38 protein-coding genes, 7 pseudogenes and 1 riboswitch are annotated in these 49,207 nt (G+C 71.8%); of the genes and pseudogenes, 21 read left to right on the plus strand and 24 right to left on the minus strand.

What is annotated here, in order from left to right:
- The 5 genes and pseudogenes from ACFUJR_RS22360 to ACFUJR_RS22380 all read left to right on the plus strand — a co-directional run.
- Nucleotides 1–540 (plus strand): annotated as a pseudogene (locus ACFUJR_RS22360) (cytochrome P450); the annotation flags it as partial.
- Complete coding sequence (locus ACFUJR_RS22365; protein WP_383163389.1) at nt 537–1,445, plus strand: NAD-dependent epimerase/dehydratase family protein; 909 nt, start codon at nt 537–539, stop codon at nt 1,443–1,445. The pseudogene ACFUJR_RS22360 and the gene ACFUJR_RS22365, both read left to right, overlap by 4 nt.
- 396 nt (nt 1,446–1,841) lie before the next feature.
- A complete protein-coding gene (locus ACFUJR_RS22370) occupies nt 1,842–2,984 on the plus strand; it encodes a PP2C family protein-serine/threonine phosphatase (RefSeq protein WP_383163387.1) in 1,143 nt (380 codons plus the stop codon).
- Nucleotides 2,985–3,092: 108 nt separating this feature from the next.
- Nucleotides 3,093–4,520: an FAD-dependent oxidoreductase gene (locus ACFUJR_RS22375; RefSeq protein WP_383163385.1), complete on the plus strand. Its 1,428-nt coding sequence runs from the start codon at nt 3,093–3,095 to the stop codon at nt 4,518–4,520.
- Nucleotides 4,521–4,667: 147 nt separating this feature from the next.
- Complete coding sequence (locus ACFUJR_RS22380; RefSeq protein WP_383163472.1) at nt 4,668–5,435, plus strand: GntR family transcriptional regulator; 768 nt, start codon at nt 4,668–4,670, stop codon at nt 5,433–5,435.
- Nucleotides 5,436–5,503: 68 nt separating this feature from the next.
- Here ACFUJR_RS22380 and ACFUJR_RS22385 read toward each other — a convergent pair whose 3' ends face one another.
- Nucleotides 5,504–7,726: a PAS domain-containing protein gene (locus ACFUJR_RS22385; protein WP_383163383.1), complete on the minus strand. Its 2,223-nt coding sequence runs from the start codon at nt 7,724–7,726 to the stop codon at nt 5,504–5,506.
- A 164-nt stretch (nt 7,727–7,890) separates the two neighbouring features.
- Between ACFUJR_RS22385 and ACFUJR_RS22390 the strand changes: the two genes are divergently transcribed.
- From ACFUJR_RS22390 to ACFUJR_RS22405, 4 genes are all read left to right on the plus strand, one after another.
- Complete coding sequence (locus ACFUJR_RS22390; protein WP_383163381.1) at nt 7,891–8,145, plus strand: LapA family protein; 255 nt, start codon at nt 7,891–7,893, stop codon at nt 8,143–8,145.
- Between the two features lie 11 nt (nt 8,146–8,156).
- Entirely contained in the window at nt 8,157–9,800 is a 1,644-nt protein-coding gene (locus tag ACFUJR_RS22395; protein ID WP_383163380.1) for a SpoIIE family protein phosphatase, read from the plus strand.
- Between the two features lie 183 nt (nt 9,801–9,983).
- Complete coding sequence (locus ACFUJR_RS22400) at nt 9,984–12,008, plus strand: phosphocholine-specific phospholipase C (protein WP_383163378.1); 2,025 nt, start codon at nt 9,984–9,986, stop codon at nt 12,006–12,008.
- A gap of 285 nt (nt 12,009–12,293) precedes the next feature.
- Nucleotides 12,294–12,479: riboswitch (cyclic di-AMP (ydaO/yuaA leader) on the plus strand.
- Nucleotides 12,480–12,483: 4 nt separating this feature from the next.
- Nucleotides 12,484–13,350: a transglycosylase SLT domain-containing protein gene (locus tag ACFUJR_RS22405; RefSeq protein ID WP_383163376.1), complete on the plus strand. Its 867-nt coding sequence runs from the start codon at nt 12,484–12,486 to the stop codon at nt 13,348–13,350.
- A gap of 8 nt (nt 13,351–13,358) precedes the next feature.
- Here the strand turns inward: ACFUJR_RS22405 and ACFUJR_RS22410 are convergent, their stop codons facing one another.
- A complete protein-coding gene (locus tag ACFUJR_RS22410) occupies nt 13,359–14,636 on the minus strand; it encodes a phosphoribosyltransferase family protein (protein WP_383163374.1) in 1,278 nt (425 codons plus the stop codon).
- A 57-nt stretch (nt 14,637–14,693) separates the two neighbouring features.
- Nucleotides 14,694–15,806, minus strand: coding sequence for a CapA family protein (locus ACFUJR_RS22415; protein ID WP_383163372.1), 1,113 nt, complete (start codon nt 15,804–15,806; stop codon nt 14,694–14,696).
- Nucleotides 15,807–15,872: 66 nt separating this feature from the next.
- Here ACFUJR_RS22415 and ACFUJR_RS22420 point away from each other — a divergent pair, with 66 nt between their 5' ends.
- Nucleotides 15,873–16,577, plus strand: coding sequence for an alpha/beta fold hydrolase (locus tag ACFUJR_RS22420; RefSeq protein ID WP_383163370.1), 705 nt, complete (start codon nt 15,873–15,875; stop codon nt 16,575–16,577).
- Nucleotides 16,578–16,583: 6 nt separating this feature from the next.
- Here the strand turns inward: ACFUJR_RS22420 and ACFUJR_RS22425 are convergent, their stop codons facing one another.
- Together ACFUJR_RS22425 and ACFUJR_RS22430 are read right to left on the minus strand one after the other, a co-directional pair.
- Nucleotides 16,584–17,501 carry an AAA family ATPase gene (locus tag ACFUJR_RS22425; RefSeq protein WP_383163368.1) on the minus strand — a complete coding sequence of 306 codons (918 nt, stop codon included), beginning with the start codon at nt 17,499–17,501 and terminating at the stop codon, nt 16,584–16,586.
- Between the two features lie 3 nt (nt 17,502–17,504).
- Complete coding sequence (locus tag ACFUJR_RS22430; protein ID WP_383163366.1) at nt 17,505–18,725, minus strand: RNA ligase; 1,221 nt, start codon at nt 18,723–18,725, stop codon at nt 17,505–17,507.
- A 330-nt stretch (nt 18,726–19,055) separates the two neighbouring features.
- Between ACFUJR_RS22430 and ACFUJR_RS22435 the strand changes: the two genes are divergently transcribed.
- The 4 genes from ACFUJR_RS22435 (at nt 19,056) to ACFUJR_RS22450 (ending at nt 22,778) form a co-directional block, all read left to right on the plus strand.
- Nucleotides 19,056–19,196 carry a hypothetical protein gene (locus ACFUJR_RS22435; protein WP_383163365.1) on the plus strand — a complete coding sequence of 47 codons (141 nt, stop codon included), beginning with the start codon at nt 19,056–19,058 and terminating at the stop codon, nt 19,194–19,196.
- Nucleotides 19,193–20,449: a YncE family protein gene (locus tag ACFUJR_RS22440; RefSeq protein ID WP_383163364.1), complete on the plus strand. Its 1,257-nt coding sequence runs from the start codon at nt 19,193–19,195 to the stop codon at nt 20,447–20,449. The genes ACFUJR_RS22435 and ACFUJR_RS22440 overlap by 4 nt, the downstream gene beginning before the upstream one ends.
- A gap of 12 nt (nt 20,450–20,461) precedes the next feature.
- Complete coding sequence (locus ACFUJR_RS22445) at nt 20,462–21,739, plus strand: amidohydrolase (protein WP_383163362.1); 1,278 nt, start codon at nt 20,462–20,464, stop codon at nt 21,737–21,739.
- A gap of 91 nt (nt 21,740–21,830) precedes the next feature.
- Nucleotides 21,831–22,778, plus strand: a complete 948-nt coding sequence (locus tag ACFUJR_RS22450; protein ID WP_383163360.1) for an endonuclease/exonuclease/phosphatase family protein — start codon at nt 21,831–21,833, stop codon at nt 22,776–22,778.
- Between the two features lie 338 nt (nt 22,779–23,116).
- Here the strand turns inward: ACFUJR_RS22450 and ACFUJR_RS22455 are convergent, their stop codons facing one another.
- The 11 genes and pseudogenes from ACFUJR_RS22455 to ACFUJR_RS22505 form a co-directional block, all read right to left on the minus strand.
- The gene (locus tag ACFUJR_RS22455) at nt 23,117–24,871 is read right to left on the minus strand and encodes a protein kinase (RefSeq protein ID WP_383450659.1); all 1,755 of its coding nucleotides are present in this window, start codon (nt 24,869–24,871) and stop codon (nt 23,117–23,119) included.
- A 531-nt stretch (nt 24,872–25,402) separates the two neighbouring features.
- Nucleotides 25,403–25,711 (minus strand): annotated as a pseudogene (locus tag ACFUJR_RS22460) (IS21 family transposase); the annotation flags it as partial.
- A 293-nt stretch (nt 25,712–26,004) separates the two neighbouring features.
- Nucleotides 26,005–26,148: pseudogene (locus ACFUJR_RS22465) on the minus strand (transposase); the annotation flags it as partial.
- Nucleotides 26,149–26,509: 361 nt separating this feature from the next.
- Nucleotides 26,510–27,226, minus strand: a complete 717-nt coding sequence (locus ACFUJR_RS22470; RefSeq protein ID WP_383163356.1) for a flavodoxin family protein — start codon at nt 27,224–27,226, stop codon at nt 26,510–26,512.
- 579 nt (nt 27,227–27,805) lie between these two features.
- A complete protein-coding gene (locus ACFUJR_RS22475; RefSeq protein WP_383163470.1) occupies nt 27,806–28,228 on the minus strand; it encodes a hypothetical protein in 423 nt (140 codons plus the stop codon).
- A gap of 352 nt (nt 28,229–28,580) precedes the next feature.
- Nucleotides 28,581–29,480 carry a universal stress protein gene (locus ACFUJR_RS22480; RefSeq protein WP_383163354.1) on the minus strand — a complete coding sequence of 300 codons (900 nt, stop codon included), beginning with the start codon at nt 29,478–29,480 and terminating at the stop codon, nt 28,581–28,583.
- A 531-nt stretch (nt 29,481–30,011) separates the two neighbouring features.
- Entirely contained in the window at nt 30,012–30,887 is an 876-nt protein-coding gene (locus ACFUJR_RS22485; protein WP_383163352.1) for a universal stress protein, read from the minus strand.
- 776 nt (nt 30,888–31,663) lie between these two features.
- Nucleotides 31,664–31,843: pseudogene (locus tag ACFUJR_RS22490) on the minus strand (pyruvate formate lyase family protein); the annotation flags it as partial.
- A gap of 126 nt (nt 31,844–31,969) precedes the next feature.
- The gene (locus tag ACFUJR_RS22495; RefSeq protein WP_383163350.1) at nt 31,970–32,896 is read right to left on the minus strand and encodes a hypothetical protein; all 927 of its coding nucleotides are present in this window, start codon (nt 32,894–32,896) and stop codon (nt 31,970–31,972) included.
- A gap of 157 nt (nt 32,897–33,053) precedes the next feature.
- A complete protein-coding gene (locus ACFUJR_RS22500; protein ID WP_383163348.1) occupies nt 33,054–33,710 on the minus strand; it encodes a response regulator in 657 nt (218 codons plus the stop codon).
- Nucleotides 33,707–34,879: a sensor histidine kinase gene (locus ACFUJR_RS22505; RefSeq protein ID WP_383163345.1), complete on the minus strand. Its 1,173-nt coding sequence runs from the start codon at nt 34,877–34,879 to the stop codon at nt 33,707–33,709. The genes ACFUJR_RS22500 and ACFUJR_RS22505 overlap by 4 nt, the downstream gene beginning before the upstream one ends.
- Before the next feature lie 133 nt (nt 34,880–35,012).
- Between ACFUJR_RS22505 and ACFUJR_RS22510 the strand changes: the two genes are divergently transcribed.
- Both ACFUJR_RS22510 and ACFUJR_RS22515 read left to right on the plus strand, forming a co-directional pair.
- On the plus strand, nt 35,013–35,939 hold the full coding sequence (locus ACFUJR_RS22510; protein ID WP_383163343.1) for an ABC transporter ATP-binding protein: 927 nt from the start codon (nt 35,013–35,015) through the stop codon (nt 35,937–35,939).
- A complete protein-coding gene (locus ACFUJR_RS22515; RefSeq protein ID WP_383163341.1) occupies nt 35,936–36,796 on the plus strand; it encodes an ABC transporter permease in 861 nt (286 codons plus the stop codon). The genes ACFUJR_RS22510 and ACFUJR_RS22515 overlap by 4 nt, the downstream gene beginning before the upstream one ends.
- A 277-nt stretch (nt 36,797–37,073) precedes the next feature.
- Here the strand turns inward: ACFUJR_RS22515 and ACFUJR_RS22520 are convergent.
- The 3 genes and pseudogenes from ACFUJR_RS22520 to ACFUJR_RS22530 form a co-directional block, all read right to left on the minus strand.
- Nucleotides 37,074–37,559, minus strand: a pseudogene (locus ACFUJR_RS22520) (Tn3 family transposase); the annotation flags it as partial.
- A 58-nt stretch (nt 37,560–37,617) separates the two neighbouring features.
- Nucleotides 37,618–37,914 (minus strand): annotated as a pseudogene (locus ACFUJR_RS22525) (pyruvate formate lyase family protein); the annotation flags it as partial.
- Between the two features lie 150 nt (nt 37,915–38,064).
- The gene (locus tag ACFUJR_RS22530; protein WP_383163339.1) at nt 38,065–38,934 is read right to left on the minus strand and encodes a universal stress protein; all 870 of its coding nucleotides are present in this window, start codon (nt 38,932–38,934) and stop codon (nt 38,065–38,067) included.
- Between the two features lie 346 nt (nt 38,935–39,280).
- On the opposite strand from ACFUJR_RS22530, the gene ACFUJR_RS22535 reads away from it, so the two are divergent.
- Nucleotides 39,281–40,153 (plus strand): universal stress protein, encoded by an 873-nt coding sequence (locus ACFUJR_RS22535; protein WP_383163337.1) that lies wholly within the window; start codon nt 39,281–39,283, stop codon nt 40,151–40,153.
- Nucleotides 40,154–40,497: 344 nt separating this feature from the next.
- Here the strand turns inward: ACFUJR_RS22535 and ACFUJR_RS22540 are convergent, their stop codons facing one another.
- A complete protein-coding gene (locus ACFUJR_RS22540; RefSeq protein WP_383163335.1) occupies nt 40,498–41,223 on the minus strand; it encodes a response regulator in 726 nt (241 codons plus the stop codon).
- Between the two features lie 386 nt (nt 41,224–41,609).
- Between ACFUJR_RS22540 and ACFUJR_RS22545 the strand changes: the two genes are divergently transcribed.
- On the plus strand, nt 41,610–41,936 hold the full coding sequence (locus ACFUJR_RS22545) for an STAS domain-containing protein (RefSeq protein WP_383163333.1): 327 nt from the start codon (nt 41,610–41,612) through the stop codon (nt 41,934–41,936).
- Between the two features lie 149 nt (nt 41,937–42,085).
- Entirely contained in the window at nt 42,086–42,550 is a 465-nt protein-coding gene (locus ACFUJR_RS22550) for a pyridoxamine 5'-phosphate oxidase family protein (RefSeq protein ID WP_383163469.1), read from the plus strand.
- 157 nt (nt 42,551–42,707) lie between these two features.
- Here ACFUJR_RS22550 and ACFUJR_RS22555 read toward each other — a convergent pair whose 3' ends face one another.
- The 4 genes and pseudogenes from ACFUJR_RS22555 to gap all read right to left on the minus strand — a co-directional run bounded on the left by ACFUJR_RS22555 (nt 42,708) and on the right by gap (nt 46,509).
- Nucleotides 42,708–44,405 carry a GAF domain-containing protein gene (locus tag ACFUJR_RS22555; protein WP_383163331.1) on the minus strand — a complete coding sequence of 566 codons (1,698 nt, stop codon included), beginning with the start codon at nt 44,403–44,405 and terminating at the stop codon, nt 42,708–42,710.
- 266 nt (nt 44,406–44,671) lie between these two features.
- Nucleotides 44,672–45,091 (minus strand): annotated as a pseudogene (locus ACFUJR_RS22560) (aldehyde dehydrogenase family protein); the annotation flags it as partial.
- A 138-nt stretch (nt 45,092–45,229) separates the two neighbouring features.
- Nucleotides 45,230–45,361 carry a hypothetical protein gene (locus ACFUJR_RS22565; protein WP_383163329.1) on the minus strand — a complete coding sequence of 44 codons (132 nt, stop codon included), beginning with the start codon at nt 45,359–45,361 and terminating at the stop codon, nt 45,230–45,232.
- Between the two features lie 92 nt (nt 45,362–45,453).
- Nucleotides 45,454–46,509: a type I glyceraldehyde-3-phosphate dehydrogenase gene (gap, locus tag ACFUJR_RS22570; protein ID WP_383163327.1), complete on the minus strand. Its 1,056-nt coding sequence runs from the start codon at nt 46,507–46,509 to the stop codon at nt 45,454–45,456.
- A 503-nt stretch (nt 46,510–47,012) separates the two neighbouring features.
- Between gap and ACFUJR_RS22575 the strand changes: the two genes are divergently transcribed.
- Together ACFUJR_RS22575 and ACFUJR_RS22580 are read left to right on the plus strand one after the other, a co-directional pair.
- Nucleotides 47,013–48,287 (plus strand): VWA domain-containing protein, encoded by a 1,275-nt coding sequence (locus ACFUJR_RS22575; protein ID WP_383163325.1) that lies wholly within the window; start codon nt 47,013–47,015, stop codon nt 48,285–48,287.
- On the plus strand, nt 48,287–49,108 hold the full coding sequence (locus ACFUJR_RS22580; RefSeq protein WP_383450662.1) for a hypothetical protein: 822 nt from the start codon (nt 48,287–48,289) through the stop codon (nt 49,106–49,108). Before ACFUJR_RS22575 ends, ACFUJR_RS22580 begins: the two co-directional genes overlap by 1 nt.
- Nucleotides 49,109–49,207 lie beyond the last annotated feature (99 nt).

Below are 49,207 nucleotides of genomic sequence, written 5' to 3' on the forward strand. Positions count from 1 at the left end.
GGGGAAGCGACGACACCGCACGCGCTGCGCGCCATGATCGCCGTCGCGGCCGTCAACACCACCGTCGCCGCGGTGCCGCGCGCGGTCGCCTGGTGTTCCGACGGCGGTCTGTGGGAGCAGGCGGCCGACGACCTGCTGCGGCCCTCGCTCGTCGAGGAGTTGCTGCGCGTCACCGCGCCGTCCCCGCTGCTGCCGCGCGTGGCGGCCGCCGACGCCGTGCTCGACGGGTGCCCGGTGAAGGCCGGGGACCGGCTCGTGCTGGTGGCGCGGCATGCCGTGGGAGCCGACCGCGAACCGCCGGACGCGCTCCGGCCCGCCCCGCCCGCCGTCGCGCGGCTCGTCTTCGGTGCCGGTCCGCACGCCTGTCCCGGCGCACGGCTCGCCCTGGCGCAGCTCGACGACGTCCTTGCCGCCCTCGCCCCGTACCGTCCGACCGTCGTCGACGCCCGTGTGGACCGGCGCGCCGCCCTGCCCGGCTGGCGTCGGCTGACCGTCCGCGCGACCACCGCCGCCCGCGCCCTCACGGAGAACCCCGCATGATCACGATCGCCGTCACCGGAGCGAGCGGCTTCTGCGGCTCCCATGTCGCCACCCTTGCCTCCGAGCGGGGTGCCGACGTCCTCTGCGTGGGGCGCCGGCCCGGGCCGGTCGGCCGGCACGTCCCGTGGGACGCCGAGGCCGGGCCGCCGGACCTCGGCGGGGCGGACCTCGTCGTGCACTGCGCGGCGGCGGTCGGCGACCCCGTGCCCGGTACGCCGGCCGAGGCGACGATGCGGGCCGTGAACGTCGACGGCACAGCCCGGCTCATGGAAGCGGCAGCGGGACGCCCGGTGGTCTGGGTGAGCAGTGCCAGCGTGTACGAGCCGGGCCCGGGCCGGGACCGGATCACCGAGGACCATCCCGTGCGCGGGCAACTGAACGCCTACGGCCGGACGAAGGCGGCGGGCGAGGCCCTCGCCCTGGCCGCCGGGGCGGTGGTCCTCCGTCCGCGCGCGGTCTACGGCCCCGGCGACCCGCACCTCGTGCCACGCCTCCTCGCACGGGTGCGGGGCGGCCGGGTCCTGCTGCCCGGTCCCGACGTGGTCCTGAGCCTGACGGCCGTCGAGAACCTGGCCGACGCGTCCCTGAGCGCCGGCGACTGGCACCCGGGCGCGTACAACATCGCCGACCCCGTGCCGTACCGCCGCGACGAGGCGATCGGGACGGTCCTGCGGGCCCATGGCGTACGCGCCCGGATCCATCACCTGCCTCTGCCGCTGGCCCGCGGAGCGGCGACGGCGGCCGAGGCCGTGGCGCGCCTTCGTCCGGACGTCGAGCCGCTGTTGACCCGGTATGCCGTGGATCAGCTCGCGCACCGGGTCGTCCTGGACGTCTCCAAGGCGGAGGGCCAAGGCTGGCGGGCCGTCCGCACCCTCGGCGACTACGCGACGGTGCGCCGGGCCTGACCGACCGAGCCGAGCCGACCCACCGGGCCGAGCCGACCCACCGGGCCGAGCTGGCCGAGCCGACCCACCGGGCCGAGCCTGACCGACCGGGCCGGGCCTGACCGACCGGGCCGGGCCTGACCGACCGGGCCGAGCCGACCCACCGGGCCGAGTCGGCCGAGCCGACCGACCGGGCCGGTGACGGGCGTCGGGCGGGCGGGCGTCGGGCGGGCGGGCGTCGGGCGGGCGGGGGCGGGTCCGACTCGTGGCGCACGGCGCGCACGGCCGCGGCCGGGCCGAGCGTTCCGGCCGGACGCGTCTTGGCCGGCCGCGCTCCGACGGCCCGTCGCACACCGCCCGCCGCTCCGGGAGCCTCCGCAACAGGACATGCCCCATCGCCTGAGGTATGCCTTTCACATGGATGCCCGTCGGCGCGACGCCACACCCCGCCTCTCCCGGCGCGGCGGCCGGCTGCTGCTCACGGCGTCGTTCGCACTGATCGCGGTCGTCACCGTGGTGGACATCCTGGCTCCGCCCGAGGTCCATCTGGGACCGTTCCTGATCGCCGCGCCGGCCGTGACGGCCTCGTTCGCGGGGCCGCGCATGACGGCGTTCGTGGGCGCTGTCGCGATCCTCGCGCAGGCGGTGGTGGCGATCGTGCGGACGAGCCTGACGGACCTCAATCACACGTACCAGATCGTGGCACTGATCCTGATCTCGGTCATCGTCACCTTCTTCGCCTACCTGCGCGAACGCGACGAGATCCGGGTGTCGCGGCTGCGCTCGATCGCCCAGGCCGCGCAGAGCGTGGTCCTGCGCCCGCTGCCCCACCGCGCCGGCCCCCTCCACATCGCGTCCGTCTACCTCGCGGCCGAGGAGGAGGCGCAGATGGGCGGCGACCTCTACGCGGCCGCCCGGACGCCCACGGGCACGCGGCTGCTGATCGGGGACGCCCGGGGCAAGGGGCTCGACGCGATCAGCGAGGCCTCGCTCGTCCTGGGCGCGTTCCGGGTCACGGCCCGGCGGGAGACGGAGCTGCCCGCACTGATCGGGCATCTGGAGGCGAGCGTTCGATCGGCGGAGGAGCCGACGGCCGTGGTGGAGCCTGGGTCCGGTGCCGACGAGCCTGCCGACGACGCCGACGAGGCCTTCGTCACCGCGCTGGTCCTCGACGTCCCCGATCGGGAGCCGGTGCTACGCCTCGTGAACTGCGGGCACCCGCCGCCACTGCTGTTGCGGCAGGGGCGGGTCGTCTCGCTCGACACCCCCGACGCGAGCCCGCCCCTGGGGCTCGCGGACGTGTGCTCCCCCGACGTCACCGTGGAGACCTTCCCCTTCGACGTCGGCGACGTGCTCCTGCTCTACACCGACGGGGTCGTCGAGGCCCGCGACCACTCGCGCGCCTTCTACCCCCTGGCGGAGCGGCTCGCGGCCTGGGTCGGGGACGACCCGCCGACTCTGCTCGGCCGCCTGCGGGACGACCTCCGCTCGTACGCGGGCGGCCATCTCGGCGACGACGCGGCGCTCGTCGCGGTCGAGCGCCTCGCCCCGACGCCGTAGCCTGGTCGTAGTCGTAGCCCCCGGCCGCAGCTCCAGGCCGCGCGTGATCCGGCGCCTGGCGGGCAGACGCGGGCCGACGGTCCCCGCCCCGGCCCGAAGGAGCGCGTGATGCCGGCGGACGCGAGTTTCGGCATGTCGTACTGGATGCGTGGCACCGCCCGTCCCGACCGTCCGGCCCTCGCCGAGGACCTCACGGCCGACGTCGTCGTCGTCGGCGGCGGCATCGCGGGCGTCTGCACCGCGCACGAACTCGTCCGCGCCGGGCGCGAGGTCGTGCTCCTGGAGGCCGACCGCGTCGGCGGCGGCGTCACCGGCCACACCACGGGGAAGCTGACCGCCCTGCACGGCCTCACCTATGCCCGGATCCGCGACACCCACGGCATCCTCGCCGCCGCCCGGTACGCCCGCGCCCAGCAGGAGGCCCTGGAGCACGTCGTCCGCCTCTGCGAGGAGACGGGCGTCGACGCCGAGCTGGAGCGGGCCCCCGCCTACACGTACGTCACCGACGCCCGGCGGGCCGACGAGATCCGCTCCGAGGCGGCCGCCGCCCTGGAGGCGGGTCTGGACACGGCGTACGTGACGGAGACCGAACTGCCCTTCCCGGTGGCCGCTGCGGTACGCCTCGACGACCAGTTCCTCTTCCACCCCCGCCGTTTCCTGCTCGGTCTCGCGGAGGATCTCGTCGCCCGCGGCGGCAGGGTCCACGAGCACACACGGGTCACCGGACTGCGGGAGCACGCGGACTGCCGGATCACGACCGAGGCCGGTCACACGGTCCACGCGCGGGACGTCGTCGTCGCGACCCATTTCCCGCTGACCGTGCACAGCTCGCTGCTGACGAGGCTGACGGTGCGGCGCGAGATCGTGGTGGCGGCCCCGGTGCCGACGGCCCAGGCTCCGCACGGCATGTATCTCACGCCGGAGGACCGCACCCGCTCGGTGCGCACCGCGCCGTACGACGACGGCCACCGGCTGCTGATCGTCACCGGCGAGGCCTTCGAGCCAGGTACGGGTCACACCGGCGAGCGTCTCGAACGGCTCACGGGCTGGGCGCGCCGGATCTTCCCGGGGTTCGGCGAGGCGCGGGCGGTGTACCGGTGGGCCGCGCAGGACGTACGGTCGGTGGACCACCTCCCGTACGTCGGCCACGAGCACCCTGACACGCAGCACGTCTTCGTGGCCACGGGGTTCGGCGGCTGGGGGATGAGCAACGGGGTGATGGCGGGCCGGCTGCTCGCCGCCCATGTCACCGGGGGGCCGCGTCCGGACTGGACCGAGCTGTTCGACCCGCGCCGCACACTGCCGCTGAGGGAGTACCCCGATGTCGTCAGGGCGCAGGCCTCGGTGGCCCGCCACTACCTCGTCGCCCGTCCCCCGCGCTGTACCCACATGGGCTGCGAACTCGGCTTCAACGAGCTGGAGGACACCTGGGAGTGCCCCTGCCACGGCTCCCGCTTCGCGGCGTCCGACGGCCACGTGCTGCAGGGGCCGGCGACCGGACCCCTGGAGCTTCCGGAGCGAGAAGGCCGGCCCTGACCGTCGTGTCCGTCCCCGCCGGACCGGACGCCTTCCCCGACCCCGACGACCCGTTCCCGAGACGCTTCCCGGTGTGAAATCGTACGAGGACGCGGCGTCACGCCCGGCTGCCGGGCGGCGCGTCACATGGACATCGGAGAACGGCACATGGGGCATCTGAAGCAGAGCCGGCTGATCACCACGAGGGAGCGGCTGCGCGACCAGGTGGCTCACGCTCTGCGGGCGGCGCTGATCTCCGGCGAGCTGAAACCGGGCGCGGTGTACTCGGCCCCGGGCCTGGCCGAGGACTTCGGCATCTCCGCGACGCCGGTGCGCGAGGCGATGCTCGACCTCGCCCGTGAGGGCCTGGTCGAACCGGTACGCAACAAGGGCTTCCGCGTCACGGAGGTCGACGAGCGCGACCTCGACCAGTACACGGACATCCGTCTGCTGATCGAGGTGCCGACCGTGGGCCGGGTGACGCTCACGGCGGACCGCGAGGAGCTGCGGGCGCTCCGTCCGATCGCCGAGGAGATCGTGGCGGCGGCTCGTGCCCATGACCTCATCGGCTATCTGGAGTCGGACCGCCGTTTCCATCTCACCCTGCTCGGCCTGTCGGGCAACGCGCGCCTGGTGGAGACGGTCGGCGACCTGCGCAAGCGTTCCCGGCTCTACGGGCTGACGGCGCTGGACGAGCGCGGTGAGCTGCTGCCGTCCGCCGAGGAGCACCTGGAGCTGCTCGACCTGATGCTGGCGGAGGACGCGAAGGGCGCGGAGGAGTGCATGGTCCGCCATCTCAGCCATGTGCGCTCGCTGTGGGCGCGGGACGACGCCGACCGGGACGCGCGGGGCGACGGCGCCCCGGGCGCGCGGGCCGGGACCGGCCGTCGGGCTCGGGCCGTCACGGCGGTCGGCAGGCCGGGCGACGGACGCTGATCGGGGCGGGGGGTCCGGTCGCGGGCGATCGCGGCGAGGACGTCCGGCCGCGACCGGTCCGGCGGGGCTCAGGGCATGTACGAGGTCTCGGTCCAGACCGTCTTGCCCTCGTCCGACCAGCGCACGCCCCAGCGGTCCGACAGCTCCCCGGAGATGAAGATGCCGCGTCCGCCCTCGTCGGCCGCCCGGGCTCGGCGCAGGTGCGGGGCGGCGGTTCCCGCGTCGGAGACCTCACAGGTCACGGTGTGATCCGCGGGGTTGCGGACGATCCGGAGCCGGATCGGTGGGACGCCGTGCCGGATCGCGTTGGTCACGAGCTCGCTGACGATGAGTTCGACGGCGAAGGCCGTCTCCGTCAGGCCCCACTCCTCGATCAGGCGGACGGCCCTGTGCCGGGCGTCGGAGACGGCGGTCAGTGCCGGGGGGATCTCCCAGCAGGCGATGTCGGCCGCGTCGAGGGCCCGGGTACGGGCGACGAGGACGGCCGCCTGGTCGAGGGGGAGGTCGTGGAGGTCCGAGGCGCTGAGCGTACGGGGTGGGACCGCGTCGGCCAGCCGCGCGCGCAGCGCGGCCAGCTCCGGGTCGTCGGAGTCGGCCCGGCCGGACAGCAGGACGAGGGTGCTGCCGGGTGGCGCCGGGATCTCGTCGGCGGCGAACGGCGGCCCCTCCCCGCCGAGCGCGGAGGTCTCCTCCAGGAGGTCGCTCCGCCAGCTTCCGTCGGGGTGGCCGGCGAGGACGGTCTGGTTGCCGGCGCGGGCGATCACGCAGGTCTCCTTGACCGGATCGTGCACGGCGTACACGCACTGGGCCGTCAGCGGCCCGCCCGTACCGGCGGTCACTCGTTCCTTGCCGAGACGGCGGGTGGTGTCGTCCAGTCGTGCGAGCAGGTCGTGCGGGTCGAGGTCGAGGGTGGACAACACCTTCACGACCGCCCTGAGTTGGACCATGGCGGCCATGGCGTCCGGGCCGACGCCCGCGATATGACCGATGGCCAGGGCGACGCGGTTGCCGGACAGCGGGATGACGTCGAGCCAGGCGCCGGTGCCGAGGCCTGTGGGGAGGTAGCGGTGTGCGGTCTCCATCGCGCTCCGGCCGGTGCGGCCGGGCCGGACGAGGTTCCCCTTCAGGGCGAGCGCCACCGCGTGGTCGTGTTCGTAGCGCCGGGCGTTGTCGACACAGACGGCGGTGTGGGCGGCGAGGTCCGCCGCGAGGCGCAGATCGTCGTCCTCGAAGGGGTCGGGCCTGCGCGGGCGGGAGAAGCGGGCGACACCGAGCAGGACGCCGCGCACGGTGAGGGGCACGACAAGGGTGGGACCGGCCGTGTCCGACTCCTCGACGTACGGGGCGGATCCGCGCACGCCACCGTCGGGCAAGTCCAGAGCGACGCCCGCTTCCGCCACGTCGCCGGCCTCGGGGGGCCACGCGGCCACGCAGCGCGGCGTGGTGTCGACCGACGAGGTCGCGTCCGTGTCGAAGCCGTGCAGCTCCGAGGCGGTGAGGGCGACGGTGGCGACGTCGGCGACGGTGGGCACGACGGCCCGGACGAGTTCCCGGGCGCACTGCACGGCGTCCAGGCGGAGCCCCATCCGCGCGTGGACGCGGTGCAGCACGGCCAGGCGGCCGTGTGCCCGCTCGCGCGAGGTGACGTCGACCGAGGAGGCGACGAGGCCGAGGGGGCGGCCGAGGTCGTCCTCCAGCCGGAAGACGGAGACGGAGAAGATGTGCTCGCGCGCGGGATCGTCAGGGGGGTAGCCCGTGACCCGCCGGTCGAAGAGGGGCGTACCCGAGGCCAGCACCTCGCGGAGGGCTCCCTCCAGCAGTCCGGCGCCGAAGCGGGAGTAGACCTCGGAGAACGGCCGGCCGACGATCTCCCGCGCGGAGATCCCACGCGCTCCGGCGGCCGCCGAGTTGATATGGAGGACGCGCAGATCGGTGTCGAGCACGTGCAGGCCGACCGGCGACTGGGTGAAGACGGCGTCGAGGACTCCGGAGCGGATTCCCCCGGGGAGCGGACCGGCGGGCCACAGACCCCAGCGGCCGGGAGGATCGCCCTCCCCCACGGGCCCGACCGTGACGCCCTCGGTCAGCCTCTCGACGTCGATGCGCGTGAGGAGTTCGGTCACGGGGCGGCCCAGGATGCCGGCGCGGTCGACGCCGAGGAGGCGTTCGGCGGCGGGGGCCCAGACGACGACCACGCCGGTCTCGTCGAAGACGGCGATGGCCTCACGCCCCTCGGGGCCTTTCCGCCCCTCGAAGGCTTCCTCCCCCGCTCGTTCCGCACGTTCTGCCATCGTGCCTCGCACTCGGCGTCGACCGGCGTCTGCCGGCATGCATCCGTCGGCGGACTTCTGCGCTCGTCGAGGCAGCCTAACCCTCGGCGCGGACCGGGGCATCCTGGCCGCGACGGGCCCACGACAGCCAGCACGCCTGACCGAATCGTACGATAATGGGCTGTATGGCCCGTAAGGAATCAGCGCCCCATCGGCCCCCGACCGTGACCGTCAAAGGCCGGGACATGCGGCTGCGCACCATCGGCTTCCTGGCCCTCGCGGCGCTCGCCGTCTGGTTCATCGCCGTGAACACCGGCTCGGTCACGATCCGCCTGTGGGTCCCGGAGGTCACGCTGCCGCTCTGGATCGTCCTCACGGTCACTCTGCTCGTGGGGGTCGTCCTCGGCCTGTTCGTCGCCCGTCGGCGCGCCCGACGCTGACCGGCACCCGTATGGGCGACAGGGGTCCGAGGCTGGAACCCGGCGAGGCCCTCACGGCGAACGGCGTGGGCTGTTTCGCGTGGGATCCGGCCACCGGGCGCCTGGCCCTGGACGCCGTCGCCGGGGCGGTGTTCGATCTGCTCCCGGCAGAGTTCACCGGCCGCGCCGGCGTTCTGCGCCCGCGGATCCGGCCAGAGGACTGGGCGCTGCTCTCCGGCCTCTCGGCGGATCTCCTGGCCGGCCGGCGCGACACGTTCAGCGCGTGCTTCCGCGTGCTGCTCCGGGACGGGCACAGCCGCTGGACGCACGCCCGGGGCAGCGTCGTAAGGGAGCCCCGGGGCGGCATCCGGGTCGTGGGGGTGGTCGGGGACGCCACGCCGGAACTGGCTCACTCCGCGTTGCGGCTGCCGGGCGATGAGGCCCAGGATCCGCTGCGCGCCCTGGGTGAGGGGGCGCTCGCGCTGGCCCGGGCCATGAGCGTGCGCGAGGTCTCCGCCGTCCTCGGCGACGAGGTCGGTCTGCGCCCGCTCGGCGCGAAGGCGATGTCGCTCGGGGTGCTGGAGCAGGGGCGCCTTCAGCTGGTCCGCACCGTCCTCGCCCCGGATGCGGCCGAGTTCCCGCGCAAGTCGCGGCTCACGGACTCCTGGCCGTTGAACGACGTCGTACGTACGAGCAGTCCGCTCTTCTTCACCTCGGTCCACGCCTTCCTGGACCGCTATCCGCGACTGGCCCGCCATCGGCACGGCTTCGAGGCCACGGCCGCGGCGTTCCTGCCGCTGGTCGACGACGGGCACCCCCTCGGCGCCCTGGGCATGTTCTACGACGACCGGTCCGTCTTCACCGTCGCGGACCACACCCTGATGACGGCCTGGGCGAAGGCGGTCGCCCGGGCGGTTCACCGCGTGCTGGCGCTCGACCGGTCACGGGAGATCGCCGCCGGCCTGCAGAACGCCATGCTGCCGCGCCGGATCCCGGCGACGCCCGGGGGCCGGATCGCGGTGCGCTACCGGACGGCCCGGCAGGGGGTTCGGGTCGGCGGTGACTGGTACGACGCCGTGATGCTGCCCGACGGCGGTCTGGGGCTCGCGATCGGTGACGTGCAGGGGCACGACATCGAGGCCGCGGCGCTCATGGGGCAGGTGCGCGTCGCCATGACCGCGTACGCGGCGGAGGGCCACGGGTGCGACAGCGTCCTGAGGAAGGCGTCGGCGTTCCTCGCGGACCTGGACGCCGACCGCTTCGCGACCTGCGCCTATCTGCGGGTCGCGCTCGCCACGGGAGAGGTGCACGCGGCGAACGCGGGCCATCCGCCGCCGCTGGTCCGCCACGCCGACGGCACCGTCGAATGCCTGCGCCTCGCGGGCGGCCCGCCGCTGGGTCTCCCCTCCGCGTGGGGGCTCGCCTCGTATCCGTACACGACGGCCCGGCTGGCGCCGGGCGAGACCTTGCTGCTCTACTCCGACGGGCTGGTCGAGAAGCCGGGTGAGGACTTCGATCTCGGGCTCTCGCGGCTCGCCGCCGCCCTCTCCGACGGACCGCCCGACCTGGAGGAGCTGGCCGACCACCTCCTCGGCTCGCTCGCGGGCGGACCGCACGCGGAGGACGACGCGGCGCTGCTGATGCTGCGCCGGGACGGCACCGGCGCCCTCCCGTAGGCGGCCGTCCTTGCGACGTCACCCGACGCATTGGTTCCTTCTAGGACCAATCAAATCTCCACGAATCGCCGCCCTTCTCAAGTTCACCAAAGAATTACCGCACGGATGTATACCTTTAAGCGCACCTCCCTCATCCTGTCCACCGTGTGCCAAGGGGGCACGCGGTGACACGAGAGGCGGGGCATGACTCCCATCAGCCGCAGGGGATTCGTCGGAATCGGGGCAGGGCTCGTGGCGGGTGCGACGCTGCCCGCCGGCACGGCGTCGGCCGCCGCGACGGCCGCGACCGGCACCATCACCGACGTGAAGCACGTCGTGATCCTCATGCAGGAGAACCGCAGCTTCGACCACTACTTCGGCAGCCTCCGCGGCGTCCGCGGCTTCGCCGACCGGGCGGCGGGAAACATCCCGGGCGGCTGGGGAATGTTCAACCAGCCCAACTGGGGCGGCCGCCAGTACCCGTGGAAGCTGAGCGCCACCCCGCCGGCGGGCGGTGTCGACGGGGAGACCCTGGCACAGTGCAACGGGGACCTGCCGCACAGCTGGACCTCGCAGCACGCGGCGTGGAACAGAGGCCGGATGGACAACTGGGTCACGGGTGTCGGCAACACCCGGACCCTCGGCTACCTCGACCGCGGCGACATCCCGTTCCACTACGCCCTCGCCGACAACTACACGGTCTGCGACGCGTACTTCTGCTCGGCGCTCAGCGCCACGGGGCCGAACCGTACCTCCCTCTGGAGCGGCAGGATCGACGCCTCCAGCAAGGACGGCGGCGAGGAGTCCGGGCTCACCTGGGAGACGTACGCCGAGGCGCTCCAGCGAGCCGGTGTGAGCTGGAAGGTCTACCAGAACGCCCAGGACAACTACGGAGACAACGGCCTCGCCTACTTCGAGAGGTTCGCCGACGCGCGGCCCGGAGACCCGCTGTACGACCGCGGCATGGGCTCCGTGCCGAAGGTCACGGGCTCCACCCCGGACGACATCGCCGCCGCGATCCGCGCCGACGCGGTCGCCGGGACGCTTCCGCAGGTCTCCTGGGTGGTGGCGAGCGAAGCCTTCTCCGAGCACCCCTACGCCCCGCCGGGCGACGGCGCGCACTTCGTCGACCTGGTCTACCGCGCGCTGGCGGCGAACCCCGAGGTCTTCGACTCGACCGTGCTGTTCCTCAACTACGACGAGAACGACGGGTTCTTCGACCACGTGCCGCCGCCGGTCGCCCCGCCCGGAACTCCGGGCGAGTACATCGACGGCGTGCCGATCGGCCTGGGCTTCCGCGTCCCGATGCTCGTCATGTCGCCCTGGACGCGTGGCGGCTGGGTCAGCTCCGAGGTCTTCGACCACACCTCGGTCCTGCGCTTCATGGAGACCTGGACGGCCGCCCTCGGCACCCCGGCCGCCTGCCCGAACATCAGCGCCTGGCGGCGGAAGGTCACCGGCGACCTGACGGGCGTCTTCGACTTCGCCCGCCCGGTGTACGGAGTTCCCACGGGCCTCCCCTCCACCGCCGAGGTCATCGGGCAGTCCACCTGCGGCCGCCTGCCGAACCCGGTACCGCAGGACAACGCCCTGCCCGCGCAGGAGGCCGGCACCCGTCCGGCGCGCGCCGTGCCGTACCAGGTCAACGGGAACCTCGACCGGTTCGAGTTCGGTGCGGCGGGCAAGATCCTCGCCTGGTTCTCGATGACGAACCAGGGCGCGGAGGCGAGGCGGGCCGCTCACTTCACGATCCACCCGCACCAGCACCGGGACACCGCGGCCTGGCAGTACACCGTGGACCCGGGCGCGACCTCCACGGACTACTTCAACATCGGGCTCGGGTCCGGGTCGGGCAAGTACGACATCTCGATGATCGGCCCCAACCGCTTCCTGCGGCGCTTCATCGGGGACGCGTCGAAGGCGGGCAAGGCGATCGAGGTGGCGGCGCGGTTCGCGACCGAGCCGGGGACCGGGAAGACGGCGCTCTACCTCAGGATGACCAACACCTCCGCCGGCCCCGTGACCTTCACGATCCGCTCCAACGCCTACCGCACGGACGGGCCGTGGACGTACACGGTCCCGGCGAACTCCTCGCGCGAGGACTTCTTCAACGCGGTGGCGTACAGCGACGGCTGGTACGACTTCACGCTCACGGCCGACGTCGACGGCACCTGGTCGCGCCGTTACACCGGGCACATCGAGACCGGCGCCCCCAGCGTCACGGGCTGACGTAGGCCAACACTTCCCACCAAAAGGGGCACAAGGGCATTTTCATGCTCTTGCGCCCCTTTTCATAACTCGGTCGAATTTGCCCGTATGACCGTTTTGACTGCCCAGGTGACATGAATCACGCGCGAGGGAGGCAACCTCCACGGGAGACCCCCTTCCCCTTACGCCCCAAGGCAGTTCGGCGCGGTCGTGATCGCCGGCAAGGCATTTCTCAATTTCCTCTTGATTTCGCTTCCATGCCCCACCTTGTTCCGTCCGACATTCCTCGCCTACGGTCACCTCGACCCGGACGGATCGCCGAATCCTGCCACCGTCCGAAAGACCAGCCATTCACCCGTCGGCAGGAGCGGGGGACCCAGTTTTTTCGCCGGCCCGGTTTTCCGGAGCGGCTTGGGGTGAAGCCGCACGCGTGCGGCCGGGCAGCTCCAGCCCGAACCCGACAGCTCACCCCGCAGGCGCCGGAGAGGAATCCTGCATGTCCGCTCACGGTAAGCACCGGCGCCCCAGGCGACGGCCCCTCAGCCGCGGTATCGCCCTCGCGAGCACAGGTGGAGCCGCATTGGCGCTCCCCCTCGTGGCCACCGCCGCCGCGCACGCGGCGCCGAACGCCGCACCCGCGGTCGCACCCATCGAGAAGACCGTCTTCAGCAGCCCGGCGAAGATCGCGGAATCGATTCCCGCCGCCGGGAATTCCACCGCCAAGATCTATACCGTCGTCCGCGGCGACTCCCTTTCCGTGATCGCGCACGAACAGAGTGTTCGAGGCGGCTGGAAGGCCCTGTACAAGGCCAATCGCAAGGCCGTCGGTGACAATCCGTCACTTATTCATCCGGGACTGGAACTCAGGCTGAGCGGGAAGCCCGCGGCCGCGACGAAGCAGCAGAAGTCCCCGGCCCGTACGACGAGCACGGACCGCGCCGACCGCTCGCAGCAGCGCAGCGCCGCTCCCGGCGCCGCCGCGACCAAGACCGTGACCAAGGCCGCCCCGGCAAAGGCCGCGCCGGCCGCCGCCAAGAGCTACACCAACGACCTCGACGGCTGGATCCGCGAGTCGCTCGACGTCCTCCAGAAGTACGGCATCCCCGGTTCGTACGAGGGGATCCACCGCAACATCATGCGCGAGTCCTCCGGCAACCCCCAGGCCATCAACCTCTGGGACTCCAACGCCGCCAAGGGCACCCCGTCCAAGGGTCTCCTGCAGGTGATCGAGCCGACCTTCCTGGCCTACCACGTGCCCGGTACGTCCATGGACCTGTTCGACCCGGTCGCCAACATCACCGCCGCCTGCAACTACGCCGCGGACCGCTACGGCTCCATCGACAACGTCAACGGACCGTACTGACAGACGTCCTAGAAGTGGTCGGCGAACCAGCTCGAGGCGAGTCCGCCGACCTCTTCCAGCGTGCCGGGCTCCTCGAAGAGGTGCCCGGCGCCGGCGACGACGACGAGCCGGTTCTCACAGGTGAGCCGCGCCTGGGCCGCCTCGTTCAGCTCCTGTACGAGCGGGTCGCGGCCCCCCACGATCAGCAGCGTCGGAGCGCGCACCTGCGCGAGGCGCGTCCCGGCGAGGTCCGGGCGCCCGCCGCGTGAGACGACGGCGGCCACGTCGGAGAGCGGGTCGGCCGCGGCCCAGAGAGCGGCCGCGGCGCCGGTGCTGGCGCCGAAGTAGCCGATCCGCAGCCCGTCGAGGCCCGGCCGGCCCACCAGCCAGTGCGCGGCCCGGGCCAGCCGGCCGGCCAGCAGCTCCGTGTCGAACACATTGCCGCGGTCGTCCGCCTCCTCCTCGGTGAGCAGGTCGAACAGCAGCGTCCCGAGACCAGCGCGGTTCAGGCTCTCCGCGACGGCCCGGTTGCGGGGGCTGTGCCGGCTGCTGCCGCTGCCGTGGGCGAACAGCACGATCCCCGGAGCGCCGTCGGGCACCACCAGATGGCCCGCGAGCCGCACCTCCCCGGCCGGGATGCGCACCTCAGGGTCCCGGGCGTCCGCCCCGTGGCCGGAGTGGTGGCGCTCCAGACAGGCGACGACGTCCTCGTCCGGAGTCTGGGAGAAGTCCTCGTAGAACTGGCCGATCGCGTAGAAGGACGCCGGTTCGTGGACGCTGACGGTCTCGTCCGCCTCCCGGCCGATCCGCTCGGGCCAGTCGCTCGGCGCGACGGGCACCGCGAGGACGATACGCGCGGCCCCCTGGGCACGGACGACCCGGCAGGCGGCGACCGCCGTGGCGCCCGTCGCCAGTCCGTCGTCGACGACCACGGCCGTCCGGCCGTCGAGCCGGGCCGGTGGGCGGTCACCCCGGTAGCGCCGGGCCCGCTTGGCGAGGACGGCGCGCTCGCGTGACTCGACGGCGGCCAGGTCGCCGCCGGAGACACGGGTCTCCGCCAGGACATGGTCGTTGAGGACCCTGACTCCGCCCTCGCCGATGGCGCCCATGGCCAGCTCCGGCTGGAACGGCACCCCCAGTTTGCGTACCAGACAGACGTCCAAGGGCGCGCCGAGTGCGTCGGCGACCTGTTCGGCGACCGGCACCCCGCCGCGGGGAAGCCCCAGGACCACGACGTCGTGGCCCTTGAGATGATCCAGGCGTGCGGCGAGCTGCCGTCCTGCGTCCGTGCGATCGGTGAAGTACATGTCCCGCTCGTCTCCCTGGTCCGGAGCGTGTGCGCGGGCGGGTGCGCGCCGCCGCCGTCAGGCGGGGCGTGCGACGAGGGTTCCGTCCTCGTCGAGGTCGACCCGCGTTCCGTGGGGCCGGCTGGTCCGGCCCAGTACGTCGTGGAGCCAGCGCGCGTCGCGGCGGGGGGCGTGCTCCAGCCGCAGGCGGCGGGCCCGCAGGGGAATCATGCGTACCTCCTGGAGTCGGCCGTCTTCGGGTCTCAGCGAGACGAGGTAGAGGAGACGCAGGTCGTCGCGGTACTGCTCGTATCCCGTGATGCCCTCGTAGTCGTTGATCAGGTCGCCGCAGCCGTGGAGGACCAGCTTGCCTCGGTGGACCTCCAGGGGGCGGGGGTGGTGCGAGGAGTGGCCGTGCACCACGTCCACACCCGCGTCGACCAGCTCGTGCGCGTACTCGACGTCGGCGCGGGACAGCGCGTACCCCCAGTTCGCACCCCAGTGGATCGAGACCATGACGATGTCGCCGGGGCGCCGGGTGTCCCGGATCCGTGTGAGGAGGCCGGTGGCGGCGGTATGGGTGGGCCCCGAGGCGAAGTGGACGCCGCCGCGGCGCGCGGTGGCGGCCCAGTCCCGCGGAATGCCGCTGGAGGCCATGCCCAGGGCGTACGCGACGAACCGTCCTCCCCCGGGCAGGGGGACGACCACGGGCCGTGTCGCCTCCTCGGCGTCCTCGCCCGCTCCCACCGTGGACACGCCGTGCTTCGCCAGGGCGTCGAGGGTGTCCTTCAGCCCTTGGTGGCCGTGGTCCAGGACGTGGTTGTTGGCGAGGACGCAGACGTCGGGGCGGGCGGCGGTCAGGCTCGGCAGGTTCTCGGGGTGCATGCGGTAGTGGACCGCCTTGCCGGGGGCGAAGTCGTCGCTCGTGGTGACCGTCGTCTCCAGATTCGTGACACGGACGTCGGGTGCCGCGGCGTCCAGGACGTCGAGCGCGGCGCCCCAGGGATAGGTGTAGTCCACGCGGTACGGTATGGGTCCGTTGACCGCCTCGGCGAGCGCCACATAGGACCGTGCATCATGCACGTACCGCTCGTGAAGAGCGGGGTCGCCGGGGTGGGGAAGGATCTGGTCCACCCCGCGGCCGAGCATCACGTCGCCGCAGAGGAAGAGTCCGACCAGGTCACCGCCCATAGACCCAGGGTAGACGCGGCGAGGCGGGCGGGCTCGATTGTCAGACCCCTTCACTACGTTGGCTCCATGACTGAATTCGTACTGGTGGCAGGCGCGTGGCTCGGATCGTGGGCGTGGGACGAGGTGGTTCCCGAACTGCGGGCCACCGGTCACGGGGCCCACGCGGTGACGCTCTCCGGTCTCGCCGAGAGGCGGGGCACGGCGGCGGGGCAGCGGACGCATGTGACGGACGTCGTCGAGGTGGTCGAGGGCCGCGACCTGCGGGACGTCGTCCTCGTGGGGCACAGCTACGCGGGCATCCCGGTCGGTCAGGCCGCCGAGCGGATCGGCGACCGGCTGTCCCGTGTGGTCTTCGTGGACTCCAATGTGCCGGCGGACGGTGAGTCGTTCGTGTCGGCGTGGCCGGACGGCCGGGCGATGGTGGAGGGGGCGATCGCCGAGAGCGCCGGCTTCTGGCCGCCGCTGGACGCCGCGGAGTTCGAGGGCCAGGGCATGGACGAGGAGCAGATCGCGCGTCTCGTCGCCGGCGCGACGCCCCACCCGGGCGCGACGCTCACCGAACCGGCCGAACTGGCCCGCCCGCTCGGTGAGCTGCCGGCTACGTACGTCAAGTGCCTGCTGGACGGCGCCGAGCCGAACGACGACGTGGCGACGCTGCTGAGGAGCCCGCGGTGGCGGCTCGTGCGGATGGACACGGGCCACTGGCCCATGTTCTCCCAGCCGCGCGAGCTCGCCCGGATCCTCCTCGACGGCGCGGTGGCGCCGGCGTGACGCGGTCTAGAAGTTGCCGTAGTTGACCTGCCAGGTCGGCAGGCCCATGCGGCGCCAGAGGGCGACGACACGGTCGCGGTCGTCGAGCGAGACCCTTACCGCGAACCGGTGGCGGATGTGCGCGTCGAAGAGCTCGGCCTTCACGATGTCGTCGCCGCGCCCGTCGTCCGAGGCCCGCATCCACAGCTCGTCGTACGGCACTTCATGGCGCGCGAGCCATGCCTCGGTGAGGGCGCGGTGGTCCTCGCTGCGTCCGGACAGCAGCACGATCGTGTCGTTCTCGGCCCGGCGGAACGCGCGCAGCGCCCGGGCCACGGAGACGTTGAGGAGGTCGAGGTCGCAGCGGGTGAAGTCGTACGGGCCGCGGTCGCCGCGCAGCGCGAGGGTGCCGTCGATGTCGCACAGCACGGCCGAGGGCAGCGCCGGGTCGGGGACGTACGGCACGGCGGCGGGCCGTTCGCCCAGCCACTCGGCGGTCAGCCGCCAGCCGCCCCGGGTGGCCTTGGCGTGCTTGTCGGCGAGGATGCGGATGATCTCCTCGCCGACGGGCCGCTCCCGCGCGGCGTCGCGCCGCACGCACTCCTCGACCGGTACGCCGGTGAAGTCGTGCACCACGAAACGGGCGTCGAGGCCGATGACGGCCGCCTTCAGCCGCTTGGGGATGTGCGGGGTCAGGTGGGTGTTGTCGACGACGACGTCGAAGCCGCCCTCGACGGCGGAGCGCACCGCCGCGTCCTGGATGTCGAGGACGGTCCGCTCGTGGGCGTGGGAGCGGCCGCGCTCGGGGGCGGGGACGTCCAGCATGGTGCGCAGGTCGTCGAGGTTGACTCGGCGCATCCTGCCGTCGGCCTCCGTCTGGAGCCGTCGGGCGGCCGTCGTCTTCCCCGAGGCGGGCAGCCCCGTCATGACGTGTACGTCGGGCACAGCTCAGTTCTCCACATCGGTCGTGAACGGGTCGGACGCCTCGGGCCTGACGGAGCGCCAGACGAAGAGGTCCGTGGGGCGCCCGTCGAGGCGCAGGAACATGGCCGATCGGAGGTCACCGTCGATCGGCAGGGCCTTGACGGCCCGGGCGAAGGCGCCCCGGTCCGCCGCCAGATGGGCGACGCGTCGGTACGCCTCGTCGATGGCGCGCTCACGGACCGCGGCCTCGTCCTCCAGACGGGCGATGACCCCGCGCACCCAGGCGTCGAACTCGTCCGGCACCTGCTCCAGGAGCGCGTCCAGCGGCCGGCCGCCCGCCGACTTCACTCCGCCGAGCTCGGCGACCGAGCAACCCAGGCCCTGGGCGAGGCGCTTGACGGACGTTCCCGCGAAGCGCTGGATGCCGTGGCTGCGCCAGATGTCCCGCTCGGTGACGCCCGTGAGCACCTTGTGGAGGCGTACGTACTCGCTCAGCTTGGCCTTGGCCCGCACGCCGGAGGCGTAGCGGAGCACGAAGCCCTCGGCGTCCGTGCCGGTGGCGGCCTGTCCGCCGGGCAGGGTGTTCGACTCGGTGAGGGCGAGCAGTTCGTCCAGCGGCATGGCGGGCCAGGTCCGTACGACGGAGCCGATCGCGGTCCAGTGGGCGGCCGCCTCGGCGAGCGGGATCTCGGTGCCGTCGGGGCCGAAGGCGGCGAGCAGCACCAGGTCCCGCCGGTCGCCGTAGTCGACGACGATACGGTTCTGCGGGTAGAGGATCTCGGCGAGGTAGGTGACACCGGGCGTGAGCGCCCCAGTGTCCCGGCCGTCGAGCCGGCGCTGCGCCCAGGTCGCCTGCGCGCTGATGAAGGACCCCTTGGAGGCGACCTGCCACCGGCCCGCGTAGTGGAAGATCACCGCGAGGCTGCCGTCGACCTTGTCGTAGACCTCGAAGGGCTCGTCGGGCAGCTCGGGCGCGTAGGGCTGACCGGCCTCGTGCTCACCGATGTTGAAGAACTTCGGCAGGGGCAGCGCGACGATCGCGCCGGTCGCGTCGTCGGCGACGAGCCCACGGCACCGCGTCGTCACCTGGTTCCAGACCCGCTCGTACTGGCACGCCCTCGTGTACGTGTAGATCGACAGCGGCAGTTCGGGGTGTGCCTTGCGGGTGACGTGCCCGGCGTCGATGGCCTCGGCCAACGCCTGCGGGGGCAGCAGCTCCTGGAGAGTCAGGGACGCCTGGCTCATGGGGTTCCTCCTGGTCGGTGAAGGCCCATTCTGACCTGCGGAGACCCTGGCCCGACACTACTTTTCCCGGTGCCCGCGCCGCCGGGGGTCATCCGATCGGTCGACCCCCGGGTCCACCGGTCGGCTCCCCGGGGACATCCACTGGTCCGACCGGTGGCGCGCTGCGGCGCCCGCACGATGGTGAGGAGAGCGGACCGCCCGCCTCCGCCGTCCGGCGGGAAGGGACGATGCCCATGCCGCCGACCGGCGGGAAGGGACGACGCCCATGCCGCCGACCGGCGGGAAGGGACGACGCCCATGCCGCCGACCGCCGTGCGAAGGAGAACCTCCATGGATCCGAACGACCGGCTGCTGCTCGCTGACCACGACGGGACGACGCCACTCGACCACGCGACAAGGCGCGGGTTCGACGGCATCGCCGGTCTCCTGGAGGCCGCGTCGGCGCGCGCCGGACGGCGGGCGGTCCGATGAGGCGCACGAGCACGGAGACGTCACGCACTCACGCGGGCGCGGGCAGGCGCGCGAGCACGGAGACGTCACGCGCCCACGCGGGCGCGGGCAAGGGCGCGGGCGCGGGCAAGGAGACGTCACGCGCCCACGTGGGCGCGCGCGTCCTGGCGGGGGCCGCCGCGGTCGCGGCCGTCCTCGTCGGATGCGCCCCGGGCCAGGGCGGCGACGCCGGATCCGGCGACACCTTCGCGGCCGGGCGCTCCTCCGCCGCCACTCCCCCGGGCACGGCTCCCACGCCGACGCCCGACGGGACCCTCCTCGCCACCGACTTCGGCTCCGACACCGTCACCTTCGTCGACCCGAAGCATGGCGCACTCGGCTCCGTCGAGGTGGGGACCGCGCCGTACGGTCTGGTCGTCGGCGCCGACGGGCGCGCCTGGGTGGCCACCGCCGAGGGCGTAGCCGTCGTCGACACCCGCACCCGCGAGCGGCTCGCCCTCATCCCGTACGAGACGGACACCGGTCCCGTCACCACGGGCGAGTACCGGGGCGGTGGCATGGGCATCGCCCTCTCCCCCGACGGCGGGCGGGTCTATGTCGGCGTCAACGTCCCCGGCGGGAACGGCACTCTGGAGGTCATCGACACCGCGAGCCGGGAGGTGACCGACACGGTCCCCGTCGGCCGGCGGCCCTTCGACGTCGACGTGGCGCGGGACGGCTCCGAGGTGTACGCGACGGGCCACGACTCGTTCGATGTGACCGTGGTCCGGGCGGACACGCTCGCTCCGCGCCGTATCGAGGTCGCCCCGTACGGCACGGAAGGCGGTCTCGGCTCGTGGCTCAAGCCGCACTACGCGGTCGTACGGCCCTCGGACGGCCGGCTGCTGCTTCCCTTCGAGGGGGAGCGCCTCGCGGTGGTCGACCCGCGCACCGGCCGTACGGAGATCGCGCCGATGACCGCGGACACGCACCAGCACGGTGCCACGATCACCGCCGACGGCACGCTGTTCGTCGTGGGGACGGGTCCGATCGACCCGTCGGAGGACGCGGGTCCCTCGCTGACGGTACGGGCGCCCGACGGCGCCGAGCGCGTGTACCCGCTGGAGGGTCCGCACGAGGACGTCGCCGTGTCGGAGGACGGCCGCACCGCGTACGTCACGGGCGGCTTCACCCGCGACGGCTGGTGGGACGGCATCACCGTCGTCGACGTGGAGAGCGGCGAGACACGGCGGCTCGCCGCGGGTGAACGCCCGCTCGGCGTCGCGGTCCTGTAGCCCGGTCGGCCCGTGGTAGATCACCGTCCGAAGACGTCCCCGCTCGCTCGTCGAGGAGTTCCCACCGTGGTCCCGAACGCTTCGCCCGTCATCGCCGTCTTCCGTGACGTCCGCCCCTGGGGCGGCCCGCCGACCGACCTCACCGCGGTGGACGGTGTCCTGGTGGAGGCAGGCGCGGTCCCCGAGGGGTCCGCTGTGGAGTACGTCGACGGGGGCGGCCGGCTGGCCCTGCCGACCCTCGTCGACGCGCATCTGCACCCCGACAAGACGACGTGGGGTGAGCCCTGGCACAGCCGGCGACCCGCGCGTGGGATCGCGGCGTACGTCGAGGGCGACGTGGAGCTGAACCGTGCTCAGCGCACGCCCGTGGCCGAGCGAGCGGTGCGGCTGTTGTCGCACGCCGCGGCCCAGGGCACCCGGGCGACGCGGGCCCACGTCGACGTCGCCCCCGCATACGGCCTCGACGGGGTCGAGGCCCTTGCCGCTGCGCGGGAGAAGCTGCGCGGAGTCCTCGACGTCGAAGTGGTCGCCTTCCCGCAGCACGGGGTGGCGCGTACGCCGGGCGTGGCCGATCTCCTGGAGGAGGCGGCGGCCGGCGGCCTCGTCTCGCACATCGGGGGCATCGACCCGGCGGGCTTCGACCTCGGCGGCGCGGGGCGCCACGGCGGACAGCTCGACACGGTCTTCGGCATCGCGGAGCGCCACGGCCTCGGCCTCGACATCCACCTCCACGACACGGGCGAGCGGGGCCTCGGGCCGCTGCGCGACATCGCCGCCCGCACCAAGGCGCTGGGGCTGGCGGGCAAGGTCAACGTGGGGCACGCGTTCGCGGTGGCCGAGCTGTCCGGCGGCGAGCTGGACGAGATCGCGGACGTCCTCGCGGACGCCGGGGTCTCCCTGACGACGGTCGCGCTGTCGGTGCACACGGTCCTCCCCTTCCGTCGCCTCGCCGAGCGCGGGGTCCGCGTGGGCCTCGGCTCGGACGGCGTGCGGGACAACTGGAGCCCGTTCGGCAACGCGGACATGCTGCATCGCGCCTGGCTGGCGGGCTGGGCGCTGGACGTCCGGCTCGACGAGGAACTGGAGGCCTGCTTCCGGTTGGCGTCGGACGGGGGCGCGGATCTGCTGGGCCTTCCGCGCGCCGACCTCCGGACCGGTTCACCCGCCGACTTCATGCTGGTGGAGGGCGAGTGCGTCGCTCAGGTCGTGGTCGACCAGCCGCGCCGTGACGTGGTGGTGCGCGCGGGGCGTGTGGTCGCGAGGGGACACTCCCTGGGAACGGACGCCTGATGTGACGGGTGCACGGGGTGTGGTGCCCTGATCCGGACCCGTCGGGAACTGGATCTTTCCTGACGGCGTCCTCTCCCCCGGAGGGGGTCAGGTGGAGGGGACACGAAGAACGAGGCGCGGGCTGCTCACGGCGCTCGTCGTCGCCGTGGTCGGTCTGCTGCTGCTCGTTCATCACCGGCTGCCCCGGCTGCCGGGCAACCCGGTGGGTCTGGCGGAGACGTTTCTGCCCTGGCTAGGTCTCGCCGTCCCCCTCGGGCTTGTCGTCGCCGCCCTACGCCGCTCGGTCCTTTCGGCCGTGGCGTGCGTGGTCGTGGGCGCCGTCTGGCTGGGGGTGTTCCACGAGCCGTTGGCGTCGTCCGAGCCGGGTGATTCCCGGGCGTACGACCTGACGGTCGTCCAGCACAACGTGAGCGACGAGAACACCAGCCCTTCGCGCGTCGCGCGGATCCTCCTCGGCCCCGACCCCGATCTCGTCGCGCTCCAGGAGCTGACACCGTCGAGCCTGCCCGCCTTCCAGCTCGTTCTCGCGTCCACGCATCCGCACCACGCGACCGTGGGGACGGTCGGGCTGTGGTCGAGGTACCCGCTGACGGACGTCGCGCGCATCGACCTGAAGCCGGCGGAGGTGCCCCCCGGCTGGGAGCGGGGGCTTCGGGCCGTGGTGCGCGGTCCGCACGGGCCGGTGACGACGTATGTGGCGCACCTTCCGTCGGTCAGAGTGCGGGCCACGGAGGGCTACGCGACGGCGTGGCGCGACGAGAGCGCCGCACGGCTCGGCCGCGCCCTGACGGCCGACCGGTCCGCCGCGGTCCTCGTCCTCGGCGATCTCAACGGCACCGTCGACGACCAGGGATTGTCTCCCGTCCTCTCCCAGGTGCGCGGCAACCGGGACGCCTTCGGCTTCAGCTGGCCGGCGAGCCTGCCCCTCGCCCGGATCGATCACGTGCTGGGGCGCGGCGACGCGGAGGTCGGCACGACCTGGACGCTGCCCGACACGGGCAGCGACCACCTGCCCGTGGCGGCGCGCGTACGGCTCTGAGCTCGCCTTCTCAGGTCGGAGCCTACGCAGGGCCTTCGGCCAGGGAGTGTCGGTCACGCGTACTACTAGTACTCCAGCAGGACTTTGCTGTCTGACCTGCGGGTTTCGGTGGGCGGGCGGCGTGTAGCGGGACTTCGATCGTGCGGGGACGGCCTCACGGAGACCGCCCCTCGATCGTGCGACAACGCCGCAGGTAGTGACAGCGGCGGGCGACTGCTGACTGCCTACGGCGCTGCCGCTACCGCCGCCTGGCGTTCGGCCGGCGCCGGCGGACCTGCCCTGGCTGGGGACGGTGGCCGCCGTGAGGCTCATCGATCTCCCTGGTCGCCCAGTCCCTTTCATGGAAGCCGGGACGTCGCGGGGTTATCGGTCTGAAGGGCGGTCACGTCTCGGACGTACAGGGACGCCGCTATGCCTGCCGCGACGACCAGGAGGTGCGCCGGCAGGTTGAGCCACGCCTCGAATGTTCCCTCGTACCGGTAGGTGCCGCTTTCGACCTGTTTCTTACTGAGCAGGTTCGTGAATGGCGTGAAGATCAGAGGGCTTGCCGCAAGAGTCGCCAGCCACAGCGCCCACCAGACGTGCACCCGGGCCGGCGGCCTGGCGCGCTCGGAGCCAGGGACGGAGGCGCACCAGATGTCGTCGGCGATCTGCTTGGGAATCACCAGGTTGGCGAGGGGAAGGAACCAGCCGACGACGGACATCGCAGCGCTGTAGCGGGTGCTGCCGGCCTGCCGCAATTCAGCGACGGCCCGCGCGCGGATGAACCAGAGGAGCCAGCACACCACCAGAGCGGCGGTCAGCAGGATCTTGCCACTGAGCAGGACGTAGAACACTGGGTCGTCGCCCCAGGCATCGATGTCGAACAGGTCCTCCCCTTCGGGCAGCCGCCCCTCGTAGCTGTATGTGCGCGCCTCGAAATCGAGGGACGCGTAGTAGACGACGGAGGCCAGACAGGTCAGTGAGAGCAGGGCGAGGAGCCAGTGCACCGCCAGTGTGCGCCAGCCGAACGCCGTGGCTGCCGTGACGCCGGGCCGTCGGCGGGGACGGGGCAGAGGCCGGTCAGGGCGCGCGGCCCCCTGGGCGAGGGGCGGGGCGGACACCGGGGCGTCGGCGGCATGTGTCGTCAGCGCCGAAGGCACGAGAGTCGGTACATAGGTGTGCGGGTCGTCCCGTTGCAGGAGGTGGACGGCGTCCCGCCCGAGCCGGGCGAGGACCTGTGACGGCAACCAGGGGGCCTGCAGGTGCCGGGCGTCCGCCTCTACGCGGCGGCGCAGTTCGGCAAGGGACGGGCGCTCTGCTGGGTCCTTCCGGAGGCAGTCCTCGATGAGGCCGCGGATGCCTGCGGGCGCACCGGCGAGGTTCGGGCGTCCCTCCAGCACCTGGTAGAGCAGGGCCGGCAGCTGGCCCTCCGTCACGGCGAACGGCGGGCGCCCCGTGGAGGCGAATGCGAGGACGGCGCCCAGGGAGAAGATGTCACTGGCCTGTGTCAGCGTCTCGCCGCGGATCTGCTCGGGAGACATGAATCCAGGGGTGCCCACCATGGCGCCGGTCGAGGTCAGGCCGCTCGCGGCGGAACCGGCGGCCCGCGCGATCCCGAAGTCGATGACGACAGGCCTCTCAATAGTCACCAGGACGTTCGAGGGCTTCAGGTCACGATGGACGAGCTCTGCCGCGTGCACGTCAGCCAACGCCCGGGACAGGCCCGACGCCAGGGCCCACACCGACAGCTCGGGCAGTGGACCATGGTCCTGGACCACCTGATGGAGCGTCGGTCCGGGCACGAACTCCGTGGCCACCCAGGGCAGTACGGCGTCCGGGTCACCCTCGATGACGGCGGCGGTCCACTCACCACCGACCCGCTGAGCCAGAGCGACTTCGCGGCGGAAGCGAAGCCGGAAGTCCGGCATCGCCGCCAGCTCGGGACGGATGGTCTTGACCGCCATCATGCGTCCCCGAGGGCCTCGAGCCAGATAGACCACTCCCATACCGCCCTCGCCGAGACGGCCGATCAGGCGATAGTCGGCAATCCGCTCAGGATCCCCGCCCTGTAGAGCCTCCACTGCCGCCGCCCTCTCCCCTTGACTTACCACGACTTGGTCAGGCTAGTGGTGCACCCGATCAGCCGTGCCGTTCTGGCGGCGGCCGCCATGGGCCGCCCGCGTCCGCCATGCGGTGTGACACCGGGGGTGACGAACATCTGTGGAGCAGCCCACCGAAATCCGCAGGTCAGACAGCAAAGTCCTGCTGGAGTATTAATACTCCAGTGCGACTTCGTAATCCCACGTCGCGCTGGGCTGGCGTGATGGCTACCAGGCGGACTCCTGCCCGATCGCGCGGAGGACATCGGCAAACCAGACCAGGTGGTGGCCCACGGCCCGGTCCGGGTCGGCAAGTAGGTCTTTAAGGTGCTGCCATGACTCGGAGAGCTGCCCGACTGTGATCGTTCTCGGTTCGTTGGGGACGTCGTAGAGTTCGTCGCCGGGAACAGACCAGAAGTAGTCGCGTTCGAGTGCCACTGTACTGCCGGCTGACGCTTCGATGTGCTGGAGTGCCAGCTCGAAGACGTGCCGGAGCTGATCAAGCGGGATCTGCAGAGGTTCGCTGTCCATGTGCTCATCTTGCCGCTGGTAGGTGCCGGCGAAGCCGTACTCGGCCACCAGCCGCTCGTGGACCACGGCTCCCTTGATCAGAATCTCGGACCGGAGCATCGCGTCGATCAGGGGTGCGACCTCGTCCCCCTTGCGGCGACGGCCATCTCCGGGCGCGGCCCGACGAGGCGGTGCAACCCGGCCCTCAGAGGACAGGTACCCGCGGACCGTGCGGCGATTGTGCCCAGTCTCTTTGGCGATCTCCGACAGGCTCATCGTCCGGGACTCGAACAGCCCGCGGAAACGTCGAAGCTCTATCCATCGTTGCGGTTCCAGGACCACGGTCAGCCGCCCTCCGCCACCCTTCACGGGCCGGCAGCAGACTGCCCACGTTCAGTCCTCGATACGTCAGCAGGTGGGCACGTTCATCCGTACGTCTCGGTTCACGTGTACGCCGACACCGAGGTCGATGTCGACTTCGCAGCCGACGGGAGCGAAATCTTCGCCCTCTGGCGGCTGCGCTGGTACGGGCTGAGCCTGCCGGAGCCTCTTGACGTCACGGATCAGGACCCACTTCTGGCCAAAGGCGCGACCCGGGTGGTTCAGCGTCGCCGACTGTCGCTTCAGGATGAGGTTCACAGGCGGCGCAGGTATATGAGGCTGCAGGCCAGTTCGAGCAGGCCCTGATGAAGATCGGCGCGTCGCTCGTAGCGGGTGCGGAGCCCTTTGCACTGGTGCAGCCAGGCGAAGGTGCGCTCGACCACCCAGCGCACCTTGCCCCGTGCACAGCAGTGCATTCACTGCCGGGACAGGGCGAACCCGGCGCCTGGTGGACCTGTGCGGCACCGACAGTGCCGACGTCTACCTGTGCGGCACCGGCGGAGGTACGTCGAGCATCAGTTGTTCGCGGATGCCGGGATCGCCCTTCGCCTGTTCTCCGTGCCGGCCACCGGGTACGGGCGGGTGCGCGGATCTTCAGCGCCGTGCGCTCCTTGATGGTGCACGGGCCGAAAGCTGTTCGGCGCGGCCTCGAGGCAGGACGTCAGGCTGAGGCCGCTGTCGTCGCGGGCACTGCCAGACGATGGACCTGCTTGATCCGGAGCTGACTTCCACCGGACCTCCCACAGTTCCGGCCCGCACTCAACGGTGCTCGGGATTCTCGAAATCGAACCGGCAGCCGGCGTCCCACTCGGAGCGCTGGTTTCCGTGGGCGGGGATGCCACCAGTGTCCTTGAGCATCCTCGCCAGGTGGAGCTGGTTCCAGGTCATGAAGGTCGCGTTGCGGTTCGTGAAGTCGTTGTCCGGCCCGCCGGACCCGGGGTCGAGGTACGACGGGCCCGGGCCGGCCTCGCCGACCCAGCCCGCGTCCGCCTGCGGCGGAATGACGTATCCGAGGTGCTGGAGGCTGTAGAGGACGTTCATCGCGCAGTGCTTGGCGCCGTCCTCGTTGCCGGTGATCAGGCAGCCGCCCACACGACCGTAGTAGGCGTACTGGCCACGCTCGTTGAGGATCGACGAACAGGCGTACAGACGCTCGATCACCTTCTTCATGACCGAGGAGTTGTCTCCCAGCCAGACAGGCCCCGCTAGGGTCAGGATGTCGGCGGCCATCACCTGCGAGTAGATCACCGGCCACTCGTCCGTCTCCCACCCGTGCTCCGTCATGTCCGGCCAGACACCGGTCGCGATGTCGATGTCCACCGCCCTGAGCACCTCGACCTGGACACCCTGGCGCTCCATGATCCCGGTGCTGATGTCGATCAGCCCCTGCGTATGGCTGCGCTCCGGGGAACGTTTCAGGGTGCAGTTGATCACCAGGGCGCGCAGGTCGGCGTACGACGTCGTTGGGTCCGGCACGGAATCCTCCTCCAGACGCTCCGGGAGACGGTTGTGAAGGCACCGGAGATCTCCCAGTACAGCTCACCAGGCCTTAGCCCCGGGCGCTCGCGGAGCTGGGCCGGTTGCCTGACAGTCCGCCCTCCGGTCCGCCGGCCAGGGCTGTCTGCCCGCACTCGATTCCAGGCCGGGCGTAGCGCACCCGGGTTTCGCCCCGACCTACGAATTCCCCCGTGGCCAGGAGCAGACGGAAGCTATCGGGCGGGCCCGTCGGGCCGGATGCCCACAGGACTCGTCCCAGATCGCCAGCGAGATCCCACGACGACGTCCGGAGTACGAAGCGTCCGACCACGGGAGCATCGGCAAGCCGGAAGATCATGGTGATGTCGGGCTTCGGGCCGAGCCCCGCGTGCGCCGCGGCCCTTCGTTCTGCCATCGTTCGCGGACAACCGCACGGCTTGCCTGCCCTGGCGGCTGGAGCACCCTGGACCCACCGACGCGGGCACCGGCGCGCCCTCCTGGCGCAGGGCTCGCCCGGATATCCACAGGTCCGGGGGTCCACAACACTTCATGCCGCGGGCTGGGCGTGTGGGTGGTCACTCAGTTCCCTGGGGCCAACTGCACACAATTCTGCAGGTGTTGACCTCGCCATCGGTCGATCGCCCAAGGAGCGTCCGTGGGTGGGGCACCCGTTGTGAGGATGTGGCTGACGATCCGTATTCCTTCCGCGAGGGGGACGGTGTCCTCGTCGGGGTACTCGTCGTGCTGTCCGTTCGCCAGGACGAAGCCGCTGCTCGAGCTGCTGGCGCCGGGGCTGAGGGCGTACTCGCCGGGATCGGCCTCGTTATCGAGGAGCATGACCATCGCGCGGTCGCCGTTGCTGATGATGGCCAGGGAACGGCCGCGCGAGCTGGTCAGCCAGGTCTCGAGGTGTCCGGCTGCGATCCGTTCTTGCAGCACGTCCAGCGTCGTGGCGGCCGAAGCGGGCAGGGCGCTGTCAGGGAGGAACCAGGACTCGACCATCTGCACGACCTTCTCACTCGGCGGGCTCCAGGGCCCGGCGCACTGTTTGTCGGGGCTGCCCGCGTCATGGCCCCGCGACAGGTCGGACGACGGCCCGCCACCAAGGGCAGGACGGTCCTTACGGCATCGGCCACGGACGGCAGGCACCGCTCGGCTCCGTGGCATCGAGCGGGCCGCGCTGAAGACCGCATCGGCCTCCGGTCCAGTTTCTCGCGGTGCCACCGCAGGAAGTGACAGGCGTCCTTGTGCCGGCTTCTCGCGCCCACGGGCACAACGGAGTCGTCGGAGCCCCGAGCGGTCACGGCCAGGACGGGCAAGTCGGCCTGGCCGGGATCCTTCGTCGCGGCGTGGTTCAGTCGTGGGCGATGACGGCGACGGGGGCGGTGGCGTGGTGGAGCACCGCGTGGGTGACGGCGCCGATGTGCGAGCCGAAGGGGTTGCGGCGTACGCGTCTGCCGACGACGACGAGGGAGGCGTCGCGGGAGGCGTCGATCAGAAGGGCGGCGGCGGTGCCCGGGCGGGACACCTCGACGACCTCGACGTCCGGGTACTTCTGCCGCCAGGGACGCAGGGTCTCGGCGAGTGCGTCGGCCCTCTGGCGGGAGAACTCCTCGTGGTGCTCGAAACCCGAACCGGCGGTGTACACGGCGTAGGGCGACGTGTCCCAGGCCCGTACCGCGTACAAGGCGGTCTTCCGGCGCTGCGCCTCCTCGCATGCGAAGGCGATGACGGTGTCGTCGGGGTTGTCGAGGCCCAGGACGACGGGCCGGAACGCGGTGGCGGCGGACGGAACGCCGGCAGGGTCCGTGACGTGCTCGTCGGCGGCCTGTTGCCCGGCGCGCACCAGGACCACGGGCGCCTCCGTCCGGGCGATCACGGCCTGTCCGACGGAACCCACCAGGAAACCGCCGAGCCCGCTCAGCGCCCGGGACCCGAGGACCAGCAACTCCGCGTCACGGGCGGCTTCCACGAGGACGTCGGCCGGCGTCCCGGTACGCTGCTCGGTGCTCACGTCGATACCCGGGTGGCGCAGCCTCAGCCCGTCGGCGGCCTCGCGGAGGATCCGCTCGGTCCAGTGCTGGTGGGTCTCTGCTCCCAGGAGCGGTGCCTGAGCGATCGGCTCCGGCACCGGCACCCACACCTGGACCAGCCGAACCGCCAGTTCACGCAGCTTCGCCTCACGCGCCGCCCATTCCGCGGCGGCCCGGCTCTCGGCAGATCCGTCGATTCCTACGGTGATCGTGCGGGCCATGTCTCCTCCTGGGTCGGGTGTTCTGGCTCCAGCATCGCGTTCGGCAGGTTCTCGGCAGAGGGGCCATCGGTCCCCTGCTGGGGCCGGTCGGCCCCAGCAGGGGACCGATGGTGTTGCGCAGCCATCCGTTGCCGTGACGACCGACCGCGGGTCCGGCAGGCGCGGGGCCGACGACCATTCGGGCGCCGGCGGGAACGCCGTCACCGTGGTGCCCGCAGCGCGAGGCCGATACCGCGCATGCCCGACGTGAACGACCGATCCGCCCAGGATGCGCCGACCGCGCGGGAGGTGGACTCGGCTCGGGCCGACCGCGGCGGGACGGCGAAGGTGAGGGGGCGAGCCCCGCCGGCCGGCACCGGGAACACGCCGAGGTGAGTGCGCACGAGGCAACGAGAGCCCAGGGCTGTCCCCCCCGCGCGGTGTCTTCTCGGGTGCCCGGCGACGACGAGCGGTCGCCGCATGACAGACGAGCGGTCGCCGCATGACGAGGGGGCGCGGGCGGCGCACGACGAGGGGGCGCGGGCGGCGACCCTACCTGGGGGGACAGTCATGAGGCACGACAGCCACGGGGGCTGTGGCGTGGTGCAGAACGGCGTGGGTGACCGGACCCAGGCGCCGCAGACCCTCCTCGTGGCTGCGCCGGCCGACGACCACCAGGCCGGCACGGGCGCTGTTGGACAGGAGGACCTCGGAGGCCGAGCCGATCTCGAAGTGCTCGATGACCTCCACCTGCGGGTACTTGTCGCGCCACGGCTTGAGAGTATCGGCCAGGACTTCCCTGTTGATCTGCTCCAGACCGTTCGCCTCGTCCACCAGATACAGCGAACCCGGGCTCCAGGCGAGGACCGTCGGGATGCTCCAGGCGTGTACGGCACGCAGCGTCGCTCCGCGTTCGGCCGCGGCGGAGAAGGCGAACTCCAGGACCGAGTCACCGATCTGCCCGGGTTCGACACCGACCATCACTTCCGGGGCTGCTTGGGTCGCGCCGGGGTTCGGCCTTCCGACCATGACGACCGGCCCGGCTGCCTGGCGCAGCACCTTCAACGATACGGAACCGAGCAGGTATCCGGTCAGAGTCCCGTATCCGCGCGATCCCAGCACCAGCATGTCGGCGCGTACGGCCTCGGCAAGGAGGGCGGGCACCGGGTCGTCGACGAGAAGCTCGGTGGTGACGTCCAGGGCCGGATGCTGCCTGATCACGCGGGACCGGGCCTCGTCGAGCATGCCGCGCACCGACCGCTCCTCGGCCGCCCGGTCTCCGACGTACACCACGTCGGTGGGGCGCCAGACCCAGGCGTGGACGAGTCGCAGGGACGATCCCCGGCGCTCAGCCTCCTGCGCCGCCCAGTCCGCCGCCGCCGAGGCGTGGTCGGTCCCGTCCAGTCCTGCGGTGATGATGCCAGACATGTTGCCTCCCGATGCTGCCGCCGAGAGCGGGCCCCAGCGGACGTGATGACGTGAGCTTCACACGGGGCCGGCATACGGCATCGGGGCCGATCGTCCCTGGTGCGGGCCTGAGCGGCCCTGGTTGTGCTGTCCGAGGGCGCCCCATACCGGTCTCCGGCTCCGGCGGATGCCGCGATCGCCGGAAGGGCCGCCCCGGGGAGCTGATGTCCCGTGGAAGCGGAGCCGCCCGGCCAGGCGGTCTCCCGGTCCGCGTCGGCGCGGTGAGGGCAATGTGCATGGCATGGCGGATGCCTGCGATCTCCGTACGGCCGGCCAGGCCTGGTTCGGTGGCGAGCGCGATAGCGGTCGGACGCAGGACGTCGCCGGCGTCCCACCACACCTCGGCGGTCTCCTCGGCCCTGCTCCGGATGTGCAGACCGCTGCCACCGTGGGACGGGGATCGAGTCCTGCGCGCAGGAGCGCTTCGCACGACTGCCGCGGTGTTTCACTCGTTCGGCGGCCGCGCGGAGCGATGGCAGCGGGGTGAGCAACGGCCAGGTTGATGCCCAGGCCCTCGCGCAGCCGGCGGGCGCGGGCCAGGGGCTCAGGGATGCCGGTGAAGGACTGGCTTGATCTTTGACCTCGTGGTCCGAACGGCTCCTCGTCCTGGGACCGGCTCCGTCCGAGACTGACGTACCGCTCGGCCTGGACCGCTGAGCTGGGCGCCCTGCCGCTGGTCGAGGGGACCGTGATCCGTCTCCAGCATGGCCCACGGTCGACCGCCACGTGCCGCTCGGGGCCCGAGGCGCGCGCCTGCGTAGGGTCTGGAGCAAGCGGAAGGAGGTGCGCGTGACCAGAGGGCGGCCGTCCTCTCCGATGCCCCCGATGGACTCGGTGACCCAGGTGGGGTCGCGAACAGCCGCCTGGACCTGGAACTCGTGGCTGCGGTGACGGTGCCTGGCCCATGTAGTCCGCAGAGCGAGGCCTCAGCTACACGGTGACCGAGCTACTGCCGGGTGGTCGTAGAGCCCGGGAGGATGCACCGAATGCCCGTCGGTAGGCAGCGGCCGTGGCAGCCGATGCCGGACAGTCGAGGGTGTGGATCAGCTCGGAGTTGTGGCGCCAGCGCCCCACTGTCGTTCGATCTCCGCGGCCGGGAACGGCGTCTGCTTGCTCTCGGTGAGCAGACGGCGGAAGAAGGAGTCCACGACGACGGTAGGGCGTGCGTGCCGGTCGATGATGGCCGTGATCTCAGGCGGGATGTCGCCAGGTCGCCGGCCCGCGATCCAGTCGTGCAGGAAGGCTTCGCGTTCCGTGTCACCGCGCACGCCGTCGAGCAAGTGGTACTGGAGCAGGTGGCTCGCGGTGTAGCAGTGGTCGTATGCGAGGCGGTCCGAGAGGAAGGTGGACTCGTCCGCCGACAGGTCGAAGCGCGAGCTCAGGGCAAGTCCGAAGTCAGCGAAGTAGAGCTGGCGTCCATCGGTCAGGATGTTGGCAAAGTGAGCATCGAAGTGGACAAGTCCGCGAGAACTCATAAAGGCAGCTCCGCTCATCAGGGCTTCCTCCACCCAGCGGGAGGGCAAGCTGTCCCCGTCTTCCGGCATGGCGGTTTTGCGCTGGGTGGCCAGCCATCCGGCGAGTGTGTGCGGCACGTGCTCCAGGAAGACCACCAGGCTGCACGAGGACTGGCCGATGGCCTCCAGCCGGTCACGAACGGCGGGTGATCCCTCCCAGTGCGCGACGGCCCCCTCCAGTCCCCCGAACTCGTCGGTGAATCCTTCGGGAGGGGAGTCAGGCAGAACTCGCCAGTGGTACATCAGGGGGAATCCCGCATACTCGTCGCCCAGAACCCAGTTCGTGGTCATGGTGTGCACGGCAAGCTCCCGCCAGGCACCGAACCCGGCCGACCCGAGTGGGGTAGCGGCTGCTACGACCTCCCCGAGCCGGTGGTCGCTCAACAAGGAGAGCTGGGTGCTCACGGTTCCGTAGCCAGCCAGGCGCGCGGCGCGCTGCAATTCCTGGTCCAGCATCGACGGCCCCTCGGTGCCCGAACCAGGGCTTCGGCAATCCCGCGTACGGCACAGACCTTGCGCTGAGAAGGTCAGCCACTCTCATGAACAACCGTTTATGAGAGTTCGGGCCACGTCGCTTCGGTCGGCGGGCTTCGGCAACTGAGGTGCTTGGTGTTCACCGAGGTGGTGTTACCAGGCCGATCTCGTAAGCGGTGATGACAAGTTGGACTCGGTCGCGGGCTTCGAGTTTGGTGAGTAGCCGCGCTACGTGTGCTTTCGCGGTGGCCACGCTGATGTAGAGGTGGGCGGCGATCTCGCTGTTGGACATGCCGCGTCCGACGAGGGTAAGTACCTCGCGTTCCCGCTGGGTGATGTTCCCGACTGGTCGGGGATGCGAGGCTGGTTCGGGGCGGGCGGCGAACTCTGTGATCAGGCGGCGCGTGACGCTCGGGGCGATCAGGGCGTCTCCGGCGGCGACCACGCGGATTGCCCCGAGGATGTCGTCCAGTGCCATGTCCTTGACGAGGAATCCGCTCGCACCCGCTCGGAGCGCGCCGTAGATGTACTCGTCGTCGTCGAACGTGGTGAGGACAAGGACGCGCGTCGCTCCAGCGGCTGCTGTGATCAGCCCGGTGGCCTCGATGCCGTCCATGCCTGGCATGCGGATGTCCATGACTGCCACGTCGGGCTCGGTGTCCCGGACCAGCTGGATCGCTTCGGCGCCGGTTCCGGCCTCTCCCACGACGTCGATGTCGGGGGCGTCGGCCATCAGGACGCGCAGGCCGTTGCGGACCAGTGGCTGGTCGTCGGCGAGCACGACGCGGACCGTCATGAGATGTGCACTCCTTCGGAGAGGGGGAGCCGGGCTGCCACGCGAAAGCCGCCCTCGGGGCGAGGCCCGGCGGTGAACCGGCCGCGTAGCAGGGTGACGCGTTCCCGCATTCCGGTGATGCCGTATCCGGTGCCGGAGGTGGGGCCGCCGCGGCCGTCGTCGGCGACCTCGAGGGTCAGTTCGCCGTCTTGGTAGCCGATGGTGACGCGGCAGTCGGAGGTGTTCGCGTGGCGTACGACGTTGGTGAGGGCCTCCTGGACGATCCGGAAGGCGGCCAGGTCGATATCGGGGGGCAGGGGCCGTCGTCCTCCGAGCCATCGCATGTCGACATGGATGCCCGCGTCCTTCGCCGAGGCGGTCAGCCGGTCGAGGTCGGCCAGCCCCGGGGCAGGCTCGCGCGGCGCGGCCTCCGCCCCGGGGCCCGGTTCGGTACGGCGCAGTGCGCCCAGGGTGCGCCGCAGCCCGGCGAGGGTTTCCCTGCTGGTGTCTTCGATGGTGGCCAGCGCGTTGCGGGCTTCGTCCGGCTGTGTGTCGATGACCCGGCGGCCCACGCCTGCCTGGATGGCGATGACGCCGATACTGTGCGCGATCATGTCGTGCAGCTCACGGGCGATCCGGAGGCGTTCGGCAGCGGCGGCCTGGGCGGCGGTCTGTGAACGCAGTGCTGCGGCGTGCTCTCGGCGTTCGCGAATCGAATGGCCGGTCATCCAGGCGGCGGCGAGCGCGAGGACGAGGACCACGACCGTGCGGGCGAAGCCGTCCGTCCCGGTCCCGAGGCGTGCGGCGAAGGCGATCTGTACGCCGAGTGTCGTGACGGCAGCGGTGACCGCGATGCGGCGAGACCGGGTGGCCACGATGTATCCGATGGCGAGGTCGTTTGCCAGAACCAGCAGATACACGACTTGCCAGAACGGGGTTGTCGTCGCCGTGACGTACGTCCCCAGGAGCATCAGCGCCAGGGCCGGCAGTGGGCGGCGGCGCAGCAGTCCGAGAGGCAGGACCGTGACCGCGGCCGCCGAGACGGAGGGCAAGCCGGGGGAGTCGAAGGGCGTGCCGCGTGCTGCGAAGAACAGTGCGAAGGGGTAGGCGATCGCCCCGCACCAGGCCAGAGCCGCCCGCGCGGTCGGCCGCAGGTGCCAGGACAGCAGGGGACGCGGCTTGGCGGACATGGGGCGATCGTAGTCGCCTGACCAGCGGCGGAACATTGGCCCGTGGGCGTACGCCCACGGGATACCAGGCCTCCCGCGAGTGCAGCCGACGGGCCGATGCCGGACGGACGCTCTCCCCTGCACCGTTGGCCGGGTGATCGAAGTCAACGAACTGACCAAGCGATACGGCAAGGCCACTGCCGTCAACTGCCTGACCTTCACCGTGCGCCCCGGGCACGTCACCGGGTTCCTCGGTCCCAACGGTGCCGGCAAGAGCACCACGCTGCGCATGCTGCTCGGCTTGACCGAACCCACCAGAGGCACCGCCACTATCGACGGTCACCTGTTCCGGGACCGCCCGCGCGGCCTGCGTCACGTCGGTGCCCTGCTCGACGCCCATGACGTCCATGGCGGTCGCAGCGCAGTGGCCTGTCTGTCCGCCCTGGCCCGCAGCAACGGTATCCCGCGGCACCGGGTGGACGAGGTCCTTGAGGAGGTAGGACTGGCTCCTGCGGCCCGGCGTCGCATCGGCGGGTTCTCCCTGGGCATGAAGCAACGGCTCGGCATCGCCACGGCTCTGCTCGGCGACCCTCCGGTGCTGCTGTTCGACGAGCCGGTCAACGGCCTGGACCCGGAGGGCGTGCGGTGGGTACGCGGCCTGTTCAGGCGACTGGCCGCCGAGGGGCGCACCGTGTTCGTCTCCAGCCACCTGATGAGCGAGATGCAGAACACCGCCGAGCACCTGATCGTCATCGGCCGGGGCGAGCTGATCGCCGACGAGAGCGTTGCGGAGTTCGCGGCCCGCGGCACCCGCCAGAGCGTGACCGTGCGGACACCCGACAGCACCGTGCTGGCAGCTCTGCTCGAAGCCGAGGGCGCTTCGGTACAGCCGGACGAGTCGGTCGCCGACGCAGAGGAGTGGCTCACCGTGACCGGCCTGAGCGCGGCCCGCATCGGGGAACTCGCCTCCCACCACCGGATCGTGCTCCTTGAGCTGGCCACCCGCACCTCCTCACTGGAGGAGGCGTTCATGGAACTCACCGCCGACGGCGTCGAATACCTCGCAGGAGAATCCCGATGACCTCGACCACCACACAGCAGACGAGGGTCTCGACCGCCGTGCGCGCCGCCGAGCCCGGCTCCCGCTTCCGGGACCTCCTCGCCGCCGAGTGGATCAAACTCTGGTCGCTTCGGTCCATTTCCTGGGCGTTCGGGGTCAGCGCGCTGGTCGTCATCGCAATCAACATCAGCGCGGCCGTCGCGGACTACAACAACTGGCCGACCTACAACGAAGGGATCCGGGCCCTCTTCGTTCCGATCTGGGCCATGCGGGACGCCTTCACCATCGGCGCCTGCATGGTCCTGATACTCGCCACCGGCAGCATCGGCGCCCTCACGGTCGTCGGCGAGTACAGCACCGGGCAGATCCGCACGACCTTCGCGGCAGTACCGGCCCGCCGATCGGTCGTAGCGGCCAAGATGGCCGTCGTGACGACAGTCATGCTCGTCTACGGCACCGTCGTCGCGGGAGCCTCGTTCGGCGTGACACAGGCCATCCTGTCCGGTCGGGGCATCGGCCTGTCCCTCGGCTACCCAGGCGCGCTCCGCGCCGTCGCGGCGTCCGCTCTGCTCGCTCCGGTGTGCGCGCTCGTCGGGATGGGCCTCGGCGCCCTCATCCGGCACACCGCAACCACCCTCGTGACGTTCACCGGCGTTCTTCTGCTTCTGCCGTTCCTCCTCAACGACCGCCACCGCTGGTCGTCCGCCATCCTTCACGCGCTGCCCCGCAGTGCCTGGGAACGACTGGTGCGGATGGGTGACCCCTTCGAACCGGCCCCCTACCCGGCGACCATCAGCGGGTCGTGGATCGTGTACGCGGCTTGGCCCCTCGCCGCAGCAGTCGTCGCTGTGGTCGCCGTCCGCCGGCACGATCCGTGAGCCCGCAGGGCCTGGCTGCCGAAGATGTACACCGGGCCGTTGCAGCAGGCTCTTGGTCCGCACTCGCCAGGTGCCAGGCGGGAGTGTGACGGCCCGGCCCCGCGCTCAGGCTTCCGGCCAGGTCGTCGTGCCACACGGTGCCGGTTGAGGGGTCTGCGAGCACGATCCGTGAGCCCGCAGGGCCTGGCTGCCGAAGATGTACACCGGGCCGTTGCAGCAGGCTCTTGGTCCGCACTCGCCAGGTGCCAGGCGGGAGTGTGACGGCCCGGCCCCGCGCTCAGGCTTCCGGCCAGGTCGTCGTGCCACACGGTGCCGGTTGAGGGGTCTGCGAGTCGGACGCCGTACGAGGGCCGGGCACCACGGACGCCGCGGCGGCGATGGCGAGGTACGAGTTCATGTCCAGCTCGAACCGACCGTACGGGTTCACGTGGGTCCAGAACAGCGGGGACAGGGCCCGCCGGACGGCGTCGGTGAGCCGCTTCCGCCACTTCCCCTCGCTCAGGATGCCCTGAACCAGGAGGGTGTTGACGTGCACCAGCGCAGACTGGAGCAGGTGCAGCGCCAGCATCGAGATCTGCTGGGACTCCTTGTCAGAGCCGGTCAGATCACCGTCCTTGCCGTAGAACAGGTCGTGGTTGGCGGAGTTCCAGTTCTCCACGACCTGGAGCCCGTCGTTGATCTCGCGCCGCAGGTCGGCGTCGGCGAGGTAGTCGCAGATGAACGCTGTCCGCACCGCCCGCCCGAGTTCCTCGATCGCGCGGTAGGTGGGGTGCTTGGGCCCGCCGAGGGTGAGGCGCCGTAGGACCTGCTCAGCCTCGGCGGATCGCCCGCTTCAGCGGGGCGTCGGTCTGCAGACCGACGATCAGCTCCCGGTCGCGGTCGATGTAGCCGGGCGCGTGAGACGTGATGGTGGAGGGCGTCGCCGTGTCGACGTCGAGGATGCCCTTGCGGCGCTCCTCCGGGAAAAGGGCGGCGACGGTTGTCCACACGGCGAGTGTCCGGTCCGTGGGACCGGCCAGGAACGCGGAATCGCCTCCGTACGGCGTGTAGTTGTCCTGGATGATGGGACGGACGTCGATCTCCCGCCGCAACTCTGCAGCTGAGAGAGGGGGACGCAGCCGCTTGGGCGGCGCGGCTGCCCGAACCGGTGAAGCCGCGCCCGGGGTGGCGGCGTGGCCGGTGTCGGCAGGGGGCTGGACGGTCACGAGCTTTCCGGGGCCGCTGCCGGACGGGTGGTGTGGTGCGCGCCGCTCTGCGGTCGGACCCGTTCAGTCGTGGGGTACGACCGCGACCGGTGCCAGGCAGTGGTGCAGGACCGCGTGGGTGACGGCGCCGATGTGGGTGCCGATCCGTGCCCGGCGGACCTTGCGGCCGACGACGACGAGCCGGGCGTCGTGCGACAGCTCCATGAGGTCCTGCGCCGGCCGGCCCTGGCGGCAGTCGCGCACCACCGCCACGTCCGGGAACTTCTCTGTCCAGGGGGCCAGCGCCTCGTCGAGCGCCCGTCGCGTGTCTGCGGCGACCTCCGTCATGAGCGATGGCAGTGCGCCGGCCATGTCGGGTCCGTAGAGCGCCGGAACGGCCCACCGGTGCACCACGCGCAGTCCGCAGCCGTACCGGTCTGCGGCGGCGAAGCCGAAGGCGAGCAGCTCGTCGCCGGCGGCGGACACGTCCAGACCGATGACCACCTCGCCCGTACGCTCCTCCTCGGGCTCCAGGGGGTCGTGCGGGCGGACGAGGACGACAGGGCGCCGTGTGCGGGCGAGCACCGCCAGGGAGACCGACCCTGCGAGGAATCCGGCCAGGCCGCCCAGACCACGGGAGCCGAGCACCAGCAGTTCCGCTCCCTCGGCAGCACTGCACAGCTCCTCCACCGGGTCGCCGGCCACCCACTCCGTCTCGACATCCAGGCCCGGGTGGCGGCGCCGCAGCCGCCTTTCGGCGGTGGCGAGCGTGCGCTCGCCCCATCCGCGTGCCGTCGCCGGGTCGACCACACGTGTACGGGGATCCTCGTCGATGCTCCATGCGCGGAGCAGCCGCAGCGGCACGGCACGACGCAATGCCTCCTGGGCGGCCCACTGCGTGGCGGCGAGGCTTTCCGGGGATCCGTCGAGGCCGGCGGTGACGGTGCGGGACATGGGGACTCCGTGGGTCTGGCGGCCGGGCGGGCCGGACGCGGCATGCGGGCGGGCTGACTTCAGGGGCCCGAAGATCGCCGTCCGGCACTCCGGGGCGCTGCTGGGCGGGCTTGTCCCTCCACGGTGATCGGCCGGGACGGTACGCGCAGGGGGCCGGAGGTCCCTGCTGTGGGCCAGGAGGCCTCGCGGCCGCGCGTCACCGGCCGGACGGCCAGGACACCGTGGCCGAATGGGCCGGGAGACAGGGCCGATGGGCCCTCGGCGGACCGCGGCCTCCTCACGGAGGCTGAGGACAGGGAGCACGGCCGAAGCGGCCATGCCCGTCGAGCCGTATGGAGGCACCCTCATGACCAGCGCCATCACCGTAGGAGTGGACGGTTCCGCGGAAAGCCTCGCAGCGGCCGGCTGGGCGGCGCGCGAAGCCGAACTGCGCGGGATGCCGCTGCGTATCGTGCACGCCTGGCGCTGGCAGCCCCTGGACGTCCCCGTCGTCCAGGACAGGCAGGCGCAGGCCGACTCCGCCCACGCTGTGGTCCGCGAGGCCGAGACTCACGTCGCCGGCCGCCACCCGTCCCTCACGGTCACCGCCGAAGTGGTCCAGGACACCGCGGTCGCCGCTCTGTTGAGGGAGGCCGAAACGGCCGAGATGCTGGTGCTGGGTTCACGGGGGCACGGGGCGCTCGCCGGCTTCCTTCTCGGCTCCTACGGTCAGCAGGTGATCGCCGCGGCGAAACGACCCGTGGTGTCCGTGCGCGCCCGCGACGGGCAGACGCCTCGCGCGGAGGGCGGCGAGGTCGTCGTGGGCCAGCAGGGCACGCCGGAGGACAGCGACGCGGTGCTCGGCTTCGCCTTCGAGGAGGCCGCCGCACGCGGCGCGGCCCTGCGTGCGGTACGGGCCTGGAGCCTGCCGCCGGTCTTCGCCTACAGCCCCGGCTCGATGCTCCTCGCGGACGAGGCCGGAGGGCTGGAACCGTTCGAGAGGAAGGCCCTGGCGGAGGCACTCGCCCCGTGGCGAACACGGTTTCCCGACGTCCCGGTGACCGAGCACGTCGAGATCGGCAGCGCGGGACAGGTACTGCTGTCCACCGTGTCGGAGGCGCAGTTGCTCGTGGTCGGCCGACGGACGCGCCGCGCGCCCGTCGGTACCCGCATCGGGTCGGTCGCCCACGCCGCCCTGCACCATGCCCCTTGCCCCGTCGCTGTCGTACCGCACGACTGACGGCCTCCTCATGGCGGGGGCGTGTCACACGGCCGGTCCCCGCCACGAGAACGACACCGCCCGAACCGCCGAAGCAGCGACCTCACGAGGCGATCACCGCAGGCGCTTGTGGCGACATGATCCAGGCTTCGTCCTCGCCATGCGGCGCGGTGACCCCGTCGGCGACACGTGCCCGTCCGGACGTCGCCGGGATCGCAGCGCGAAGGGGCCCTGTTGCCGGGCCCCTTCGCGTTCTTCGTACTTCGGGAGATGCCGACCGCGGCCCCTGCTCAGCTCTGGCGGAGCACAGGTGTACTGCCCTGTGAGGCTGTCTCACCGGCTCGCATCCGCGTGTGAGACCGGCGTCAGCGTCGCGGGCGGCCTTCCCGTTCGGATGGACCACCCTGGCCCTCCCGGGCAGCCAGTGCCTGGGTGGCGATGACGGCGGCCTGCACCCGGCGTTCGACACCCAACTTGGCGAGCAGCCGGGAGATGTTGTTCTTGACCGTCTTCTCCGCCAGGTACAGCCGCTTGCCGATCTCCCGGTTGGTCAGTCCCTCCCCCACCAGAGCGAGGATCTCCCGCTCCCGCTCGGTCAATCCGGGCAGACCCTGCCGCTGCTCCTCCTGGGGGGATCCGCCACGAAGCCGGGCCATGACCCGGGCCGTGGCGCCGGGGTCCAGCATGGACTGGCCGGAGGCGACCGTACGCACGGCGGTGACCAGGTCGGTGCCCGTGATCTGCTTGAGGACGTAGCCGGACGCACCGGCCATGATCGCGTCGAGCAGCGCCTCCTCGTCATCGAACGACGTCAGCATCAGGCAGGCCAGGTCGGGCATGCGCGAGCGAAGCTCCCGGCACACGCTCACGCCGTCCCCGTCCGGCAGGCGCACGTCGAGAACGGCGACCTGCGGGCGCAGTGCGGGCACCCGCACCAGCGCCTGCTCGACCGTGCCGGCCTCCCCGACCACGGTCAGGTCGGGCTCGGCGTCCAGCAGATCGTGCACACCGCGGCGCACCACCTCATGGTCGTCGAGAAGGAAGACCCTGACCGGCTCCTTCTCGGTGAGGCCGCCGCTGCTGTCCGTCATCACACACTCCGTGTTCGCCGAGTTCTCCGCCCCCAAGGGCTCCCCACGCATCGTGCCGCGCGAGCGGGACCATCGCCCAGAGCCGGATGGCCCTCATACCGTGGCCGATGCCCGTGAGTGCCCGTACCCGATGCCGCAAATCCCCATATATCTCCTGTGTCCGACGATCACGAGCCGCGTGAACGGCACCCGTCGACGCCCTCGTTGTCCGGCCATGTGTTCCCGCTGCGCCGGGGCATCGCCGGCGAGGGACCTTCGACTCCCTGGGTACGGGACCGCTGGACCTGCTGCCTTCGCGCCCGCTCTGGTGGACTTCCGGGGCCGGGACGGCCGGGGCACTCAGGGCCCCGGGACACCGCCTGAATCAAGAAAGCAGGACAGCCGCCATGACGACGCCCCAGATCAGCCTGACCACGGCCCCACTGGACCACAGCACGACGGCGGTCGCCCTGGCCGGGGAGCTGGACCTCTACACCGCTGCGCACATCGAGGCGGAGCTCACCCGCCTGGCACGGCAGACCGAGCGTGAACTGCTGCTCGACCTGGCAGGCGTCTCCTTCTGTGACAGTTCCGGTGCGGCGCTGTTCCTGCGCATGCACCGCCGGTGTGTGACGGCCGGTGTGCGTTTGCGCCTGTGCCGCATCCAGCGACTTCCCGCTCGCGTCATGCGCGCCCTGGGCGTGGACCGCGCCGTGCCCTGCTCCTTCGCGTGACCCATCGCGGAGATCCGGTCCTCGGAACCGCCGGCAACCGGAACGGCCGAGAAGGTCCGTTCGGCCCTACTGAGCGGGCGTGCAAGGGGAGACGCTGGCTGGAGGCGGCGAAGCCGTCCGGGACCGAGCCGGAGCAGAAGGTGAGCACGATGAAGGACGAGGCCACGCGTACCACGGTGGACGACCACCGTGAGGCGGTGGCGCCCCGGCGAATGGGACAGCTCGGCCGTGCCGAGGCCCTGCGGCTGCTCGGCAGCATCTCGCTCGGGCGCATCGTCTTCACGCACCAGGCCCTGCCGGCCATCCGCCCGGTCAACCACCTCATGGACGGCGAGGACATCATCGTCCAGCTGCACGACGGCGCCACGCTCGCCTCCATCGTGACGCCTACCCAGGCCGCAGGTGTCGTGGTGGCTTACGAGGCTGACGTCATCGACCCCGAGACACACCTCGGCTGGAGCGTGGTGGTCACCGGATACGCCCGCAGGGTCACCGACGAGAGGGAACTCGCGCGTTTCGCCGCCTGTCCGCGCCCGTGGGCGCAAGACCCCTCCACGAACACCGCATTGCGTATCAGGCCGGACCTGGTGACGGGCTTGCAGCTCACCGTATAGAGCCTGCCGGTCGCGCCGGACAACCGAGTCCCGCGACGGCACATGCCCCTGTCATCGGGACTGCGGGCACCCGCTGCACGGCGGGATGCCCGCAGACGTGCCACCGGCCCCGGTGCACCCGGAAGGTTCGGATGTGCTCCGGCTGAGGAACCGGCGGTCACGCAGCGGGGCCGGAGACGAGAGGCGCGCGCCACACCAGCCGACTGCCGCCCTCCTCAGGACACCCGATCTCCAGGGCGCCGCCCACGCTGCGGGCCCGCTCTTCGAGGTTGCTCAGTCCGCTGCGCCTGCCGTCGGCGGGGATCCCCCTGCCGTTGTCCGTCACGGTGAGGACGACCTCGTCGGAGGTGGCCCGCAGGGCGACCTCGACCCTGGTGGCGTGCGCGTGCCGGGCCGCGTTGCTCAGCGCCTCGGTGAGTGCTGCCATGATGTGATCGGCCACCTGCAGGGGGACGTCCGTGTCGAGCAGGCCCTCCATGCTCAGGTGGGGCGGAAATCCGAGGGTGGTCGCCGTCTCGCCCACGGTGCGGGCGACCCGTGCGCGCAGGCTCGGCCCGGTGTCCCCCTCTCGGGCGCGCAGGCCGAAGATCGTGGAGCGGATGATCTTGATGGTTTCGTCGAGGTCGCCGACCGCGCGTGAGACGCGTTCGGCGGCGCCCTCGTGCTGCACGAGTCGCGCCGCGCTCTGCAGGGTCATGCCGGTCGCGAACAGGCGCTGGATGGCCAGGTCGTGAAGGTCACGGGCGATGCGGTCGCGGTCCTCCAGGAGCGCGAGGTGCTCGGCGTCGCTGCGGCGCTCGGCCAGCTCGAGGGCGAGCGCGGCCTGTCCGGCGAAGGCCAGCAGCGGCTCCAGCTCTGCTTCGGTGAAAACCGGGTCTCCTTGGTGCCGGGCCAGCAGCAAGACACCGCGGGTGTCCTTGACGGCTGTGCCCAGGGGCACGGCGACCGCAGGGCCCAGGCCGTCGAAGCGCCGGGGGCCGGCGGTGTACCGGTCGTCCTCCGCGATGCCGACGGTGGTCACGGGCGCGCCCGCCTTGTACGCGGCGCCGGAAAGAGTGCCTTCGACCGGTACTACCAGGCCGCGGCGGGTTTCGCCGTCGGCGCCGATGGCCAGCTCGACGACGAGGTCGTCCGTCCCGGCGACGGGCACGGAGACGTCGGCGAGCCCGGCCCCGGTGATTTCCCGGGCGCGGCGGGCGATGAGTTCCAGCACCGCCAGTCGCGGGCTGCCGGAGAGCAGGCTGTTGGTGATCTCCGCGTTCGCCTGCAGCCACCGCTGCTGGCGCTGCGAGGCCTCGTACAGCCGGGCGTTGTCGATGGCGACTCCGGCGGCGACGGACAGCGTGGAGATGACCGACTCGTCCTCGGCGTCGAAGTCCATGCCCCCGTGCTTGTCGGTCAGGTAGAGATTGCCGAAGACCTCTTCACGGACCCGGATCGGCACGCCCAGGAACGTGCGCATCGGCGGGTGATGGGCCGGGAAGCCGTAGGACGCCTCATGGGCGCCGAGGTCGGTCAGGCGGAGCGGTTCGGGGTTGTGGATGAGCTCGCCGAGGATGCCGTGCCCGGCCGGCAGGGGTCCGATCCTGGCGATCTCTTCCTCGGTCAGGCCGACGGTGAGGAACTGCGACAGGGTCCGGCCGTCGGGCCCGATCACTCCAAGCGCCGCGTACTGGGCGTCGACGAGCAGCGCGGCGGCTTCCACGATGCGCCGCAGCACCTGTGAGAGGTCCAGTTCGCGGCCTACCGAGACGACCGCCTCCAACAGGCTGTGTACCCGGTCCCGGGTGCCGCGTGCGGCGTTGATGCGCGCCTGCAGTTCCTCCAGCAGCTCGTCGAGCCGCATCTGGGGCATCCGCGACAACGGCTCCTCGCCCACCAGGCCTCCTGACCTCGATCACCCACCCGTACCGCGACAGCCTAACGGCCGAGTGGGTGGCCCGGGGCGTCAGATCAAGGGCAGTGGCCGGGGGTCGGCGTAGTAGGCGGCTCGCATGATGCCCTCCATGTCGTCCAGCATCGGCATGCGCGGGTCGGCAGGCGCGCACTGGTCCTCGTAGGCGTTGAGCGCCTGCGCGGGAAGAGCCGCGATGAAGGCCGTCTCGTCGATGCCCAGGGCGCGGCGAACACGACCGGGTTGCGCGTCTTCAGCGCCAGCAGGGCCTTGAAGACGGTGGTGCACGTCGGGTTGGTGACCGGGGTGACCGCGCAGATCACGCCGACGGGTTCGGCGATCTCGATGATGCCCTCGATGTCGTCACGGCCGATGACGCCGACCGTCTTCGGCCGGGACATGCTGTGGGTGACGTGCTCGCAGGCGCACATGTTCTTTGCGGCCTTGTCCTCGAAGACGCCCCGGCTGGTCTCCTCCACCGCCAGCCGCGCCAGGGCGGTGTGCTGGTCCAGGGCGGCCACAGAAGCCTTGGCGACGATGTGGTCGACCTGCTCCTGGGTGAGGGACTCGAAGTCGGCAAGCGCCTTGGAAGCGTTGTCGACGAGTCCGTCCACGGTGTCGCTGCGGTCACTGGTCATCTGAGTCATAGACAGCTCCCTGGATGCGGAGGATCGGCCGTGACGGAGTGTCCGCTCGTCCTGTCAGCTACCGCCTTCCGCCGGAGATGCCCGGGGCGAAGGTCCCGAAGGTCCCGGTGAGGGGCCCGATGGTCTCCGGGGCCCTGGTCAGGCGTTCTTGCGGTCCCGCTCGGGGGCGACCCGCGCCCATCCCCGGCCCACCACCACCAGCACCGCATCGGTGAGGCAGCGCTCGGTCCGCTGCTGGGCCCGCCCCTCCAGCACGGCCGCCCAGGCCACCGCGCCACCCAGCGGCGCATCGATGAACCCTGCCGCGCCCAGGACACAAGGGCATCCAGCCCTCCACCGCGTGGGAACGGTGCCGCGGCTCATCACGGCGCCACAGCCGCACCCTCCCGACGCGCACCGTCGAGAAGGGCCGCGACGTACTGGGTCAGGTCGGCGAGACGGTTGGTGTAGCCCCACTCGTTGTCGTACCAGCCGAAGACCTTGACCAGGTTCCCGTGCGCCTGGGTCAACGGGGCGTCCACGATGCAGGAGGCGGGGTCGCCCACGATGTCGCGCGAGACGATCGGGGCGTCACTGACCCGCAGGATGCCCTTCAGCGGTCCGTCCGCGGCGTCGAGGAAGGCGTAGTCGACGTCCTCCGCGGACACCGACTGTTCCAGGACGAGGGTGAGGTCCGTCAGCGAACCGTCCTCGACCGGCACGCGCACGGCGATGCCGTCCAGGGTGCCGGCGAGCTCCGGGAGCACGAGTCCGACAGCGCGGGCGGCACCGGTGCTGGTCGGGATGATGTTGACGGCTGCCGTGCGGCCCCGGCGCAGGTCCTTGTGCGGGCCGTCGAGCACGACCTGGTCGTTGGTGTAGCCGTGGATGGTGGTCATCAGGCCCTTGACGATCCCGAAGCGCTCGTTGAGGACCTTCACCATCGGGGCCACGCAGTTGGTGGTGCAGGACGCGTTGGAGATCACGTGATGCATGTACGGGTCATAGGTGTACTCGTTGACCCCCATGACGACGGTGGCGTCCACGTCCTTGCCCGGGACCGACAGCAGGACCTTGCGCGCACCCGCCCGCAGGTGCCGGCCGGCGTCCTCCCTGGTCCGGAAGCGGCCGGTGGCCTCGATGACCACGTCCACGCCCAGCGCCTCCCAGGGCAGGTCGGCCGGGTCGCGCTCGGACGTGACGGCGATGCGGTGCCCGCCCACCGTGAGCGATTCGTCGTCGTGCTCGACCGTGCGGCCGAACCTGCCGTAGGTCGAGTCGTAGGTGAGCAGGTGGGCCAGCGCGGCCGGCGAGGCGAGATCGTTGACGGCCACCACCTCCACCGGGGTGCCGCAGGCGGCCTCCGCACGTTCCATGACGCAGCGCAGGTAGTTGCGCCCGATGCGCCCGAAGCCGTTGACTGCTATGCGTACGGTCATCTCCGCCGCCCTCCCAGGGGTGCCGATGCAGGTGGTGTCAGCGTGCGGGTTCCCGCCTGCCCCGCGGCAGGGGTCGAACGGGGATGCCCCCGGGGCCGTTGGGCCCTCGTCTCCCGCACGTGCCGAGCGGCCCGGCAGATCGCGTGCCGAACGGCCCGCGCCTCGGCCGGGTGCGCGGTCTGCCAGGGCCCAGGCGAGGAACCCGGACACGGCTCAGGACGACGTCGAACTTCGGGGAGTCGCCTCGCTGTACCGCGGTGACGACGATCGACATGGGCTTCTGCCGCTGCTCGACGGCCGGGTGCAGCTTGGTAGTCGGGCCGCCGCGCGAGCGGCCGGGGCCGTGGCCGGCCGGCTCGGTGGTGACGCGCCCCAGGCCCCGTGCTCATCCGGCATGCCCCGTCACGGGATGCCGGTGCGCACCCGGACACGCGGACACCCCCTCAGCCCTCCGCGCACGAGGCCGTTTTGGATTGTCGGACGATCATCCCTACGATCCGCCCATGATCACGAGAAAACGGCTGTCGACCGGGGCCTGCGCGCTGCTCGCCGTCCTGGCCGTCGGGCTGTTCCCGACCGGCGCCGCCGCCGACGAACCGGTGGCGAAGGAATCCCCCAAGGTCGAGCTTGTGCTCGACGTCAGCGGCTCGATGCGCGCCCGCGACATCGACGGCCAGTCCCGGATGTCCGCGGCCAAGCAGGCCTTCAACGAGGTGCTCGACGCGGTGCCCGAGGAGGTGGAGCTCGGCATACGCACCCTCGGCGCGAACTACCCCGGGCAGGACCGCAAGACGGGCTGCAAGGACACCCGGCAGCTCTACCCGGTCGGCCCGCTGGACCGCACCGAGGCCAAGACCGCCGTCGCCACCCTCGCACCCACCGGCTGGACCCCCATCGGGCCGGCCCTGCTCGGCGCGGCGGAGGACCTCAAGGGCGACGACAACGCCACCCGCCGCATCGTGCTCATCACGGACGGGGAGGACACCTGCGCCCCGCTCGACCCCTGCGAGGTGGCGCGCGACATCGCCGCCCGGGGCATCCATCTGACCATCGACACCCTCGGCCTGGTGCCGAACGCCAAGATCCGCCAGCAGCTCACCTGCATCGCGGAGGCGACCGGCGGTACGTACACCTCGATCCGGCACACCGAGGAACTCTCCAAGCGCGTGCGGCAGTTGGTGGACCGCGCGGCCGACCCGGTCGTCATCCCGGTGGCCACCGAGGGCACCGCGCGCTGCGCCGACGCCCCGACCCTGAAGCCGGGCCTGTACACCGACCGCGAGACCTTCGGGCAGCACCGCTGGTACCGGGTGGACGTCCTGCCCGGCCAGGAACTCCGCGCCTCGGTGAGCGTCTCCGCCGACCGCGCCGTGAACAACGACTACGGCGTCCTGCTGCGGGCGGTGACCCTGCGCGGCCGTGAGATCGTCCGTGGCTCCGAGGCGGGCGACGGACGGACGGACGTCATCTCGACCGGACTGCGCTATCCCAAGCGGCCGGTGGGCGGCGCCGACGCGGACAAGCCCGCGGCGGAGACCGTCTGCCTGCAGATCAGCAACTCCTTCTCGGCGCCGCCGTCGGTGAAGACGACGCCCGGTATGCCGATCGAGCTGGCCGTCGACATCGTCGACGCGCCGGACGAGGCCTCCGACGTGGCCGCGTTCGGTCTCGGCCGGGGCTGGTGGCTGCTCGGCGTGCTCGTCCTGGCCGGTTTCGTGGGCGGTCTGCTGTGGGGCTGGCTGTCCCGTTGGCGCGTCGCCGTCTGGAGGACCAACTGATGCGTACCGTACGCGCGCGGAGCGCCGTCGTCCTGGCGGGAGCCACCCTGTTCGGACCGGCCGCCGTGCCGGTCCTGGCCGACACCCCGGCCCCGAGCGGCAGCGCGAGCGCCGAGGCGACGGCCGGACCGACGGAGGCCGGCACCACGTTCCGTACCGCCGCCTTCTTCCGGCAGGGCCAGCGGGCCACCGCCGAGGCCTCCACGGGTGACTACCTGTACTGGGTGTTCCCCGCGGACACCGGGCAGCGGCCCACCGTGACGGCCTCGGTCACCCTGCCCGAGTCCGCCGCCCGGCACGGCGCCTCCACCTGGCGGATCGACGTCTACGACGGCCTGCGCCGCCGTCAGCCGTGCATGTACGGGATGCAGTCCAGGGCCGCCGCCCAGGAGGCCGCCACCGTGGAGCTCGCCTGCACCCTGCGCCCGGTCCGCCCGTGGGCGGACACCTGGGACGACGACCCGCTGCCCGGCAGCTATTTCGTGCGGCTGACCGTCACGGGCCTGCCCGAGGAGGACCTCGGGCAGCCGTTCACCGCCGAGATCGGCGCGACCTCGGTGGAGAAGGGCGGCGCGTACGCGGGCGGCGGCTCGCTCGCGGCCCCGCTGGTGCCCGGTGCCACGACGGAGGAGGCCGCCCCGGCGGACACACCGTCCGCGGTCGAGGCGCGGGCGCCCGAGGACGGCTGGTCCTCGGGCTGGTGGTCCGACCGATGGATCTGGACGGCTGCGGGCGGCGTGCTCGGCGCACTGGCCGGCATCGGCGGATACACCCTGACCAGAGGAGCCGGGCGGCCCTCACGGGTGCCGCCCGCCGTCTGACGCGAACGGGACGTGGGGGGGGGAAGGGCCGGGCGAGGGAGGAGGAATGGGGGGCGGCGCGGAGAGAGAAGGGGGAGACGGGGCGCTCCAAAAGCGAAG

Origin of the sequence: Streptomyces sp. NPDC057271 (assembly GCF_042668715.1) — a bacterium.
Taxonomy (GTDB): domain Bacteria; phylum Actinomycetota; class Actinomycetes; order Streptomycetales; family Streptomycetaceae; genus Streptomyces.

What these genes read in the sequence shown, in the direction of transcription:
- ACFUJR_RS22365 (WP_383163389.1), top strand. Translation starts at nt 537, where the DNA reads ATGATCACGATCGCCGTCACCGGAGCGAGCGGCTTCTGCGGCTCCCAT.
- ACFUJR_RS22370 (WP_383163387.1), top strand. Translation starts at nt 1,842, where the DNA reads ATGGATGCCCGTCGGCGCGACGCCACACCCCGCCTCTCCCGGCGCGGC.
- ACFUJR_RS22375 (WP_383163385.1), top strand. Translation starts at nt 3,093, where the DNA reads ATGCCGGCGGACGCGAGTTTCGGCATGTCGTACTGGATGCGTGGCACC.
- ACFUJR_RS22380 (WP_383163472.1), top strand. Translation starts at nt 4,668, where the DNA reads ATGGGGCATCTGAAGCAGAGCCGGCTGATCACCACGAGGGAGCGGCTG.
- ACFUJR_RS22385 (WP_383163383.1), bottom strand. Translation starts at nt 7,726, where the DNA reads ATGGCAGAACGTGCGGAACGAGCGGGGGAGGAAGCCTTCGAGGGGCGG.
- ACFUJR_RS22390 (WP_383163381.1), top strand. Translation starts at nt 7,891, where the DNA reads ATGGCCCGTAAGGAATCAGCGCCCCATCGGCCCCCGACCGTGACCGTC.
- ACFUJR_RS22395 (WP_383163380.1), top strand. Translation starts at nt 8,157, where the DNA reads ATGGGCGACAGGGGTCCGAGGCTGGAACCCGGCGAGGCCCTCACGGCG.
- ACFUJR_RS22400 (WP_383163378.1), top strand. Translation starts at nt 9,984, where the DNA reads ATGACTCCCATCAGCCGCAGGGGATTCGTCGGAATCGGGGCAGGGCTC.
- ACFUJR_RS22405 (WP_383163376.1), top strand. Translation starts at nt 12,484, where the DNA reads ATGTCCGCTCACGGTAAGCACCGGCGCCCCAGGCGACGGCCCCTCAGC.
- ACFUJR_RS22410 (WP_383163374.1), bottom strand. Translation starts at nt 14,636, where the DNA reads ATGTACTTCACCGATCGCACGGACGCAGGACGGCAGCTCGCCGCACGC.
- ACFUJR_RS22415 (WP_383163372.1), bottom strand. Translation starts at nt 15,806, where the DNA reads ATGGGCGGTGACCTGGTCGGACTCTTCCTCTGCGGCGACGTGATGCTC.
- ACFUJR_RS22420 (WP_383163370.1), top strand. Translation starts at nt 15,873, where the DNA reads ATGACTGAATTCGTACTGGTGGCAGGCGCGTGGCTCGGATCGTGGGCG.
- ACFUJR_RS22430 (WP_383163366.1), bottom strand. Translation starts at nt 18,725, where the DNA reads ATGAGCCAGGCGTCCCTGACTCTCCAGGAGCTGCTGCCCCCGCAGGCG.
- ACFUJR_RS22435 (WP_383163365.1), top strand. Translation starts at nt 19,056, where the DNA reads ATGGATCCGAACGACCGGCTGCTGCTCGCTGACCACGACGGGACGACG.
- ACFUJR_RS22440 (WP_383163364.1), top strand. Translation starts at nt 19,193, where the DNA reads ATGAGGCGCACGAGCACGGAGACGTCACGCACTCACGCGGGCGCGGGC.
- ACFUJR_RS22475 (WP_383163470.1), bottom strand. Translation starts at nt 28,228, where the DNA reads ATGGTCGAGTCCTGGTTCCTCCCTGACAGCGCCCTGCCCGCTTCGGCC.
- ACFUJR_RS22480 (WP_383163354.1), bottom strand. Translation starts at nt 29,480, where the DNA reads ATGGCCCGCACGATCACCGTAGGAATCGACGGATCTGCCGAGAGCCGG.
- ACFUJR_RS22485 (WP_383163352.1), bottom strand. Translation starts at nt 30,887, where the DNA reads ATGTCTGGCATCATCACCGCAGGACTGGACGGGACCGACCACGCCTCG.
- ACFUJR_RS22495 (WP_383163350.1), bottom strand. Translation starts at nt 32,896, where the DNA reads ATGCTGGACCAGGAATTGCAGCGCGCCGCGCGCCTGGCTGGCTACGGA.
- ACFUJR_RS22500 (WP_383163348.1), bottom strand. Translation starts at nt 33,710, where the DNA reads ATGACGGTCCGCGTCGTGCTCGCCGACGACCAGCCACTGGTCCGCAAC.
- ACFUJR_RS22505 (WP_383163345.1), bottom strand. Translation starts at nt 34,879, where the DNA reads ATGTCCGCCAAGCCGCGTCCCCTGCTGTCCTGGCACCTGCGGCCGACC.
- ACFUJR_RS22515 (WP_383163341.1), top strand. Translation starts at nt 35,936, where the DNA reads ATGACCTCGACCACCACACAGCAGACGAGGGTCTCGACCGCCGTGCGC.
- ACFUJR_RS22530 (WP_383163339.1), bottom strand. Translation starts at nt 38,934, where the DNA reads ATGTCCCGCACCGTCACCGCCGGCCTCGACGGATCCCCGGAAAGCCTC.
- ACFUJR_RS22535 (WP_383163337.1), top strand. Translation starts at nt 39,281, where the DNA reads ATGACCAGCGCCATCACCGTAGGAGTGGACGGTTCCGCGGAAAGCCTC.
- ACFUJR_RS22540 (WP_383163335.1), bottom strand. Translation starts at nt 41,223, where the DNA reads ATGACGGACAGCAGCGGCGGCCTCACCGAGAAGGAGCCGGTCAGGGTC.
- ACFUJR_RS22545 (WP_383163333.1), top strand. Translation starts at nt 41,610, where the DNA reads ATGACGACGCCCCAGATCAGCCTGACCACGGCCCCACTGGACCACAGC.
- ACFUJR_RS22550 (WP_383163469.1), top strand. Translation starts at nt 42,086, where the DNA reads ATGAAGGACGAGGCCACGCGTACCACGGTGGACGACCACCGTGAGGCG.
- ACFUJR_RS22555 (WP_383163331.1), bottom strand. Translation starts at nt 44,405, where the DNA reads ATGCCCCAGATGCGGCTCGACGAGCTGCTGGAGGAACTGCAGGCGCGC.
- gap (WP_383163327.1), bottom strand. Translation starts at nt 46,509, where the DNA reads ATGACCGTACGCATAGCAGTCAACGGCTTCGGGCGCATCGGGCGCAAC.
- ACFUJR_RS22575 (WP_383163325.1), top strand. Translation starts at nt 47,013, where the DNA reads ATGATCACGAGAAAACGGCTGTCGACCGGGGCCTGCGCGCTGCTCGCC.
- ACFUJR_RS22580 (WP_383450662.1), top strand. Translation starts at nt 48,287, where the DNA reads ATGCGTACCGTACGCGCGCGGAGCGCCGTCGTCCTGGCGGGAGCCACC.